The organism is Streptomyces sp. CNH189, assembly GCF_000527195.1.
In genome coordinates, this window is sequence record NZ_AZUS01000024.1 from 54,504 (window position 1) to 111,396 (window position 56,893).

Below are 56,893 nucleotides of genomic sequence, written 5' to 3' on the forward strand. Positions count from 1 at the left end.
GAGACGACGAAGACGACGACCCCGAACGCCAGCCAGGGCCGGCCGAGCCAGTCCTGGCTGAGCGCCTGGATCTTCAGTCCGGCGCCGAGCCCGAAGTTGGGGTCCAGCAGGGCCTCGTAGGCGATGGCGATCGCCGCGGAGCTCAGCATCAGCGGGACGAAGTACACCACGCCCAGCACCGCGCGGTAGCGCTGGCGGCCGGCGAGGAACGTGCCGAGGAGGATGCTCAGCGGTGTCTGCACGATCCAGGACACGGCCATCACCAGGAACGTCACCCAGAGGGCGTGCGGCAGCCCGGGGTCGGTGAGCACCGCACGCCAACTGGTCAGTCCGGTCGCGCGGATGGAGCCGATGCCGTCCCAGGTGGTGAAGCTCAACGCGAAGACGCCGACGAGCGGGACCACGGCGAAACCGACGAAGAGCAGCAGCGCCGGCGTCGCGAGCCACGGCAGGACGCTGCGCGGCTCGCGACGCCGTGGCGCGCCGGTGGCCGCGCTCATACGCCGGTGACCGCGTTGAGGTTGCTCGCGAACTGCTGCGGTGAGATCGACTGCTGGAACAGCTTGACGATGTTGTCCAGCAGGGTCTCGGCGGCGGTCGGACTGAGTGCCTGGTCCCAGGACTGGACGAACACCTTGGCCTTGCTGGCGAGGTCGTAGGTGAACTGGAGGAATTCGGCGTTGTCGGAGGCGGCCAGCAGCTTCTCCGTGCCGAGCCGGATCGGGACGGAGCCGTTGCCGATCCAGCTCTTCACCTCCTCCTCCTGGAGGAGGCCGGTGGCGAAGAACTCCTTGGCGACCTTCTTCTCCTCGGCGCCGGCCTTGGAGGAGATGGACAGGTACTGGGCGGGGTTGCCGACCGTGTTGCTGAGGTCGCCCTTGCCGCCTTCGAAGGCCGGGAAGTTCATGAAGCCCAGTGAGCCGCTGGGGACGAAGTCCCCGCCGTCGGCCTGCTGGATGCCGTAGGACCAGGCACCGTGGAGCATCATCGCGGCCCTGCCGGTGTACAGCAGCGCCTGGTCGGCGTTGGAGTCGGCGGTGATGGACGAGAAGCCCTTGACGAACCCGTCGGCCTCGACCAGGTCCTGCAGTGCGGTCAGCGCCTTGATGGCGTCCGGGTGGGACCAGGCGTTCTTCTCGCCCTCGATGGCGGCCTGGAAGACCTCGGGTCCGCCGATGCGGTCGAACAGGAACTCCAGCCACATCATGTTCGTCCACCGTGACTGGCCGCCGAGGGCGAAGGGCGCGATACCCTTGGCGTTGAACTTCGGCACCAGTGCCATGATGTCGTCCCAGGTCTCGGGCGGTTCCACCCCGACCTGGTCGAAGACCTTGCGGTTGTAGTAGAGGATGATCGGCTGGACGGTCTCGCCCGGCATCGCGTAGATCTTGCCGTCGACGGTCGCCGCGCCGAAGGAGGACGGGAACAGCCCCTTCTTGACGTCGGGGTTCTCGTCGAACCACGGGGTGAGATCCTCGACCTGGCCGGCCTCCGCGTAGGCGCGCAGGGTCCCGCCGCCCCAGCCCCAGATGATGGTCGGCGCCTTGCCGGCGCCGATGGCGGTCTTGATCTTCGTCTTGTACGCGTCGTTCTGGTAGGTCGTGTCGTCGATCTGGGTGTCGGGGTGGGCCTTGTTAAAAGCGTCCACGGCGCCGGCCCTGACCCCTTCCTGCGGCTGTCCGTTGAGGTACCAGTACGTGGCACCGCTGCTCTTGCCGGGTCCGGACGAGCCGCCGCAGGCCGTCAGCGCCGCGGAGACGGGCACGGCGGCGGCCAGGCCGAGGAGGGTACGTCGAGAGAGCGCCATGATTTTCTCCGCACTCGAGAGCCGTCGGCTTCTCGTGAGTCATGGTGAAAGGTTTTCGAAAATCACTTCTTCTTGCTCTGTCCGTGCAAGCTAGGTTTCGTGCTGATGCCCTGTCAATACGCGTGCACGAGCCTTGTACGGCAGGCGACATCGGGGCCACACCGGCATGTGTGTGCCCCCCGAGGCACCCCGGCGAAAGATCGAAAGATTTTCGAAACAGGCCGGTCGGAGGCGGTGGTGACGTGGTGGGCGCGGGCTGACAGACTGTCGGTGCAGGTCATGCCGGGCCGTCGGGGTCCGGTGCCGCCCGCGCCGGACCCCGTCGACGCCCCCTCGGGCGCCCCACAGCTGAGAGGAAGCGATGCGACCGAACGCCAGGCGCACCACGTTGGCGGACATCGCCCAAGCGGCCGGGGTCTCCGTCGCGACCGTCTCCAAAGTGGTCAACGGCCGCGGTGACGTGGCACCGCACACCCGCGTCCGGGTGCAGGAGCTGCTGCATCAACACGACTACCTGGCACCGGTGTTCCGCCACACCGAGGCCGTCGAGACCCCGACCATCGAGGTGCAGTTCAAGGGCGGTCTCAAGTCCTATGTGGCGGAGACCCTGGAGGGCATCATCGACGCGGCGGCCGAGTCGGGGGCCTCGGTGGTGGTCAGCAAGGCGTCCGGCGCCCCGCACTGGGCGCGGGACCTGGTGTCGGCCGGGCGGCGCGCCGTCATCGCGGTCACCAGCGTCCACACCGCGGCCCACTTGAACGAACTGGCGCGCTCCGGCCTGCCCTTGGTGGTGCTGGACCCGCTGCACCTCCCGGACGGCCGGGTCAACAGCGTCGGCGCGACCAACTTCGGCGGCGGTCTGGCCGCGACCCGGCACCTGCTGTCGCTGGGACACCGCCGTATCGCCTACCTCGGCGGACCGGCCACGGCCGTCTGCAACCAGGCCCGCATGCACGGCTACCGCGCCGCCATGGAGGCCGAGGGGCAGCGGGTGCCGGAGGCGTACGTCCGGCCCGGTGAGTTCACCTACGAGACGGGCCTCACCGGTGCCTCGGCGCTCCTGGACCTGGAGGCGCCGCCGACGGCGGTCTTCGCGGGCAACGACGAGATCGCCCTCGGCGTCGTCGAGACCGCCCGCGTCCGGGGTCTGCGCGTGCCCGAGGACCTGAGCGTGGTCGGCTTCGACGACACGAGCCTCGCCCAGATGGCCTCCCCGCCGCTGACCACCGTGCGCCAGCCGCTGCGGGAGATGGGCGCCGCCGCCCTGCGCACCGCGCTCCGGCTGGTCAACGGGGAGAAGCTCGAGTCCCACCACGTCGAACTGGCCACCGAACTCGTGGTCCGCGCCTCGACGGCACCGCCACGCGAGGAGCCCCTTCCGCACGACTGAGCGCGGAGGGGACCGACGGCCGGGGGCGTGCGCACCCCCGCCGCTTCACTCCTCCTTCGGGGCGGGGACAGCCGGAAGGCTCAGCTCGAAGCACGCTCCGGGCGTCGTCGGGGCGAGGGTGAGGGTGCCTCCGTGGCGCTGGGCCAGATCGCGGGCGATGGCGAGGCCCAGGCCGGCGCCGCCCTGGTCACGGGAGCGGGCGTCGTCGAGCCGGACGAAGCGTTCGAAGATGCGCTCGGCGTCCTCGGGAGGCACGCCCGGTCCGTCGTCCCGCACCGTCACGACGGCCCGGTCGCCCTCGCCGCCGACGGCGACCTCGATCCGGTGCTCGGCGTGGCGGACGGCGTTGTCGAGGAGGTTGCGCAGCAGCCGTTCGAACTCGTCGTGGTCGCCGCGGACGTACGCGGCGGCGGTGCTGTCGCACGAAACGGCGCTGCTGGGCGGCGGCGGTGTCGAGGCGTTGCAGGGTGGTGTTGATGGTGGTGGCGAGGGCGGCGACCTCCTGACCGGCGTGCGCCGGGTCAGCGCGGGCTCCTCCGGGGCTTCAGGGGCGTGGTCGGCAGTTGCGGGGCCGGCAGCGGGTCGCCGTCGTAGCCGTGGACCTCGCCGAAACGTGTCCCCGTCGTCCAGTCCTCACGGGCGCGGACGATGTCCTCGTGGGTGCGGCCGATGAAGTTCCACCACATGATGATCTCCTCCCCGAACGGCGGGCCGCCCAGGAGGATCAGGCGGGCCGGGCCGGCTCCCCGGTTGGTGAGGGTGAGGGCGGAGCGGCCCGGGGCGGTGTAACCCAGTTCGGCGCGGCCCACGGCGGTGCCCTCGACGAGGACGTCGCCGGCGTCGACGAGGACGCCGTGCTCGAAGGAGGGGTCGACGTCGAGCACCAGCCGGGCGCCCGGGGAGACGGTCAGCTCGGCGCCCAGCAGCGGTGTGAAGGTGCGCACCGGTGAGGTGACGCCCGCGAGCGAGCCGAGGAAGACGCGTGCCTCGCCGCCGTCCAGCGCGACCGGTTCGGGTACATGGTGCTGGAAGTCCCGTGCGGTGTCGCGGTGTTCGTCGGGGAGGGCCACCCACAGCTGGACGCCGTGCAGGGTCGTGGTGTCCGGCGTCGACACCTCCGAGTGGCTGATGCCGTGACCTCCGGTCATCAGGTTCAGCTCGCCGGGCCGGACGTAGGCGTGGCTGCCCAGGCTGTCGCGGTGTTCGATCTCCCCGCTGAACAGCCAGCTGACCGTCTGCAGACCGGTGTGCGGGTGCGGGGCGACGTCCATGCCGCCGGTGGCGGCGACGTCCTCGGGGCCGTAGTGGTCGGCGAAGCACCAAGCGCCGACGAGCGAGCGCGCCCGCTGCGGCAGTGTGCGCCGCACCCGCATGGCACGCGGTCCGCCGAGCGGCACGTCACGTGCCGTGAGGATCTCGACCTCCCCGGGGAAGTCCGCGTCCGTCCCGCCGCCGCACCTGACCTCCGCGGGGCGTGTCTCCGTGTTGCTCATGCCGCGTGCCTCCCACCGAGGACGTTTCGAGAGTCAAAAGAAGTTCGATATTCAACATTCATGGACGACTATAGGCCGTCGCCCGGGAAATCGCTCGGGGAAACAGGATCTCCCGGGCGTCCGGGACCCCTCACGACCCGGCCCGCACGGGCTTGCGCAGCAGGTAGCCGGCCGCCGCGACGATCAGGACGGCCATGCAGGCGATGAACACCAGCCCCGCGTTCTCCAGCCCCAGGGGTTCCGACAGCAGGCCCACGCCGATGACCGGGACCGAGATGCCGGTGTACGCCACGACGAACAGCGACGAGATCACCGCGGCCCGCCGGTCCGCCGGGGACGCCGCGCCCACCGCGGACAGCGCCCCGCGGAACGCCAGACCCTGCCCGAACCCGCCGACCAGCGCGCTCTGCACCACCAGCGCCAGCTGGTCCCAGTAGAGGGCTCCCGCGAGCAGCGCCAGGCCGGCGAGCAGAACGGCGCAGCCCAGCGGCAGCGACCGGCTCACGCCCACCCGGCCGACGGCCGTCTGTCCGGCGATCGACGCGAAGAACGCCGCCGCCACGACCGTGCCGCTCACCGCGTGGTCGGTCACACCGAGGGACTGCGCGAGGAAGGCGGGGCTGACGGAGGTGAACACGCCGAACAGGGCGAACCCCACGAACGAGGCCGTCGCCGCCGCTCCGAACACCGGGCGCACCTGTGCGGGCACCCCCGGCCGCTGCGGCCGTACGGTCCTCAGCGGGCGCAGGTTCCGTACGGTCTCCGGCAGCCGCAGCAGCACCGCCGCCGAACAGACCACCAGGGCCAGGTGGACGGCGAACGGCAGATACAGCGGCCGGGCGGCGTACTCGGCGAGCACTCCCGCGAGCAGCGGGCCGCAGCCGAGCCCGCCCATGTTGACGGCGGTGGCGACGAACGTGGCCCGGGAGGCGTGGCCGGGCGGGGCCGCCTCCATGACGTAGGCGGTGGCGGCGCCGGTGAACAGTCCGGCCGACAGGCCCGACAGGAGCCGCCCGGCGTAGAGCCAGCCCAGGCCGGTGGCGAGGAGGAAGCAGATCGCGCTCGCGCCCGAGCAGGCCAGCCCCCACAGCAGCACCGGGCGTCTGCCCACGGCGTCCGAGGCGTTGCCCGCGAGCAGCAGAACGCCGATGACCGCGAAGGCGTAGACCGCGTACACCACGGTGACCGTCAGTTCGGAGAAGCCGAACTTGTCCTGGTAGAGGGGGTACAGCGGGGTCGGGAGCGTGGTCCCGGCCATGCACACCGCGAACACGGCGCCGCCGAGCAGGCACGCGCGCCATCCGATCCGGTCACCCGTCATGCCATGACGCTAGCCGCGCACCGGCCGGAGGCCCCCTTCACCACGCCACCGGCGTGATCACCCGAGCAGAATTTTGCATGCCGTGCATTTTTGCATAGCATGCACGCCATGACGGGGAAGGACACCGCGGGCGGCGGACTGCGGGAGCGCAAGAAGCGCGCCACGCGTGCCGCGCTCGCGGAGGCGGCGGTGCGACTGGCCGCCGAGCAGGGGCCGGACCAGGTCACGGTCGAGGCGATCAGCGCCGCGGCCGGCGTGTCCGTGCGGACCTTCTTCAACTACTTCGACTCACGCGACGACGCCTTCGTCGTCGTGGACGCGGACGCGAGCGAGCGGGTGCGCCAGTCACTCCTCGCCGCGCCGCCCGGCCTCTCGCCGCTGGAGGCGCTGCGCGAGGCGCTCGCCACCGAACTGCGCGAGGCGGAACGGCAGCACGAACTGTGGAGCCTGCACGCGCGGGTGCTGCGGGCCTCCCCTCACCTCCTGGTGCGCAACCTCGGCGCCCAGATGGCCGACGAGACGGGCCTCGCCGAGGCGATCGCCGCGCGCGTCCGCGCCCGCGGCCGGACCGGTGAGACCCCCGCCCCGCCCGAGGACGGCGCGGACCGCGCCGCTCCGGGCCTGTACCCGCGGCTGCTCGCCGCGGTGGCCGGCGCGGCGGTGCGGGTGAGCGTGCAGCACTGGTGCGAACGGCCCGACGACGTCGCCTTCGCCGACGTGTTCCACGAGGTGTTCGCCCACCTCGCCGCCGGACTGCCGACCCCGGCCCGGTAGGCGCCGGACCCATCGCCGGCCGGGCCCCCGCGCACACCCCGGCCCTCCCCCACTCCCGCCCCGCCCGGGGCGCGATCCCGCTTTCACCACCGATCCCGTGAGAGAGACGACCGTGACCGCAACACAGGCGCCCGACGCGGCGCCACCCGCCGCCATGACCAACCGGCAGATACTCCAGGCCATGTCCGGGCTGATGGCCGGCATGTTCGTGGCGATCCTGGCGGGCACCGTCGTGGCCAACGCACTGCCCACCATCATCGCCGACCTGGGGGCGAGCCAGTCCTCCTACACCTGGGTCGTCACCGCCGAGCTGCTGGCCATGACGGCGACCGTGCCGCTCTGGGGCAAGCTGTCCGACCTGTTCAACAAGAAGCTGCTGCTCCAGCTGTCGCTGGGCATGTTCGTCGTGGGCTCGCTGCTGGCGGGCTTCTCCCACGGCGTCGATCTGCTCATCTTCAGCCGCGTGGTGCAGGGCATCGGCGCGGGCGGTCTGACCGCGCTGGCCCAGGTCGTCATGGCGGCGATCATCCCGCCCCGCCGGCTCGGCAAGTACGCCGGCATCTTCGGCGCCGTGTTCGCCATCGGCACCGTCGCCGGACCGCTGGTCGGCGGCCTGCTGGTGGACACCTCCTGGCTCGGCTGGCGCTGGTGCTTCTTCATCGGCGTGCCGTTCGCGCTGCTCGCCATCGCGCTGCTGCAGCGCACCTTGCGCCTGCCGGTGGTGGCCCGCCGCGAGGCGAAGATCGACTTCCTGGGCGCCTTCCTCATCGTGGCGGGCGTCTGCGCCCTGCTGATCTGGGTGACCCTGGCGGGCAACGAGTTCGACTGGGCCTCCTGGCAGACCGCCGCCCTCACCGGCGCCGGTGTGCTGCTGCTGGTCGCCGCGGTGTTCGTCGAGGCGCGGACGGCCGAACCGGTCATCCCGCTGGGCATCTTCCGCAACCGCACCGTCACCCTCACCACCGTCGCCAGCCTGCTGGTGGGTGTCGCCATGTTCGGCGGCACGGTGTTCCTCTCGCAGTACTTCCAGGTCTCCCTGGGCAAGTCGCCCACCGTGGCGGGCCTGATGAGCCTGCCGATGATCCTGGGCCTGCTGGTCTCCTCGACCGTCGCCGGCCAGATCATCAGCAAGACCGGTGTGTGGAAGCGCTACCTGGTGGCGGGCGCGGTCATCATGGCCGTCGGCCTCGGGCTGCTCGCGACCATCGACGCGGACACCTCCTTCACCCTGCTCAGCGCCTACATGGCGGTGCTCGGCGTCGGCGTCGGCATGCTGATGCAGAACCTGGTGCTGGCCGCCCAGAACGACGTGCCGGCCAGTGAGCTGGGCGCGGCGACGTCCGTGCTGTCGTTCTTCCGCAGCATGGGCGGCACCATCGGCACCAGCGTCCTGGGCGCCATCCTCGCCAACCGGGTCGCGTCCGAGATGACCAAGGGCCTGGACGCCGCGGGCATTCCCAGCGGGGGTGACGGCGGCGGTGAGTCCAGCGTGCCGGACATGAGCACCCTGCCCGAGCCGGTGCGGCAGATCGTCGAGCACGCCTACGGCGTCGCCACGGCCGACCTGTTCCTCATCGCCACGCCGTGCGCGCTGCTGGCCCTGATCACCGTGGTCTTCATCAAGGAGAAGCCGCTGAAGACGACCAGCGGCATGGAGCGCCTCGCCGAGGAGGCGGGCGACAAGACCGTCGTCGGGAGCTGAATCCCGTAGCGCACGAGAAGCGAGCGCCCCGCGGCCCGCACGGCCGCGGGGCGCTCGCTCGTCCGTGGACGAAGGCGGATCACTGGCCGCCGAGGCCCGTGGTCGCCACCGACTTCACGATGTGGCGCTGGAAGAAAACGAACACCAGCACCAGGGGCAGCGCGGCCAGCACCGACGACGCCATCGTCTGGGCGTAGTTGACGCCGTACGCGTCCTTCACCGCGGTGATGCCGACCGGCAGGGTCATCAGCGCCGGGTCGGAGGTCGACACGAACGGCCACAGGAAGTTGTTCCACGCCCCGATGAACACGAAGATCGACACCGCGGCGAGCATCGGGCGGGACAACGGCAGCATCACCGACCAGAAGATCCGCGCGTTTCCGGCGCCGTCGAGCCGCGCCGCCTCCTCCAGTTCGCGGGGAATGGTGTCGAAGTGCTTCTTCAGGATGAACACCGTCACCGGGGCGACGGTCTGCGGAAGGATCACCGCCGCGTAGGTGTCCACCAGGTTCAGCGTCAGCATCTGCTGGAACCACGGGACGATCAGCATCTGCGGCGGGACGAGGATCGACGCGACCGTCAGCGCGAACAGCCCGCGGCGCCCCTTGAACAGGGTGCGGGAGAAGGCGTAGCCGGCCGCCGCCGACACGGCGACCGTGACGATCGTGACGGCCGCGGCGACGAAGAAGCTGTTCCACATCCACAGCGGCAGGTCGCCGCGCTCGACGACGGTGCGGAAGCCGTCCAGCGTGAAGCCGCCCTGCGGCCAGAACCAGTGCAGCGGGTCACTGGCGTCCTGCTCGGACTTGAACGCCGTGAGGACCGCCCACGCCAACGGCAGCAGCCAGGTCAGGGCCAGCGCCGCGAGGACCGCCAAGGCCAGGACGCGGGCCGTCCGGCCGGCGCCGAGGGTGAGGTTCGGGCCCCGCCCGCCGGCCGGCCGGGCACGGCGGGAGGCGGGGAGCGGGGAGACCGTGCGGCGCGCGGGCCGTGTCTCGAGGTCTACGGAGGTCATGTCACTTCTCCCTGCGGCGGAATGCGGCGAACTGCGCGGCGGAGACGAGGACGACGAGGGCGAAGAAGACATAGCTGATGGCGGAGGCGTAGCCGAGCCGGTAGCCGGTGAAGCCCATGTCGTAGAGGTACTCGACGACGGGTCGGGTGGAGCCGTCGGGCCCGCCCTTGGTCAGCAGGTACACCTGGTCGAAGACCTTCAGCGAGGCGAGGATCTGGAGCACCGTGACCACGCCGGTCATACGGCGCAGCCGGGGCAGCGTGACGTGCCACAGCCGGCGCCAGGCACCCGCCCCGTCCAGTGCCGCCGCCTCGTAGAGGTGGTCGGGCACGGCCTGGAGCGCCGCCAGGAACAGCAGGAAGTTGAAGCCGACGGTCCACCACAGGGTGGCGATGACGATGGCGTACAGGGCGACGTCCTTGTCGCTCAGCCACGCGAAACCGTCCAGGCCCACCGCCTGGAGCAGGTGGTTGTAGAGGCCGAGGTCCGGCTGGTACAGCCAGCCCCACAGCAGGCCGATGACACCGACCGGCAGCAGGTAGGGGGCGAAGAAGGCCAGCCGCCACACCCACTGGCCGGGCAGCCCGGTGTGGACCAGGAGCGCCATGCCGAGGGCGACGGCCACCAGGGGCACCGTGGAGACCACGGTGAACCACACGGTGTTGCCGACGGCCTGCCACATCTCGGCGTCGCCGAGGGCCTCCGCGTAGTTGTCCAGTCCGACGAAGGACGGGTCGTGCGCGGACAGGGAGGTGTCGGTGAGACTCATCCACGCGCCCTGGACCAGCGGCCAGACCATGAACAGGGCGAACAGGACGAGGAACGGCAGGGCGAAGAGCAGGCCCGGCGGGACGAGACGGCGCACGGCCGCGCCGAGGCCCTGGGCCCTGTCGCCGGCGGGCGCCCGGTCCGGCGATGCGAGTGGGGTGGACATCTGCTGCCTCCTTCGCGGCGGTTCAGGCCGGACTGGGCTGGGACAGGGCGGTGTTGACGCGCTTCACCATGGCCCGGGCCGCGCGGTCGGGCGCGAGGCCGTCGAGCAGGGCCTGCTGGAGCACCTGTGACATGGCGTTCTGGAAGTCGGAGCCGGCGCCGGCGAACCACACCGGCGGGTCGAGCACCACGTGGTCGGCGGCAACGACGTACCGGGCCTGCGGTTCAAGGCGGGCGTACTCCCGGGTGCGGGTCACCGGCCGGTACGCCGGGATGTGGCCCGCCTTCGCCCAGGTCTGGCCGGCCTTGAGGATGGCGGCCACCGCCCGGTGGGTGCGCCTGCGGTGCGCCTCGTCCGGGTCGGGGCGGCGCGGCAGGACGAAGGAGTGGGAGTCGGCGTAGACCGCCGGGGTGCCGAACACCGTGGGGAAGGAGGCGGCTCCGATGTCGGGGTCGGCGCCGCGGAAGGTGCCGAGTTCCCACTCTCCGGAGAGGATCATGCCGGTCTGCCCGTTGGTGAAGTTGGCGAGGGCGGCCGGGTAGTCGAGGCGGTGGGGGTTGGCGCGGCCGTCGACGAGCTTCCGCATGAAGGCGATGACCTCGGTCATGGCGTCGACGTCGGCGGTGACGGTGCCGCCGACGGGCAGCTCGAAGTCGTTGCCGGTCTGCCGGTAGAGGCCGTAGAACAGCCGCCAGCACTGCGCGGTGTCGTTGACGTAGCCGAAGGCGACGCCCTGCTTGCCGGTGGCGCGGGCCAGTTCACGGCCCGCCTCCAGGAAGCGCTCCGGGCTGGAGAAGGCGTCCTGGTCCAGGTCGCCGCCGGCGGTCAGCAGTCCGGCCTCGCGGACGGGGCCTGGGTGGAAGAAGACGATGAACGGGTGGGTGTCCAGCGGCACGGCGTACGTCCGGTCGCGGTACAGGGTGCGCTGCCACACCGCGTCGGCGAAGTCCTCCTCGCGGATGCCGAATTCGGCGAGGAGGCTGGTGTCCCAGGGGTCGAGCAGACCCAGCGGGGCGTAGCCGGCCAGGCGTGACATGTGGCAGACGGCGACGTCCGGTCCGCGCCCGCCGGCCGAGGCCATGGCGAGCTTGGTGTAGTACGGCGTGCCCCATTCCAGGACGGTCCGGTCGACGCCGGTGCCGCCCATGCCGGGCGCCGCGATGTCGATCAGCTCGTCGAGCAGCGCGCCGTCGGCCCCGCTGAACAGGTCCCACATGCGCACGGTGTCGGGGTCCGAGGCCGCGGCGGCCCCGCAGCCGGCCAGGGCGCCGCCGCCGAGGAGGGCGGCGGCGGAGGCCAGCGACGCGCGGAGCACACCGCGCCGGGACGGTGCGGCACGTCCGCTCGTCGGCCGGGCGGAGGCGGCTCGTGGGCCTGGCAGGTCGACCATGACGCTACCTTTCTTTCTCCATCGATGTACATCACCGGGGACGCCGACGCCGGCGCGTGGTACGGGGAGCCGAGCGGGGTAAGTCGCGCCGGCCGGACGGGACGTCGTCAGCGGGTGGACTCGGCCGCCGCGGGGCGCTGCTGGGCACGGCGCAGCACGGCGGTGTCGAACTTCTCGGCGCGGTCGAAGCCGTAGACGCCGTTGCGTTCCTGGAAGACGTCGGTGAGCTGGGTGTAGCAGTAGCCGAACATGTCCGGGTCGTCGAGCAGGACGTCGACCAGGCCGGTGAAGCGAGCGAGGAACTCCTCGACGCTGCGCGGGCGTTCGCCGTAGCCCCAGGACGACTCGGTCTCGTCGCCGGCCGCGGTGGCGGCGGCCTCCGCGTCCCACCAGATGCCGCCGAACTCGCTGCAGAAGTACGGCTGTCCGCGGTACGGCACCGACCAGGGGCGGCCGTCGGGGCCGGTGTTGACGTAGGGGCGGTCCTCGGCGAGACCCGCCATGGTCCTGGCGAACGCCCGCGGGTCCTGCTCGTAGCAGTGGGAGTCGTAGACGTCGGTCTCCGCGACGCGGTGGGCGTAGCCGGAGGCGTCGATCACGGGGCGGCTGGGGTCGGCCTGCTTGGTGGCCAGGAACATCGCCCGGGTGACGTCGTCGAGCTGGGTGATGCGGTCGTGCAGGTGCTGGTAGGTCTCGTTCAGCGGGCACCAGCCGATGATCGACGGGTGCGAGTGGTCGCGTTCCAGGGCCTCCAGCCACTGGGCGACGTAGCTTGCGTCGGGGCGCTGGTTGTCGTCGCGCACGCCGGTCTCGCAGCCCCAGTCGGCGAACTCGCCCCACACCAGGTAGCCGAGCCGGTCGGCGTGGTACAGGTAGCGCTCCTCGAACACCTTCTGATGCAGCCGGGCGCCGTTGAAGCCGGCCCGCAGCCCGAGTTCGATGTCGCGGACCAGGTCGGCGTCGGTGGGCGCGGTCATCAGACCGTCCGGGTAGTAGCCCTGGTCGAGGACGAGGCGCTGGAACACCGGTTCGCCGTTGATCAGGACCCGCTTGCCGTGCAGGGCGACCGACCGCAGCCCCGCGTACGACGTGGCCTCGTCGACCACGGTGCCGTCGGCGTCGAGGAGTTGCAGGCGCAGGTCGTACAGGTGCGGGTCGGCCGGCGACCAGGTGCGCAGCCGGTCCTCGGGGACGGTCAGGACCAGACGGGGGCACAGGTCGAGGTCGGCGCGGGCGGAGGCGGTGACCACCTCGCCGTCGCTGTCGCCGAGCACGGCGCGCACCCGGTGACCGGGCAGGTTCCCGGTGACGGGGAGGTCGAGGTGGAAGGAGCCCGAGCCGAGGTCGGGGGTGATGCGGGGGCGCTTGAGGCGGGCGGCGGCGGGGACGGGCTCCAGCCACACCGTCTGCCAGATCCCGGTGGTGCGGGTGTAGTGACAGTGCGTGTTGGCGTACCAGGTGGCCTGCTTGCCGCGGGCCTGGGGGCCGTGCCGGGAGTCGCGGGCGCGGACCACGATCACGGCCTCGTCACCGGGGCCGGCCACGCCGCGCAGGTCCGCGGTGAAGGGGGTGAAGCCGCCGCGGTGACGGGCCACCTCGGTGCCGTTGACCCAGACGGTGGCGTCGTGGTCCACGGCGCCGAAGTGCAGCAGCACCTCGTTGCCGGCCCACTCGGCCGGGACGGTCACCGTGCGGCGGTACCAGACGGCCTCCATGAAGTCCGTGTCGCCGATGCCGGACAGTTCGGACTCCGGGCAGAAGGGCACGACGATCTCGCCGGAGAGGTCGCGGCCCAGCAGGCCCCGCTCCAGTCCGCTGTCCCCGCGGTCGGTCTCGAACTGCCAGCGGCCGTTGAGGTTCAGCCACGCCTCGCGGGCGAACTGGGGCCGGGGGTACTCCGGACGCGGGAGGTCCAGGGGCGGGGGCGTGCTCATGCTGCTCCTCGTCACTGCGGGTGCGCTGCGTACAGGGGCCATGCGACCATACGATTACATCGATGTAAATGGCGGTGGCGAAAAGTTTTCGGCATGGCCCTTCCCCCGCCGACGGTGCCGCCCCGAGGGGCTGCCGTTACGATCCGGGAGGCGGCAGGGAGGGCGAGAAGGGAAGCATGGGCAGGCCCAGGATCAAGGACGTCGCGGAGTACGCGGGCGTCTCGGCGAAGACGGTGTCCAACGTCCTCAACGACTACGAACACGTCTCCGAACGGACCCGGACCGCGGTGCGCGAGGCCATCGACGCCCTCGGCTACCGGGTCAACATCGCGGGACGTCAGCTGCGCAGGGGCCGGACCGGGGTGATCGCGCTGGCCGTGCCGGACCTGGACATCGCCTACTTCGCCGAGCTGGCCAAGCACGTCATGGCCGAGGCCGAACGGCAGGGCAGCACCACGCTGCTGCTGGAGACCGGCGGGCGGCGCGAGAAGGAACTGGCCGCCGTCCAGGGCTTCGACGCCCAGTTCACGGACGGGGTCGTCCTCTCGCCGCTCGCCCTGCAGCCACGTGACCTGGAGGGCCGGGACACCCGGCTGCCGCTGGTGCTGCTCGGCGAGTGCAACCTGCCCGGCAGCGCGGACCACGTGGCGATCGACAACGTGGCGGCGGCCCGTGAGGCGACCGCGCACCTGTTGGCGCGGGGGCGGCGCCGCATCGCGGTGGTCGGCGGCGACCTGCGGGGCACGCACAACACCGGGCGGCTGCGCACGGTCGGCCATCAACAGGCGCTGACCGAGGCAGGCCTGACCGTGTCCGAGGAGATGATCCTGCCGGTTCCCGCGTTCCGCTGGGCCGACGGTGCCGCCGCCGCGCGCACCCTCATGCGGCTGCCGGAGCCGCCCGACGCGCTGCTCTGCCTCAACGACCACCTGGCCCTCGGCGCGGTGCGCGCCCTGCACGAGGACGGCTGGTCGGTGCCGGGGGACGTGGACGTGGTCGGCTTCGACGACATCGAGGCCACCCGCTACAGCATCCCGACACTCACCACGGTCGCCCCCGACAAGCCGGGCATCGCCCGCCGGGCGGTGGAACTGCTGCTGGCCCGCATAGAGGCGGCCGGCCCCGGCGGCCCGGCCGTCGACGAGACGGCGGGTCACCGACTGATCGTGCGGGAAAGCTCGGGCGGATGAGAGGGGTCACCCACGGGGTGGGCGGTCCCTTCCGGCGCGACGGCCCGGGCGACTGGGTCCGGCGGCCACCGGCGAGGGCTCGCGGTCATGGGGGGGAGGTGAGAGAAACGGCAGCGCGGTCGGCCGCTCACGGGACCGGTTCCGTCCCACGCCGGAGGCGGAAGCGGGGCGCGCCCGAACCGCCCGTACGGCGCCTCCCGCGCCCTCGTCCCACGCCTTGTCAGCGTCCGGTGACGGCGTGTATAACGTTGTAAAACTTGAGCCCAGCGGCTCGGCACACGACTCATGGTGACGGCACCGCATCCGCACCGGCCAACCGAGTCGGGCCGCTCACGAAGGGATTGCCGTGCGGGTCAGCCTCAAGGACGTCGCCGCGCACGCGGGGGTCTCCATCAAGACCGTCTCGAACGTGGTGAACAACTATCAGCACGTCACGCCGGCCATGCGCGAGCGGGTCCAGCGGTCCATCGACGCGCTCGGCTACCAGCCCAACCTCGCCGCCCGCCACCTGCGGAAGGGCCGTACGGGCATCATCGCGCTCGCCCTGCCCGAGCTCGGCAACCCGTACTTCGCCGAGCTGACCGCCTCCGTCATCGACGCGGCAGCCCAGCACGACTACATCGTGCTGCTCGACCACACCGGCGGATCACGCGACCAGGAGCTGCTGGTGAGCCAGGGCTTCCGGGCCCGGGTCATCGACGGGCTGATCCTCAGCCCCATCGAGCTGCGGACCGAGGACCTGCGCGACCGCGACCAGGACGTGCCGCTGGTGCTGCTCGGCGAGCGGGACTACGACCTGCCGTACGACCACATCGCGATCGACAACGTGGCCGCCGCCCGTGACGCCGTGCGGCACCTGATCGGCCTCGGGCGCCGGGAGGTGGCGTTCATCGGGGCGCGGCGTGACCGCAGCGAGCCGGCCCAGCTCCGCGTCCGGGGCTGGCGCGAGGAGCTGACGGCGGCGGGACTGCCCGCGGACGAGGGGCTGGTCGCGGCCGTCGACGGCTGGGGGCACGCCGACGGCGCGCGGGCGATGCGGCACATCCTGGACAGCGGCCGCCGGCCGGACGCGGTGTTCGCCTACAACGACCCGATGGCGATCGGCGCGATGCGGGTGCTGCACGAACGGGGACTGAGCGTGCCCGAGGACATCGCGGTGGTGGGCTTCGACGACGTGATCGAGGGCCGCTTCGGCGCGGTCACCCTCACCTCGGTGTCCCCGGACAAGGCCGCCATCGGCCGCCTCGCGGTGGAGTCGGTGCTGGCCCGCCTGGGCGACCGGGCCCCGGAGCCGCGCCGCATCTGGGCGGACTACCAACTGGTTGAACGGGAAAGCACCTTGGGCCGCCCGGCTGCGGGCGTACGGCCGGACTGACCGGCGGTACGCCCCCACACCCTTCCCTTCCCCCGCCGCGGGCTTCGCGTTCACGCGCGGGACAGGTAGGGCCGGGCACCGGGAGTCCCGGTCCCTCAACGCGCCGCAGCGGCGGCGCACTTAACGACCGTCACCGCACGCGCTTACCGTGGAGCGCGACTTCGGCGTGGACGCCAACTCCTCGTGACACCCCTTCCGCTCCGCCCTTCCGGACCTTGTGCACGAGGGGTTTACAGCGTCCTTCCAACGATGTAAAACCTCCTTGGCGGCGCACCGGACGCCGTTGTGCACAGGGGGAGCAGCTCCACCGCACGCGTCCTTCGGCTCCCCAGTTCCCTTTCAGCGTCACCCGGATCGGGGTCACCATGCAGCGCACCACTCACCGTTCCCTCCTCCTCGCCCGTCCCGTGGTCGTGGCCCTGGCCGCCGCCGTGGCCCTCACCGCGACCTCCTGCGCCAAGTCGGAGGACGACGCGGCGGACGGCAAGAAGCCCACGGCCGCGGCCGACGCCGGCCAGAAGGTGGCCGAGCCGAAGCCGGGCAGCAAGACCTGCACCGTCGACGCCTACGGCGGCGAGAAGATCGACCTGAAGGGCGCCACGGTCGGCTTCTCCCAGTCGGAGAAGGAGGCCAACCCCTTCCGTATCGCCGAGACGCAGTCCATCAAGGACGAGGCGGCCAAGAGAGGCGTCAAGCTGCTCACGGCCAACGCCCAGTCGCAGTTCTCCAAGCAGATCAGCGACGTGCAGGACCTGCTCGCCAAGGGCGCCGACCTGCTGGTGATCGCCCCGCTGAACTCCGACGGCTGGGACCCGGTGCTGCAGGCCGCCGCCGCCAAGAAGGTCCCCATCGTCACCATCGACCGCAAGATCAACGCCACCGCCTGCAAGGACTACGTCTCCTTCATCGCCTCGGACTTCGTCGAGCAGGGCCGCCGCGCCGCCGACCAGATGATCGAGGCCACCGGCGGCAAGGGCGAGGTCGCCATCCTGCTCGGCTCGGCCGGCAACAACGTCACCACCGAGCGCACCAAGGGCTTCAAGGAGCGGGTCGCCGAGAAGGCCCCCGGCCTGAAGGTGGTCTTCGAGCAGACCGGTGACTTCGCCCGGGAGAAGGGCCAGCAGGTCACCGAGCAGCTCATCCAGTCCAAGCCCGGCATCAAGGGCATCTACGCGGAGAACGACGAGATGGGCCTGGGCGCGGTGGCCGCGCTGAAGGGCGCCGGCAAGAAGGCCGGCGACGTCAAGATCGTCACGGTGGACGGCACCCGCAACGCCGTCCAGGGCGTCGTGGACGGCTGGATCAGCGGCGTCGTCGAGTCCAACCCGCGGTTCGGCCCGCTGGCCTTCCAGACCCTCGACGACTTCACCCAGGGCAAGGAAGTCCACCAGGACATCATCATCCAGGACGGCGCCTACGGCCCGGACAACGCCGAGCAGGACCTCGGCAAGGCCTACTGAGCCTGTCGCCGGGGGCCCGGCCCCCGGGCCCCCGTCCGTCCGTCACCCCTTTTTCATCCTGGAGGCACAGGTGGCTCCCCCCGCCGAAGTCCTCGCCGTCCGCGGACTGAGCAAGACGTTTCCCGGCGTCCGGGCCCTGGACGACGTGGACCTGACCCTGCACGCCGGTGAGGTCCACGCCCTGATCGGCGAGAACGGCGCCGGCAAGTCGACCCTCATCAAGCTCCTCACCGGTGTGTACCGGCCCGACGCCGGTGACATCGTTTTCCAGGGGCGTGAGGTCTCCTTCGCGACCCCGCTGGAGGCGCAGAAGGCCGGCATCTCGACGATCTACCAAGAGGTCAATCTCATCCCGCTGTTGAGCGTGGCCCGCAACCTGTTCCTGGGCCGCGAGCCGCGGAACCGTTTCGGCCTGCTGGACTTCGCCCGTATGCACCGCGAGGCCGAGGAGACCCTGAGCGCCTACGGCGTCCGGGTCGACGTACGGCGGCCGCTGCGCGGCCTCGGCGTCGGCGCCCAGCAGATGGTCGCCCTGGCCCGGGCCGTGGCGAGCGAGGCGCGCATCGTCATCATGGACGAGCCGACCTCGTCCCTCGAACCGCGGGAGGTCGAGACGCTGTTCTCGGTCATCCGCCGGCTGCGCGACGAGGGCATCGCCGTCGTCTACGTCAGCCACCGGCTCGACGAGTTGTACGCCGTGTGCGACACGGTCACCGTGCTGCGCGACGGCCGGCGCGTCCACCACGGCCGCCTCGCCGACCTGGACCGGCTCTCCCTGGTGTCCACGATGCTGGGCCGGGAGCTGGGCGAGGTGCGGTCGGAGGGACTGACGAAGTTCACCGGCGACCACCACGCCACCGACACCCGGCCGGTGCTGGAGGCGGCGGACCTGACGGTCCCCCACCAGCTGCACGGGGTGTCGGTCAGCATCCGGCCGGGCGAGGTCGTGGGCCTCGGCGGGCTGCTCGGCTCCGGGCGCACCGAGACCGCGAAGGCCATCTCCGGTGCGCTGGCGACGAGTTCCGGCCGGGTGACGGTGGCCGGGGTGCCCCTGCGCGGGGGTTCCACACCGGCCGCGATCCGGGCGGGCGTCAGTCTGCTGCCGGAGGACAGGAAGAGCGAGGGCATCGTGCCCGGGCTGTCGGTCCGCGAGAACATCTCGCTGGCCGTGCTCCCCCGGCTCTCCCGCTTCGGGCTGGTCTCCGAGGCCCGCGTCGACAGCATCGTGAACACCTTCATCGAGCGGCTGCGCATCAAGGCGTCCTCGCCGCAGCAGAAGGTCGGTGAACTCTCCGGCGGCAACCAGCAGAAGGTGCTGCTCGCCCGCTGGCTGGCGATGAACCCGAAGGTGCTGCTCCTGGACGAGCCCACCCGGGGCATCGACGTCGGCTCCAAGGCCGAGGTGCAGAAGCTCGTGGACGAACTGGCCGCCGACGGCCTGGGCGTCCTGCTCATCTCCTCCGACCTGGAGGAACTGATCGAAGGGTCCGACCGCGTGGTCGTACTGAAGGACGGTGCCGTCGTCGGCGAGCTGACCGGCGACGAGGTCACCGAGGACAAGCTGATGCGGACCATCGCCGGGCACTCCCCGGACGGGGACGCGGTCGAGGAGGCGGCCACCGATGGCTGAAGCCGCTCTCAAGACCGTCCCGCTGGACAAGGCCCGCACCCTGCAGTGGCTGCAGAAGTACGGCGTGTACGCCGGCGTGGCGCTGCTGCTGGCCGTCAACATCGCCATCACGCCGCACTTCCTGTCCGTGGAGAACTTCCGCACCCAGGCCGTGCAGGTGGCGCCCGTCATCATCGTCGCGCTGGGGATGGCCCTGGTCATCGGCACCGAGGGCGTCGACCTGTCGGTGGGTGCCGTGATGGCACTGGCGGCCTCCGTGACCGCCCTCTACCTGGGCTACGGCCTGGTGCCCGCGCTGGTCGTGGTGGCGCTGTTCGCCGCCGCGGTCGGCCTGGCGAACGGGGCGCTGGTGGCGCTGGTCGGGGTGCAGCCCATCGTGGCGACACTGGCCCTGATGGTGGGCGGGCGGGGCGTGGCCCTGGTGCTGCTGCCGCAGCTCGAGGACCTGCGCAACCCGCAGCTGGCGTCGCTGGGTTCCGGTGACGTGCTGGGCATCCCGTACCTTTTCCTGATCGCCGCCGTGCTGGCGCTGCTGGTGGCGTTCGTGGTGCGCCGCACCACCTTCGGACGGCAACTGCTCGCCATCGGCGACAGCCGTCCGGCCGCGCAGCTCGCCGGACTGCCGGTGCGCCGCGTACTGATCCTCGTGTACGTGATCTGCGCGCTGCTCGCCGCCGTGGCGGGGGTGCTCGCCACCGCGCGGCTGCAGGCCAGCGACCCGACGTCGCTGGGCAATCTGATGGAGCTGTCCGCCATCACCGCCGTCGTGGTCGGTGGCACGCCGCTCACCGGTGGCCGGGTCAACATCGCCGGGACGGTGGCGGGCGCGGTCCTCATCCAACTGCTCACCGCCACCCTGATCAAGCACGATCTGCCGCCGTCGTGGACGCAGATCGCGCAGGCCGTAGTGATCGTGGCCGCGGTCTACGCGGCGCGGGGACGGGGGAAGCGATGACCGTCACGAAGACGCAGGCGCCGGTGAGCGTGGACGACGGCAAGCCGACGGCGGGCAACGGGCCCGTGGGGCCGGCGCGGTCCGAGCGGCTGACCGCCCTGGTCCAGCAGCACGGCGCGCTGGCGGTGCTGGTGATCGTCTCCCTGGTGGCGACGTTCAGCTTCGACTCGTTCGCGACGGGCGACAACGTCAGCAACATGGCGACGAGTTCGGCGTTCCTGGCGATCGTCGCGCTCGGCATGACGTTCGTGATCATCACCGGGGGCATCGACCTGTCGGTCGGCTCGCTGTTCGCGCTCGGCGGGGTGCTCGCGGCCTGGGGTTCCCGGCACGGGACGCTGGTGGCGCTGCTGCTGCCGCTGGTGGTGTGCGGGGCGATCGGTGTGGTCAACGGCCTGCTGGTGGCCCGCTCCCGCCTGGCGCCGTTCATCGTCACCCTGGCGGCCATGCTCGGCGCGCGGGGTCTGATGCTGGCGATCACCGACGAGGGGGCCGACACCTATCTCATCGGCAAGGGCTCGTTCCTGGCCGAGCTCGGACAGGGCAGCACGCTCGGTCTCGGCAACCCGGTGTGGATCATGCTGGCGCTGTTCGTCGCCGGGGCGGTCGTGCTGCGCCGGACGCGGTTCGGGCAGCACGTGTACGCGGTCGGCGGCAACGAGGACGCGGCGGCGCTGATGGGCGCCCCGGTGGCCCGCACCAAGATCCTCGTCTACACGCTGTCCGGGGTGCTGGCGGGCCTCGCCGGGGCGCTGAACGCCGCCTGGCTCGCCTCCGGGGTGACCATCCTCGGCAACGGCATGGAGCTGGAGGCCATCTCCGCCGTCGTCATCGGCGGCACGCTGCTCACCGGCGGGCTCGGCTACGTCAGCGGGTCGCTGGTCGGGGTGCTGCTGCTGAAGGTGATCCAGAACGTCATCAACCAGATCGGCTCGCTGGACTCCTCCTACCAGCAGGTCGTCAGCGGCGCCTTCCTGGCCGTGGTGGTCGTCGCCCAGACGTGGCTGGGGCGCCGACGGCAACTGTTGTAGACCCCGGACGCGGTGGCGGGCCGCCCTGGCTCCCGCCGCCGCGTCCGGTACGGGCGGCCGGTCGCGCACCTCGCGCGGCCGGCCGCGTCTCGCACACGCACGTCTCCCACCCCCACTTCCCGAGGAGTGACGATGCGTAGAACGCCCGTACCCGTCCCGCCCGCCACCCGCCCGAGACCGCGGTGGACGGCGACCGTCCTGGCGGTGCTGGCCCTGCTGGCCGGCACCGCCCTCACCGTTCCCGGGGCCGCGACCGCGGTGCCGGCGGCGTGGACGCCGAAGCCCGCGCCGATGACCACGCCGTGGACGAACCAGGTCCCCGTCGACACCCCGCTGCCGGAGTATCCGCGCCCGCAGCTCACCCGCCCCGACTGGGCGAACCTCAACGGCGTCTGGGACTTCGCCGTCACCTCGGCGAACGCCGGCCGGCCCGCCGTGTTCCCGGATCAGATCCGGGTACCGTTCGTCGCCGAGTCGGCGTTGTCCGGCATCCAGCGCCGGATCACGCAGAACGACAAGCTCTGGTACAAGCGCACGTTCACCGTCCCGTCCGGCTGGGACGGCCGGCGCGTCCAGTTGCACTTCGGCGCGAGCGACTGGCGCACCGTCGTGTGGGTCAACGACCGGCAGGCCGGCGCCACGCACGACGGCGGCTTCGACTCCTTCTCCTACGACGTCACCGACCTGCTGAGCCGGGGCGGTACCAACACGATCGTCGTCTCCGTGTGGGACCCCACCCAGAACGGCAGCCAGGCGGTCGGCAAGCAGCGGCTGAACGACGTCACCCCGCACCCGGGTGGTGGCATCTTCTACACGGCCGCCTCCGGCATCTGGCAGACGGTGTGGCTGGAGCCCACGTCGGCGGCGCACATCACCCGGCTCGACATGGTGCCGGACCTCACCAACAACCGGCTCAAGGTGACCGTGCGAGGCTCCGGGACGGGCGGACACCAGGCCCGCGTGACCGTCTCCTCCGGCGGCACCGCGGTCGGCGCGGCCACCGGTCCCGTCGGCACGGAGTTCACCGTCCCGGTGCCGAACGCCCACCGGTGGACACCCGACGATCCCTTCCTCTACGACGTGCGCGCCGACCTGCTGTCCGGTTCGGCGACGGTCGACACGGTCGGCAGCTACACCGGCATGCGCACCGTCGGTCTCGCCCGGGTGGACGGTGTCCTGCGGCCCGTGCTCAACGGCCACTTCGTGTTCCAGACCGGCACCCTGGACCAGGGCTACTGGCCCGACGGCATCTACACCGCGCCGACCGACGCGGCCCTGCGGTTCGACCTGCAGAAGCACAAGGACCTGGGCTTCAACATGGTGCGCAAGCACATCAAGGTGGAGCCGCAGCGCTGGTTCTACTGGGCCGACCGGCTGGGTCTGCTGGTGTGGCAGGACATGCCCTCCATGGAGCGCACCCCGGACGCCGCGGCGCGCGTGCAGTGGGAGGCCGAGTACAACCGTGTCATCGACCAGCACCGCAGCTCCCCCGCGCTGGTCATGTGGGTCAACCAGAACGAGGGCTGGGGCCAGTACGACCAGGCGCGCATCGCCGACGAGGTGAAGGCGTACGACCCGTCGCGTCTGGTGGACAACATGAGCGGGGTCAACTGCTGCGGCGCCGTCGACGGCGGGAACGGCGACGTCGTCGACCACCACGTCTACGTCGGACCCGGCACGACGGCGCCCAGCTCCACCCGGGCCGCGGTGCTCGGCGAGTACGGCGGGCTCGGCTTCAAGGTCTCGGGTCACGAGTGGTACCCGGGCGGCGGCTTCAGCTACGAGGACCAGCCGGACCTCGCCCACCTGAACGACCGGTTCGTCGGACTCCTCGACGGCATCCGCGAGGTGCGCCTGCCCCGGGGCCTGTCCGCCGCGGTCTACACCGAGATCACCGACGTGGAGAACGAGGCGAACGGCCTGCTCACCTACGACCGCCAGGTGGTCAAGGTGGACGAGGCACGGGTCCGGGCGGCCAACCGGGCGCTGATCGACGCCTCACGCTCACCGGCCGCCCCGGTGACCCTGCCCGCCGGCCAGTTCAGGTCCCTGCGCGTCACCACGCCCGGCCACACGGACCGCTACCTGCGGCACTAGGACGGCGCCGCGTTCACCGAGGTGGTGAACGGCGGCAGCGGTGCGCTGCTGAAGGCGGACGCCACCTGGCGGATCGTTCCCGGCCTGGCCGACACCTCCTGCTACTCGTTCGAGTCGCGCAACTACCTGGGCGAGTATCTGCGGCACCGCGACTCGCGCGTGCACAAGGAGGGCGGCAGCGGCGACCTGTTCCGCGCGGACGCCACGTTCTGCCCGGTACGCGGAGCGAACGGCGGGGTCCGGCTGTCCGCGTACAACTTCCCCGGACAGTACCTGCGCCACTACGACGCCGCGTTGTGGCTGGCGGTCCCGGGCGGGACGCGCGCCTACGACTCCCCCGCCCTGTTCAGCGAGGACACGACCTGGGCGGTGGAGGCGCCCTGGACGCCGTGAGCGGCGTGTGACAGGCACGCGAGAGGGGGCGGACGCCACGGCGTCCGCCCCCTCGTCCTGCCGGTGTTACGGCTTCTCCGACTGGTGGAGGGCGGTCACCTCCTCGGCGGTGAGCGCCTTGTCGTAGGCGTGGACCTCGTCCACGGAGCCGTTCCAGAAATCGGTGTCGTCACCGCTCCACTTGGCGCGGCCCACCGCGAGGGGACCGGAGCCGACGTAGTTCGGACCGCCGGTGACGGTGGCCGCCTTCTTGCCGTCGACGTACAGCGTGATCTGGTTGGTGGCACCGTCCCGGACGCCCACCAGGTGGTACCAGCGTCCGAGTTCGGGCCGCATCTCCAGGCGGGCCCGCTGTCCGTCAGGCGTGCTGAAAGCGAACGCGCCCTGGCCGTACTGGAGGTAGAAGGGGCTCGTCTGGCGTCGGCCGTCCTGGCTGACGGCGGTGGCGTAGTTGCCGGGCAGCGCGTCGAGGGTGACCCAGGCGGAGACGGTGTAGCTGCCGGTGGTGTCGAGCACCGGTCCGTCGGTCTGGGCGAACTGCCCGCTGCCGTCGAACTTCAGCGCGCCGCCGCTGACCCCGGTGGTCCAGGTGGTGCCCGGGGTGAGCTTCAGCGCCTTGCCGTTCGGACCGTCGTCCTCGGCGGTGGTGCCGGTGCCCTCGTCGAGGGACCAGTGGCCGCCGCCCTTCAGCTGTTCGCGCTGACCGGCCGAGGCGCCGGCCGCGAGCACCTTCAGGTTGATCTCACGCACCCGCTCGGGGTCGACCTTGATCTCCCTGCGATCGTACGTGTAGAGGCCGTTGAGCTCGTTCTCCAGGTCGGTGATCTGGGTGTACACCGAGCCGGACAGCTCCGCGGCGGCCTGGTCGAGGTAGAACCTCTCGGTGTTCTCCACGTACTTGCGGGTCAGCGCCTCCTTGCTGTCCACGCCGCTGTAGATGACGGTGGGCGGGCCGGGCCACATGTGCCCCGGGGAGCGCAGGGTGAAGCCGCCGTGCTCACCGTCCATGGCCGCGCGGTGGTCCGGGAAGGGCGGGTCCTCGTTGGTGTAGTCGTGGTGGTCGATGATGTCGCCCCGGCCGGAGTCACCCTTGCTGTTGCAGCAGTTGACCCCGCTGTGGGCGTTGACGACGCGGGAGGGGTCGGCGGCCTTCACGGCGTCGGTGAGCTTGCCGGTCTCCTCGCGGTTCCACTCGCCCCAGCCCTCGTTGAAGACGATCCAGCCGATGACGGAGGGCGAGTTGTGGTGCTGGCGCATCATCTCGCGGCCCTGGTCGACGAACGCCTTCTGTCCGGTGGCGTTGGTGATGGTGCCGGACACGAAGTCCTGCCACACCAGCAGGCCGAGCCGGTCCGCGTGGTAGAACCAGCGCGGCGACTCCACCTTGATGTGCTTGCGGACGGCGTTGAAGCCGAGCTGCTTGTGCGCCTTCAGGTCGAACGCCAGGGCGTCGTCGCTGGGCGCGGTGTAGAGCCCGTCGGGCCAGAAGCCCTGGTCCAGGGTGGCGAGGGAGAAGACGGGCTTGCCGTTGAGGACGAGCTTCCTGTAACCGCCCACGTCCTCGATGCCGATCTTCCGCATGCCGAAGTAGCTGTCGACGGTGTCGGTGGAGCGGCCGTCCTTCAGCGTGACGTCGAGGTCGTAGAGGTAGGGGTCGTCCGGGCTCCACAGGTGCTGGTCGGCCACGGGCAGCTTCAACTGCCTGTTGGCCGGGCCGGTCACCTTGCCGACGACCTTGCCGCGGTGGTCGCGGGCGACGGCCTCGACGCGCGCCTTCGCGGACGCGCCGGCCGACTCGACGGTCACGGCGAGGGTCGCGGTGTCGATGTCCGGCGTCGTGACGACGTTGTCGACGGACGTCTCGGCGACGGGTTCCATCCACACGGTCTGCCAGATGCCGGAGGACTGGGTGTACCAGATGCCGCCGGGGCTGGTGGACTGCTTGCCGAGCGGCTGGTCGGCGCCTCCGGTGTCGGTGACCGCGACGACGATCTCCTGAGGGCCCTTGTTCTTGAGCGCGTCGGTGATGTCGGCGCTGAACGCGTTGTAGCCGCCCGTGTGTTCGGCGACCTTCCTGCCGTTGACCCAGACGCGGGCCTGGTAGTCGACGGCGCCGAAGTTCAGCTTGAGTCTCTCCTTGCCGCCCTTGCCGACCTTCCAGTTCTTCGGCACGTCCACGAGCTTGCGGTAGAACATGTGGTCCTCGTGCCGCTCGATCCCGGAGAGCAGCGACTCCGCCGGGAACGGCACGATGATCTTCTCGTTCAGGTTCTTGCCGAAGACGGGCTGCTCCCCCGCCTTCGCGGCGCCGAACTGCCACGGGCCGTTGAGGTTCTTCCACTGCTTGCGGACCTGCTGGGGGCGCGGGTACTCGGGCAGCGGGTTGTTCTTGTTCACCTTGTCGCCCCACGGGGTGGTAAGGCGACGGGTGGAGACGTTCTCGGCGTAGCGGGCGACACGGGGCACGGTCTCGCCGCCGGCCTTGAGGCCGCCCTCGCCGTCGTAGACGACGCGGACCGTCTGGTTCTTCTGGACCGCCTCGGAGAGGGTGACCTGGAGGGAGTCGCGGTCACCGGGGACGGTCCTCACCGACGTGATCGGCATGGCCGTCGTGTCGGCCTCGACCTTGAGGTGCTCGGCCACCCGCGCGAGGTCGCTCACCCTGCCGTCGAAGCGGGCGCGCAGCGTGCGTCCGTCCTGGCCCACGGTCAGTTCGACGGGGTAGACCTCGAAGTCGGCGGGCGGGGTGAACGCCGTCATGGGGACGAGCTGTTTGGGGAGCGTCGGGGTCGACCAGCGCAGGAACATGTTCGCCCCGCCGACGTCCTGGAACATCTCCATGCGGAAGTCGTACGTCTTGCCGGCCGTCAAGGTGACCGGGGCGCTGGTCTGCTCGCGGTCCCAGTCGGGCTCCCAGTGGTCGATGACCGGCTCGCCGTCGATGAAGAGGCGGAAGCCGTTGTCGCCGACGGCGTGAAAGGTGTAGTCGTCGGTCTTCGGCACCTCGATCTGGCCGGTCCACCGGGCGGTGGTGTGCTCCGTCCGCCCGGTGAGCTCCTCGAACGTGCCGGCCAGACCGGCGAGGTTGATCTGTGGCTCGAGCTGGGTGCCACCGAGTTCGGCGAAGTCCCGGGCGCCGGGTGCCGACATGCGGAAGTACTCGCCCTTCAGCCCGTGCACCGTCACGTCGCTGTCGGCGGCCCGGGCGGCGGACGCACCGTCAACTGGCGGTGCCGCGGCCGTCGCCGCGGGCGCCAGGGCGCCCGTGGACAGGGCCAGGGCTGTCACGGTCAGCACGGCCCACCATCTGGATCGCGGGCGGGGGTGTTGTCTGGTCATCGAACCTTTCCTCGCGCTGGGGGCATGGGGCCACGGCGGAACGGGGGTGGCCGTCAGCTCCGCCGGGAGTTATTCCAACGTTGGAAATCCGGTGTGCAGCGGAATGACAACACGAGGTTCGGCGGCTGTCCAGGCTTTGCGCAGAGGTGACTGTGCGTCAACAGCGGCTCGGCCGGCGGATAATGACCGTGACCGCTACCGGCCGCCCCGAGGAGGGGGCGGCCGGGCGCGAGGAAAGGCTTGGTTCCATGTGCGGCCGGGCCCTCGGAGGGAACAGCCGGCCTTGGTCAGCTCTCGGCGTCGGCGAAGGGGCCGCCGTCCGCGAAGGCGTGGGCGGCGAAGTGTTCGCCGATGCGGCGGTGGGCGGCCGCGTCGGGGTGCAGCCGGTCCGGCAGCGGGAGTTCGGCGTGGTCCGCCTCGCCGTACAGCACGCGGCCGTCGACGTGGTGAAGGTGCGGGTCGTCCTTCGCGCGCTCCTCCACGATGCGTGCCAGTTCGTCGCGCACCACGTTCAGCGTCAGCTTGCCCTCGGCCCGCTCATCCGGATCGCCGGAGGCGGTGAACGACAGCTTTCCCTCGGCGAGCCGGCTGAAGTCGAAGGCCGTGGGGCCGGGGGTGTCCTCGTGGATGGGGCACAGGATCGGCGAGACGACCAGCAGCGGGGTGTCGGGGTGGCCTTCCCGGACGGTGTCCAGGAAGCCGTGCACGGCGGGACCGAACGCGCGCAGCCGCATCACGTCGGCGTTGACGAGGTTGATGCCGATCTTCAGGCTGATCAGGTCGGCCGGTGTGTCGCGTATCGTCCGGGCGACGAACGGGTCGAGCACGGCGCTGCCGCCGAAGCCCAGGTTGACCAGTTCCACACCGCCGGCCGCCGCGGCGAGCGCGGGCCAGGTGGTGGTGGGGCTCGCCGCGTCGGAGCCGTGGCTGATGGAGCTGCCGTGGTGCAGCCAGGTTCGTCGGCCGGAGGGCGGCGCCGGCTCCACCGGGGCGTCGGTGCGCAGGGCGACGAGCGCGGTGATCTCGTTGTACGGCAGCCAGATCTCCACGGTCTTGTCGCGGTCGGCCAGGCCGTCGAAGCGCACGCCACCCGCGGGCCCGGAACTCATCTCGGCGTTCCCGGTGGACATGTCGATGGTGACGGTGTTGCCGCCGGTCGCGGATGCCTGCCCCGCGTGCTCACCGTCGACGACCAGGTCGTACCGGCCGTCCGGGCGGGGCGGGGCACCCACGTAGACGCGCTTGGTGGGGACCGTGTCGAGCTCGACGACGGTGGCCCGGGTGCGGAAGGCCAGGCGGACGCCGGAGGGCTGGGACTCGGCCATGGCGAGCTGTCCGTCGGTGTTCTGCGCGCGCGCCCAGGCGGGCAGGCGGTGCGGCAGCAGACCGTCGGGCGTCTGCTCCAGATCGAGGGCACCGCGCACGAGGTCCGCGGTGACGGGAGTGGTGTGGGCAAGGGGTGCGGAGGGCATGTCTCGGTCCGTCCGTGTGGGGGTGGAGGGGGCAAGGAGGGTGCGCCGCGGGGTCAGGGCGCGGGCGGCCAGGCGCGCAGGAGGGCGTCCAGCGCGTCGAGGACGCGGGACCAGGTCTCCTCCGTGTCGGGCGCGCTGTGGCTGAAGCCGCCGCCCATCTCGATGCTGACGTAGCCGTGGAAGACGCTGCCCAGCAGGCGGACGGCGTGGGTCTGGTCCGGTTCGTCCAGGTCGTAGCCGCGCAGCAGGGCCCGGGTCATCCGGGCGTGCCGCACTCCCGCGCTGGCCGCGGCGGTCTCCGGGTCGAGCCGGAACTGGGCCGCCGCGTAGCGGCCGGGGTGCTCCCGGGCGTAGTCGCGGTAGACGTTCGCCAGGGCGACCAGGGCGTCCTTGCCGGCCCGTCCGGCGAGCGCGTCGGCGGCGCGGTCGGCCAGCTCCTCCAGGGCGAGGAGCGCGATGCGGGTCTTGAGGTCGTGCGAGTTCTTCAGATGCGAGTACAGGCTCGCCACCTTGACGTCGAAACGCCGGGCGAGCTCCGAGACGGTCACCTGGTCGAAACCCACCTCGTCGGCGAGGTCCGCGCCCGCTCTCGTCAGGCGTTCGGTGGTCAGTCCTACACGCGGAGCCATGAGCACCCTCTCCTTCGGCTATAACGAGTGTGCCTTCACCTAAAGCTTTTAGGCAAAAAACGGAGGAGTGAAGTTGCTCACTCGGCGGCCGCGGGCCGTCGGGGGCTGGTCGCGCGGTTCCCCGCGCCCCTTCGGGGGCGCACCGGCGATCGGCGTTTCGGCCACCCGCCGCGACTCGGGAGGCCCCGTGACCCAAGCACTCGTACCCCGGCCGCCGCGTCCCGCACGGGCAGGACGTCGTCCGAAACACGTGTGTTCGATACCGGCGGCCTCCTCGTTGAGCCGGGTGCCGTCGCCCTCACCCCTCGGACCAGCAGGGAGAAGTGCCGTGACCCGACCGACCACCCAGGCCGTCCCGCCCCCGCCGCCCGCCGAGATCACCTTCTCGGGACACCACTCCGTGAACCCGCTCGGCCAGGTCGGCTTCCGCGCCCTGTGCTCCCAGCTCCCCGCGGTGCTGCGGCGGATCTGCGCCATGGCGTGGCGGACCGACCACCGGGCCGTGCTGCTGCTCCTCGCCTGCCAGCTGGTGACCGGGGTGTCCGCGGCCCTCCTGCTGACCGCGACGGCCAGGGCGATGGGCCCGCTGCTCGGCTCGGGGGCGGTCGAGGACCGGCTGCGCGGTGCGCTGCCGGCGCTGGTCGTCGTCGCGGCGGCGAGCGCCGTCGCCCGGGCGTCGGTCGCGCTGGCCACGTACGCCGAGCGGCGGATCACCCCGCGGCTGACCACGGAGACCGACTGCGCGCTGGTCGAGGCCGTGTGCCAGGTGGAGGCCGAGGCGTACGCCGTGGACGGTTTCGCCGACCGTCAGGAGGCCGCCGAGATGGGCGTGATGCGCACGCACGTCATGGTGATGGACGCCCAGCGCTTCATGGCAGCGCTCATCAAGATGGTCACCGCCGGCGGCGTCCTGTCGGTGCTGAACCCGCTGATGCTGCCGCTGCTCCTGCTGGCCGTCGCCCCGGCGGGCGCGGGAGCCGTCCTCACCGCGCGCGTCGACTACGAGATCCACTACGCGAACGTCGCCGACCGCACCGTGCGGGGCATGACCCGCTGGTGGGCGACCACCCCGAAGTACGCCGACGAGGTCCGCGCCAACGGCATGACGGACTACATCCTCTACTGGTACCGCGCCCTGTCCGAGCGGGTGGACCGGCGGTCGCTGTCCGCCGCCCCGCGCACCCTGCGGATCGCCCTGCTGTCGTCCCTCGCCGGCGGCGGGTTCCTGGTGCTGACCTGGGGGATGCTCGCCTGGCTGGCGGCAACCGGGCGCATCGCCCCGGCCGTGGCCGCCACGGCGGTGATCGCCGTGCAGACGACGCTGGCCGCGCTGTCCCAGGTCGTCATGAACGGCGCGGCGGTGTTCCACACCAGCCTGTACCTCAGCGACATGCAGGCATTCCTCGACGACGCCGCCGCGCGGGCCCCGCGGCGGGGTCGGAACGAGGTGGGAGCCCAGGTCGAGGAGATCCGCCTCGAGGAGGTCACCTACCGCTACCCGGGCAAGGACAAGCCCGCCGTGGACGGCGTGTCGCTGACGCTGCGGCGTGGCGAGATCCTCGCCGTCGTCGGCGTCAACGGGTCCGGCAAGAGCACCCTGACCCGGCTGATCACCGGCATCTACGTCGCGGACAAGGGCCGGGTCACCTGGAACGGCGTCGACCTCGCGGACACCGACCCCGCGTCGGTGTGGCGCCGCACCGGTCTGGTGCCGCAGATCTTCGCCCAGTGGCCGCTGCGGGTGCGGGAGAACGTGACGCTCGGGCAGCCGCGCGGCGCGGGCGACGACGAGGTGTGGGAGGCCGTCGACGCCGTCGCGATGCGCGACGCGGTGGAGGGCCTGTCCCGCGGTCTCGACACGCTCCTGGCCCGTGAGATCTTCGGCGGTGCCGAACTGTCCGGCGGCCAGTGGCAGCGGCTCGCCTGTTCCCGGGCCCTGTACCGGCGTCCGCCGCTGCTGATCCTCGACGAGCCGACGTCGCAGATGGACCCGCGCGGCGAGCACGGCATCTTCGAGCGGATCAAGGCGATCGCGGGCGACCGCATCACCATCGTGGTGACCCACCGCCTGGAGAACACCAGGATCGCCGATCACGTCGTCGTCATGGAGCAGGGCCGCATCACCGAGCAGGGCACCTACGACGACCTGGTCCACGCCGGGGGCACCTTCGCCGACCTGCTGCACCTGTCGCAGGACCGCTGAAGCGCCGCTCCCGTGGGAAGGGCCGGCGGCGCCAGGGCTCAGGCGCCGCCGGCCTTCGTCGAGGGTCTGTCCTCGCTCAGCACCGGCGCACTGCGTACGAGGCGCAGTGCCGTCGTCAGCAGCAGGCCGCCCACGACGTTGCCGAGGACCGCCCAGGCCAACCACACCACCCAGTCGCCGTACCCGTAGGACGTGCCGCCGGCGTGCAGGCCCGCGAACGCGATCAGGGAGTCCAGGACGGAGTGCCAGAGTCCGAGCCCGGCGAGCACGAACGCCGCAGAGACCGATGCGACGATCTTCCCGGTCATGGATTCGGTGCCCTGGTGCATGCGGGTCATGAGCGTGATGACGCCGCCGCCCAGCACGGCCAGGCAGAAGGTGCTCAGGGAGTACCCGCCGTCGACGAACTTCGCTCCAGCCTCGGCCGCCGTGCCGTGCAGGTCCGGGAAGGCCCGCATCACGATCCAGAGGAACACCCATCCGCCGACCAGGTTCATCACCAGGACCGTCGCCCACATCCGCACCAGGCCGAGCCAGGTGGCCGCGCCGGCGATCACGGTGGCGACCGGGACCAGGAAGCCTTCCGTGAACAGTTCGCTGTGCCCGAGCAACAGGGCGATCAGCCCCACGGAGAAGGCCAGGCCGGCCAGGAGGTCGCTGCCGGTCTCGTGCTGCACGAACAGCAGCGTCATGACGCCCACGCCCACGTCGATACCGCCGAGCAGCGAGGTGGCCACCAGCGAGATCCAGGTGCGGTGCAGACGTGGGCGCCCCTCCGCCACCATCCGTTCCGCCGCCTCGGCGACGCGCCGCTCCCCCGGGCCTTCCATGATCTGGTCGTCAGGTTCCATGGCGGTTCCCCCGCTTCCGGCTTCCCTCGTCTCGTGGACACGCTCGCGGCCCCTCGGGGGCCGCCAGTGCTGCCGTGTACCCCCGCACGTCAGTGCGTACCACGCCACCGGTGCCGCGGCGGACGGGGGGCGGGGCGGCCGGCAGCAATGTCAGTCGTCGAGCAGGGCCGTCGGTGTGTCGGGGAAGAGCTGGCTGAGTGCCAGGTCGGGCTTGACCTCGGCGGCGAGGAGCAGCAGTCGCAGCGGCTGGGGGGCGAGGTTGGTCACCGTCGTCTTGCGGGGCGGATACTCCGGTGCCTGCTGCTCGAACAGCAGGTGGAGACCGGCGACGTCCATGAAGCGGGCGTGTTCCAGATCCCAGACCAGTACGGTCACGCTCGGCGGCAGCTCGGCGGCGGCGGCACGGAGGGTGGGCAGGGTGTCGTAGTCGATGTCTCCGTGCACGGTGATCCGTGCGGTGGAACCGTCGATGTGTGTGGTGAAATGCATGGTGGGCGGCCCCCTCTAGGGGGTTGTGAGCCCAAAGGCGATGCGGCCCGCTGGGGGCAGCCGACGATGGCGGGATCCGGCTGCACTGGAAGAGGGCGACGGCCAGAACCCCGAGCCGGCACCGTGACGCCGACCAGTCTCTTGTTCTCCCATCATGGCACGGTGAGTTGCCGATCACCTACGATGCCGCCATGATCTACGGCCCGGACGATGCGCGACGACCCGCCCCGGCGTACCGCTCATGACACGCCGACGAGCGATTCTCAGCGGTTCGACGTTCGAGGAGCGGATCGGTTACGCCCGTGCCGTGGTCGACGGCGACCGGGTCCACGTGTCCGGCACGACGGGCTTCGACTACGCCACCATGACGATCTCCGACGACGTCGTGGAGCAGGCCGAACAGTGCCTGCGCAACGTCGAAGCCGCGCTGGCGGAGGCGGGGTGCGGCTTCGCCGACGTGGTGCGGGTGCGCTATCTGCTGCCGGACCGCGAGGACTTCGAGCCGTGCTGGCCGGTGCTGCGGCGCTGTTTCGGGGAGGTGCGGCCGGCCGCGACCATGATGGTCTGCGGACTCGCCGATCCCCGGATGAGGATCGAGGTCGAGGTGGAGGCCCGGCGGGCCGATCCCGCCGGCTGACCGCCCGGTCCGTCAGCTCTCCGACGGGGTGAGCAGGACGAAGTCGGCCCGGAAGGGATCGAGGCACAGGGCCATCCGGCCGACCCCCTCCGCGTCCACGGGGCCCATCTGCACGCTGCCGCCCTTCGCGGTCGCCTGAGCGACGGCCGCGTCGCAGTCGGCGACCGCGAACACCGGGTGCCAGTACGACCGCCCGCCGGCCAGCGACAGGGCGTCCTCGCCGACCTGGAGCAGGCCGCCGTGCATCCGCTCCTCGGGCAGCCCGGACGGCGTGATCAGTGTGTACGTGCCCTCGTCGCCCGGCATCGGCATATCGCTGAACTGCCATCCGAGGACGTCGCCGTAGAACTGCCGGGCCGCGGTCGCGTCGCTCGTGTACAGCTCGGTCCAGCACAGCGAGCCGGGTTCGTCGACCAGGTCGACGCCGGTGCTCTCCCCAGGCTGCCACACGGCGAACTGGCCGCCCTGCGGGTCGCTGTACTGCGCCATCCGGCCCCACTGCTCGATGTCCATCGGCGCGACGCGGACGGTACCCCCGCCGCTCTCCACGGCCCGGGTCGTGGCGTCCGCGTCGGTGACGGTGTAGTAGATCATCCAGGCCGGCCGGGCGCCCTCCTCGGTGAGTTTGCCGAGGCCGGCGACCATCTTGCCGTCCTTGCGGAACATGCCGCCCTCGACGTCCTCCTCCATCGGTTCGTAGTCCCAGCCGAGGACCGCGCCGTAGAAGGCGGCGGCGGCCCGGACGTCGGGGACGCCGAGGTCGAGCATGCAGGGCGAGCCGGGGGCGAAGTCAGTGGTGATCACCGCGAGGTCCTTTCGGAGCTGGCCTATGGCCTCAGCCTGCCATCGGGCGCCGGTGCCCGCCCTCCGGCTTCGCCGTCCGGGCGTCCCGGACGGCGAAAAGCACGGTGCGCCTACGCCTCCCTCTCCGACGGCCCCCGGTGAACGGCAGACGGACGCTCCGCTGTAAGGGCCGAGGCGGCGGCTTCTCGGCGGCGCCGAAGCGGCCGGGTGGAGCGATCGACCCGGCGGCGGTGACCGCTCGTTGGGGTCCAGCCCCGGCCGCCCCTTTCATGTCGGTGCGCGCCCGGGGCCTGGCCTGCCCGGCAGGTCGATCCACGAGCACTCTTCTTCGCGGTCTGCTCGCCGAGCCGCTGTGCGAAAGGGCATGAAGGGGAGACGGCTCCGCTACTCCCCTCGCCCGGCGACCCCGGTGTCGTGCGTCGGCCGGTCCAAGGGGTGCACGGCGATGGCGATCTTGCCGCGAGGGCGGCTGCGGCCCTCGCGGGTGGTGCCGCCTTCCAGCAGTACGTGTGCCTCCGTGATGTCGGCCAGCGGCAGCACGGCACCGATCACTGGTCGGAGTCGCCCCTGGTCGACCAGTCGGCCGAGGGCCTCGAGTTTCGCCCGGCCGGGACTGACGAAGACGAAATGGTAGGTCGCGTTCACGCCCCACGCGGCGAGCAGGTTCTGGGGTTCGGGGGTGTCCACGATGGACACCACACGGCCTCGGTCGGCGAGGACCTCCGGGCTGCGGCTGAGGGTGTCCCGGCCCACGGTGTCCAGGACGACGTGCGCCCCGCCCATCGCGCGGATCTGCGGCGCGTAGTCACCCGCCGAGAAGTCGATCGCGGTGTCGGCGCCGAGTTCGGTGACGAACTCGTGGTCTTTGGCCCGCGCGGTGGTGATCACCTCGGCTCCTAGCGCGTCGGCGATCTGGACGGCGACCGAACCGACCCCGCCCGCTCCGCCGTGCACCAGGACCCTTTCCCCCGGCCGTACCCCGGCGCGTTCGACCAGGGCCTCCCACACCGTCATGCCGACGAGCACGAGACCGGCGGCCTCGATGTGCGACAGGCCGGCGGGCTTGCGGGCGACCAGCGCCTCGTCGACCACGTGGAACTCGGCATAGGTGCCTTGCCCGGCGAACATCGGTGCCAGGTACCAGACTTCGTCACCCGGCTGGAAACCGTCTGCCCCAGGGCCGGTGTCGACCACCACGCCGGACACGTCGTTGCCGATCACCGCGGGCAACGCGACCTGGTCCTGGTAGTCACCGCGCCGGGTCTGCAGATCAAGGGGATTGACGGACGTGGCCTCCACGCGGACCAGCACCTGGCCCGGCCCCGGAGCGGGCCGCGGCATCTCCCCGGCGGCGAACGCGGCCTCTGGGTCACCGAAGCGGACAAGTTCCATGACTCGCATCAAAGAGGACATACGGCAACCATAAATCGATACATTGCTAATCGTCAATGCATCACTGCGTTACGATGAGCGCGTGTTCTCGGAGACGGAGTTGCTAGCTGTGTTCCGGGCTCTGTCCAATCCAGCCCGCCGCCAGATGTTGGTGTGGCTCAAGGAGCCGATGAGCTTCCCTGGCCAGAAGCCCGAGGACGTCGAGATCGGCGTCTGTGTGAGCGACATCCAGCGGCGCGCCGGTCTGAGTCAGCCGACCACCTCGCAGTACCTCACGACGCTGCGGCAGGCAGGGCTGGTGGTCGCCACCCGGCGAGGCAAGTGGACCTACTACCGCCGCGACGAAGAGAACATAGCGTGCCTCCTGGAGACCCTGCGCGACGTCTTCTAGCCGAAAAGGCCCTCCGGCCGCACGCTACGGGGTGAGACCGAGGGCGCGACGGAAGCACGTCTTAGCCGGCGGCCTCGTCAACCGCACAGTACGTCCGACGGTCTATTGAGCGTCCTCGAAGGAGGGATCAAGGTCGGCCTGAAGGCCGGCGATCAGGGTGTCGACGAGGTAACGAAAACTTCGCGTGACGTCGCGTGGCATCCCGAAGGCGCCGGCGCCCTCGAGGGTGATGAAGCCGTGAAGGGCTGATCGCAGCGCCCGTGCGGCGTCGACCGCGCGCGCGTCGGGCAGGCCGAGACCGGCGAGGACATCGAGCAGAACCTCCAACGCCTCTTCCCCGGCGTCGCGGTCCTCCTCGTCGTCAGCCGCCGGAGCGGGGACAGCGGCGGCGTAGCGGCCGGGATGCTGCAGGGCCCAGTGACGGTAACCGTCGGCGAACGCCCGGACCGCGTCCGGGCCGGAACGGCCCACGCAGTCCCGGGCCAGCCGATGGGCGAATTCACGCTTGGCCCGGACGGAGATGCCGCGCCGCAGTTCCTGCAGCGAGCCGACATGCTTGTACAGGGAGGGCGGCCGCACGCCGAGCCTGTCGGCCAGCAATCCCATGGTCAGGCCCGCCAGACCGACCTCGTCGGCAAGCGTCGCTCCTGCCTCGACGACAGCGTTCGTATTGAGGCCCGCCCTAGGCATGAGCGTGTGCTTCCAGGAAGGCCAGCATCAGAGAAGCCGTCTCCTCGGGGTACTGGTCGTGCGGGTAGTGGCCGGCGCCCTCGATCACCGCGAGCTCTCCGACCCCGGCCGGCATCGCAGCCACGATCGCCTCACCCTCGGCGCGCGGATCGACCCAGTCGGGGTCGAGCGAGCCCTGCACGATCAGGGCAGGGCACCGTACGTTGCCCAACTGGGCGCCGGCATCGGTGGGCGCCGACAGCCCCATCTTCCGCATCGCGCGCATGCGGCCGGGTTCACCCAGCGATGCCTTGACGCGAGCCAGCCGGTCCGTCCAGTCGGCCGGCTTGGAGCCGGGGTAGGCGTGGTCGAGGTAGCGGGACCACAGCGCCACGCTGCCGAACAGACCGGCGCCGAGCAGCTGGAGAGCACCCGTACGGTAACGCTTCGAGCGGAGGTCGCCGAGCTTGATCGACTGGGGGCGCGTGAAGGGGGACAGCTCGATGATGCACGTGACCAGGCCGCCGTCCTGGGCGGCCGCGATGGTGGCGGCGCCCCCGGAGACCGAGTGGCCGACCAGGACGGCCGGGCCCCTGTCGATGTGGCGAATCACCGCGAGCAGGTCGCCCGCGATGTCGGTGCGCGAGTAAGAAGGCCATCGCGCGCTCGACTCGCCACAGCCCCGCAGGTCGACCGCGGCAACCAGATACCCCGCTGCCACCAGACGCGGCACGAGGAACCTGTACGCCGCGCGACTGTCCCCCATGCCGTGGGCCAGAACGACCAGCGGGCCTGCCCCGGACGTCTCGTAGGCGATGGTGCCGCCCGGGACGGACACGGATTCACCCATGACAACTCCCTGCTCGTTGAGCGCAACAGCTGAAGGCTAACTCGATCAGCTTGCAAGCTAATGACAGTAGCCAACGGTACCAGCTCCGGCCACGCGCAGGCGGGGCGCAGGCCTCCGCGCATGCCGTGGTCCGCACAAGAACCGGCTGCGCCGAGCAGCGCCGGCCTCACCGACGAGCAGATTTCGTCCTGCGGGTCGAGAGCAGAAGCCAGTGGAGGCAACGGGCCCGGGGAGTGGCTGGGCGGTCCAGATCGAAGAGCAGGTGACCCAACTCGGCGGAATCAACGCGATCATCGCCGGGTCCCTCGCTCGCTGACAGTGACTGTCCGCGCCGTCCGCCGCTTCGCGTCGTGCCCGACGGATCGCCGACCTTTCTCCGGGCGAGGCCAGAACCGCGCCCGCGACACGGCCGTCATCGCGGACGCCGCTCACACAATGCCCCACACCATGCGTGCCCTTGACCGGTGAGGTCACCGCCGAGCCGCGGCCTGCCTCACTCAGCCCCCGGCCGCTCTGCGCAAGGCCGGCCGCCGTAAGGTCGTCCGGCCCGGAGGCCCCGAGCACGGCCGAGCGGCTCATCGACGACCTCTTCGCCGCCCTCGACGAGCAGACCGTCGTCGTACCGGGTAACGGCGCCCTCGACGTGATCGTGTCGTCGCCGGCGAAGTCGCCGGCCGCCGTCCATGTCAGCGCCCTGTTCGCCATGCTCCGCGACGGAACCTCCTACCGGTCGAGGAGCCCTCGGCTCGCTCGCCGAAGGGCTCGGAGGCCCCCGGCGGCGCGGGCGCCCCGTCGCATACAAGTTGATGCATCAACCAGACGAGGTTAGGGTGGAGACCTGGCCGACGGACACCCGTCGAGCCGAGTGGCAGCAAGGCCTGGTAGCAGGCCCACATGGAGGGCACATGACAGTCGAGGTCAGCGACGCTCCCGAGGCGAAGCGCTACGAGGCCCGCGTCGACGGGGAGTCCAAGCCTGCGGGCATCGCGCAGTACATCCGTACGACGGAACTCATCGCGTTCGTGCACACCGAGGTCGAGCCGCAGTACGAGGGCAGGGGAGTCGGGTCCGCGCTGGCCCGCACCGCCCTGGACGAGGCACGCGCGGCGGAGCTGCGGGTGCTCGCCACCTGCCCCTTCTTCGCGGGCTGGATCGCCCGGCACCCCGAGTACCAGGACCTGCTGTACCAGTCCCGAAGCAAGGTCAGTGACTGAGAAGACGTACTGGCCTGCCCGGGGTGTTCGACCCGACGAAGCACCCCTGGATCCAGCCGGACAACGTCACGGCCGATCAACTGGCCGAGGCAGTGCGGAGCTGCCCCTCGGGCGCCCTGCAGTTCGCACGCGCGGCCGGCTGGAAGTTGAACGCGATCGCCCTCGCCGGCGGCCCGGCACGCGACCTCTCTCGTGGCCTTCGACGCCGCGAGCACCGGAATTGGGTGCACGTGACCGAGGGGGGACGGGGGATCCCGAAGCACTCGGTGGCATCCTCGCCCTCATCGAGGAGGGACGACTGCGGGTGCCCACGGCGGGTGCCTACCCCCTGGACGAGGTGGCGGCGGCACTCGCCGTGAGCCGGTCCGGGCACCTGAGCGGCACGCTCGTCATCCTCCCGGCGTAACGTCCCGGCTCTCCGGAGTCCGTGGGGTGCCCCACCGACGCCCGCCCTGGAAAAGGCAGTCAGCGGCGGTCACCTCATTTCGTCAGCCGCCGTCACCGGGCGTACTGCGCGAATTCGCTTCCCCTGATTGTGCGAGAGGATATCGGCATGTCGTGGTTCTCGCGCGGAGTGGATTTCATCTTCCAATGAAGTGACCATCCGATGAAGGAGGACGAATGAGGTCCATGATTCCCGACTACCTCACCGAGGCACTGGGACATGTGGCTTCGGATACGTCCGGAGAAACTGCCGGTTACATCCCTGAGCTGGCGACAGCGGACCCCGAGCGACTCGGGGCCGCCTTTGCCATGGTGGACGGTGAGGTCTACGGTGCCGGTGACATCGACACCGAATTCACGATCCAGTCGATCTCCAAACCGTTCGTGTATGCACTCGCCCTGTCGGATCGGGGATTCGACCACGTGCTCGCAAAAGTCGGAGTCGAGCCATCCGGGGAGGCGTTCAATGAGATCTCCCTTGAAAGCGGCACAGGGCGCCCTCTCAATCCCATGATCAACGCCGGTGCGATCACCGTTCACTCACTGGCCGGCGCGGAGGATCTCGAGCCGTCTGAGCGCGTCGCACGCGTCACCGACGGCCTCTCGGCCTTCGCAGGGCGCCGACTGGAGATGGACGAGGCGGTACATGCCTCAGAGATGGAGCACGCGCACCGCAACCTCGCCATCGCTCACATGCTCGGCAGTTACGGCGTCCTGACCGGCGATGTGCGGGCCGTTGTCGACGGCTACATCCGTCAGTGCTCCCTGCTCGTCACTGCGCGCGATCTGGCGATGATGGCCGCGACGTTGGCGAACCGCGGGGTGAATCCGCTCTCGGGCGAGCGGGTGGTGCCGGAGCCGGTGGTGCGTCAGGTACTGAGCGTCATGTTCAGCTGTGGAATGTACGACGCGGCCGGTGACTGGGCGACGCAGGTCGGTATTCCGGCCAAGAGCGGGGTGGCCGGGGGTCTTATCGGCGCACTCCCCGGTCAAATCGGCATCGCCACGTTCTCACCACGACTGGACAGCCACGGAAACAGCGTTCGCGGGGTGTCGCTCTTCGAACGATTCTCCTCGGACATGGGTCTGCATGTGATGGAGGTACCCGCCGCCGCCCGCGCGGTCCTGCGCACCCATCACGTCGTCGGCAGCGGACCCAACGCCCTGCAGGTCGTTCAGTTGCAGGGCGGCTTGGGATTCGCCGCAGCGGAAAAGGTCGTTCGGGAGGTGGCGGGCACCGCCCACCTTGAGGTCAAGGTGGCCCTGGACCTCACACGGGTGCATTCGATGGACGACGTTGCGCGACGCGTGCTCCTGGAGGTTGTGCGTCGGCTGACGCTCGACGGCCACGAGGTCTACCTCGTCGACCCCGAGGCGGTCATGCCCGATCCCGATCCCGGCGATGGCGGCCGGGTCACGGTCGTGGCCAACCTTGATCAGGTTGGTGAATGCGCCGGGCAGGACCGCTGATACCAGAAGCCGTCCACAGTAGAACGTGGCGGGCACGAGGCCGCTCATCGCCGGCCGGCTGTCATAGGAGCAGCAGGCCGCCCGGGACAGCTTCATGCGCATGCGGGTCCGGTCGGCGCATCTCCGGCTCAGGTCCTCGACGTTCCGGGAGTGTGGCCGGGTTCCCGTGTCCCCCGGCCACACCCGTTTTTTCACCCCGCTCGCGTCAACTGAGCGGCTCGATACGAATGTTGCGGTACCGCACCGTGTTGCCGTGGTCCTGGAGCCGGATCGCCGCGGCCGCCGGTCCCTCGGAGGCGCCGCCGCCCGTCGGACCGTCCACGGCCACATCGTCGTGGATCGTCTTGCCGTTCCACACCACCGTGATCCGCGCGTCGGACGTCTTGTCGCCCTCGGCGTCGTAGCGCGCGGCGCGGAAGACGATGTCGTACGACTGCCAGGTCTCCGGCGGTAGGGCGGCGTTCACGTCGGGCGCCTTCTTCTGGTAGATGGCGCCCGCCTCGTCGGTGGCGGGGGTGGTGTCACCGTAGGAGTCCAGGATCTGGACCTCGTAGCGGTCCTGGAGGTAGACCCCGCTGTTGGCGCGGTCCTGGCCGGTGACGTCCGGGGGCAGCTTCGGCAGCCGGTACTCGACGTGCAGCCGGAAGTCGTCGTAGCTGTCCTTGGTGCGGATGTCGCCGCAGCAGACCTCCGCCGCCCCGCCGGCGACCGGCCACTGCACCGGGCGTCCGTCGGTGTGCTGCCACCGGTCCAGGCCCCGGCCGTCGAACAGGGTGACCGGTGCGCCGTGCCGGTCGACGGTGATCAGGTCGAGGTTGACGTGACCGGTGTCGCCCTCGTCGACCCGGTAGGCGACGGTGTTGTGCCCGGCGCGCAGGCGGACCGTCTCCCGCTGGGTGGACCAGGTGTCCCAGTCGCCGGTGCTGCGCAGCTGCGTCTGCCTCACCTTCTGCCCGTTGACGTACAGGGAGAGGGACTTGGTGCCCTGGAAGGGGTTCGGGCCGTTGGAGTAGCGCAGGCCCACGTCGTAGCTGCCGGCCTTGCCGGCCGTGACGTCGAAGGTGGTCGTGGCGCCCTGGGTGCCGTACCGGTCGACGAAGCCGCTGCCCGAGTATCCGCGGTGGTCGGTGTTGATGCCGGCCGCGCCGGTCAGGGACGCCTCCTCCGCCTCGTACACCGGGCCGGGTGCGGGCTGCGGGCCCGGCAGGGCGTTGAGGGTGTACCAGGCCTCGGTGCTCCACAAGGTCTCGCCGGACGCGGAGCTGAACGGGCGCGGGGAGCGGACGTGCACCACGCGGCCCGGCTTGAGGCCGTCGATCGCCAGGGTGACCTTCTTGCGGTCGGCGGACAGCTTCGCCGAGGTCACCTCCAGGGTCTCCTCGGCGATCTTCGGACCGCCGTAGTCGCGGGTCGGGGTGTAGCGCCACTGCTCGGCCCGGTAGTGGCTCACCAGGTCCTCGGCGGTCTCCTGCGACAGCGGCTGGGTGTACTCCAGCTCGAAGCCGCCCTTGCGCACCCGCATGGCCTGGATGTCGAAGGTGTTGCCGCCGTTGGGCGTCAGCTTCTGCAGACCGAACTTGAGCTTGCCCTCCTGGCCCCAGTTGCCGTCGGCGCCGAGGCCGCCGACGTAGATCGCTCCGTCGGGGCCCATGCTGATCCGGTTGACGCCCGCTTCGAGTCCCTGGGTGAAGCGGAAGACGGCGCCCTGGTACTGGCCGTCGACCTTCTCCAGGTAGGCGCGCTGGAGGCCGCCGTAGGTGACGTCGCCGAACAGCATCTGCCCCTTGAAGCGCCCCTTGGTCAGGTAGAGCGGCGTGCTGGGCGAGTTGGCGATCTCGTTCTGCGGCAGCCACAGCACCGGCTGCGTCACCGGCTCCTTGTCGAAGGGGCCGGTGGGATTGGTGTAGTGGTTGAAGAAGCGGTCCTGCTGGACGTGGACCAGCTTCGACGCGGGCAGCCAGCCGCCCTGGTTGTCGGTGACGAACATGCCGCCGCCGGGTCCCCAGCCGATGCCGTTGGGCGTGCGGAGGCCGCCGGCCAGGTAACTGACCTTGCCCGTCTTCTTGTTCACCTTGACGGTCACGCCCCGGCCCGGTGCGGGCTGCGGGTCGGTGGTGGCTCCGCCGTAGTCGATGGCGACGGACAGGTTCAGGTAGAAGTGGCCCTTGTCGTAGAGCAGTCCGAAGGCGAACTCGTGGAAGTTGCCTCCGTATGGCCAGGTGGCGACGGTCCGGGACCGGTCCAGGAAGCCGTCCCCGTCGCTGTCGCGCAGCTCGGTCAGCTCGTGCTTCTGCGAGACGTAGACCGTGCCGTCGACAACCTTGAGGCCCATCGGCTCCTTGAGCCCGTCGGCGATCTTCGTGGCCCGTACCTGGTCGGGGCCGGTGGAGCCGGTGGCGTGGTCGAGGACGTAGACCTCGCCGGCCGTGTTGTCGGTGCCGCCCCAGGTGCTCACCACCAGGCGCCCGTCGGGCAGCCAGTCCATGCCGGTGACCTGCGGTTCGAAGCCTTCGGGGCGCAGGTCGGTGAGCGTGTGGTCGGGGCGTACGGCGTTCAGCGGCAGGCCGTCGCCGGGCGAGTCGGAGATGCCCTCGCACTCCTTGCGACCCGGCGCGGTCACCCGGACCACCCCGGCGTCGGTGCTCAGCGCCTCGTTCGGCACGGTCGTGAAGCCGTCGGCACCCGGCGGCTGCCAGGCCAGGGTGAGCTGCTGGCCGCCGCCGCGCTCGAAGTGGTCGATGCGCAACGGGTGCAGGCCCGCGGTGAGTTCGAGGGTGCCGTCCTTGGGCTCGGCGCCGTGCAGCCCGTCGTGGTCGATCACCACCTGGTCGTCGATCAGCAGCCGTGAGCCGTCGTCGCTGGTCAGCCGGAAGGTGTACGAACCGTCGGCCGGCACCTGGACGTTGCCGGTGACCTGGCTGACGAAGTTGTCCGCGAACCCGCCGAAGTCGTCGGTGGAGCTGAAGTCGACGACCGGTGCCCGCCGGTCGACGTTGGGCGTCTGGCCCGGCTTGAGGGTGCAGATCTCCTCGAGCGGGACCTGCACGTCGAACACCCGCAGTGTGACGCCGGGTTCCTGGGGCGGTACGTCGGCCCGCGGCGCGGCGCCCGGCCGGGCGGAGGCCAGAGGCGATCCCCACACCCCGCCTGCCAGGAAGGCGCCGACGATCAGACCTGTGAGGGATCTTCGGACATGCCGGTACAGCCGTGCGTCCATGCTTCCTCCTGCTGGGTCGACCGGAGGGCCGGATCAACTCCGGTGCCGAATGGGCGAGTACGCGATTACGCCAACGGTTGCGCCGACACGGTAGGAGACTTCTGCTGAGCCCGTCCATACTTTGTCACCGATGAGTTCAAAGTTCGTCGGACGGGCAACGAAGAGGCGGGCCCCGGTACTTACGGGACCCGCCTCTCGTGGAACGCCGGACGACTCAGGGCTTACGGGCGAGACCGCCGTGCTCGGCGATGACCTCCGGGGCCGGCGCGTCGGCCTCCGGACGCCACTGCTGCACCGAGACCACGCCGGGCTCGACCAGCTCCAGCCCGTCGAAGAACGAGGTGATCTGCTCGACGGTGCGCAGGTTGTACGGGACCGCGCCGCTGGAGTTGTAGCCGTCCTGGGCGCGCTCGAAGACCGGGTCGACGCCGCGCGAGCCGTCGTTGATCGAGAGGTAACTGCCCGACGGCAGGGCGGACATCAGCCGGTCGACGACGGACCGCGCCTGGTCGTGGTCGGCGATGTGGCCCAGGATGTTGCTGAGGATCAGCGCGGTGGGCCTGGTGAGGTCCAGGGTCCCGCCCGCGGCTTCCAGGATGCGCTCGGGCTCCAGCACGTTCGCGTCGACGTACGCCGTCGCGCCCTCGGGCGTGGAGTAGAGCAGCGCGCGGGCGTGGGCGAGGACCATCGGGTCGTTGTCGACGTAGACGATCCGGGCGTCCGGCGCGATCCGCTGGGCGACCTGGTGGGTGTTGTCGGCCGTGGGGAGGCCGGTACCGATGTCGAGGAACTGGCGTATGCCCTGCTCGCCGGCCAGGTAGGTGATGTTGCGGCGCAGGAAGGCGCGGCTGCTGCGGGCGATGGTGACGATGCCGGGGAAGACGCCGGTGTAGGCGTCGCCGGCCTCCTCGTCGACGGGGTAGTTGTCCTTCCCTCCCAGCCAGTAGTTCCAGATGCGGGCCGAGTGCGGCACCGAGGTGTCGATCTTCTGCTGCGCTGATCCGGGTGCCGTCGCAGGGTCGGTCATGGGTACCGTCCGTGATGATCCGAGAGCTGTTGTCGCCGCTCAATCTACGGTCCCACAGCTCATCGGCGCAGGCTTGTTCGAAGGTGCGCCGGACGTTCGTACGGGGCCGCCGACACGGTGACGGCGGCCCCGGTGGGGGCATATGCCCGAGGCATGGGTAGGCCCCTGGGTAGGCCCGTTGCTCAGGTGAGTTCGACGAGCAGGTCGCCGCCCTCCACCTGCTGGATGCGGTTGATCGCCAGGCGGGACACCGTGCCGGACTTCGGCGCGGTGATGGCCGCCTCCATCTTCATCGCCTCGATGGTCGCGATCGTCGCACCGGCCTCCACCGCGTCACCCTCGGCGACCACGAGGGTCACCACCCCGGCGAAGGGGGCCGCGACATGGCCCCGGTTGGCGCGGTCGGCCTTCTCGGTGACCGGAACCTCCGAGGCCGCGGCCCGGTCACGGACCTGGATGGGCCGCAACTGGCCGTTCAGCGTGGCCATCACGGTGCGCATGCCGCGCTCGTCGGCGTCACCGACCGCCTGGAGCTCGATCAGCAGCCGGACCCCGGGGTCGAGGTCGACGCTGTACTCCTTGCCGGGACGCAGGCCGTAGAAGAAGTCCTTGCTGTCCAGCACGCTGGTGTCGCCGAACGACTGGCGGTGCGTCTCGAACTCGCGGGCCGGGGCGGGGAACAGCAGCCGGTTGAGGGTCGGGCGCCGGTCCTTGGACAGGCCGTCGCGGTCCTCGGCGGACAGTTCCGTCACCGGCTTGGGCTCCGCACGGCCGCGCAGGGCCTTGCTGCGGAAGGGCTCGGGCCAGCCGCCGGGCGGGGTCCCCAGCTCGCCGCGCAGGAAGCCGATCACCGAGTCGGGGATGTCGTAGCGGCCCGGGTTGTCCTCGAAGTCGCGCGGGTCCACGCCCGCGCCGACCAGGTGCAGGGCCAGGTCGCCGACCACCTTGGACGACGGGGTCACCTTGACCAGCCGGCCCAGCATGCGGTCGGCGGCGGCGTACATCGCCTCGATGTCCTCGAAGCGGTGGCCGAGGCCCAGCGCGATCGCCTGGGTCCGCAGGTTGGACAGCTGGCCGCCGGGGATCTCGTGGTGGTAGACGCGGCCGGTCGGCGAGGCGAGGCCCGCCTCGAACGGCGCGTAGACCTTGCGGACGCTCTCCCAGTACGGCTCCAGGTCGCCGACGGCCTGGAGGTCCAGGCCGGTGGGCCGCTCGGAGTGGTCGGTGGCCGCGACCAGCGCCGACAGCGAGGGCTGCGAGGTGGTGCCGGCCATGGAGGCCACTGCCCCGTCGACCGCGTCCGCGCCCGCCTGGATCGCGGCGAGGTAGGTGGCGAGCTGCCCGCCCGCGGTGTCGTGGGTGTGAAGGTGGACGGGCAGGTCGAACTCCCGGCGCAGCGCCGACACCAGCGTCGCCGCCGCGGGCGCCCGCAGCAGGCCCGCCATGTCCTTGACGGCCAGGACGTGGGCGCCGGCCTCGACGATCTGCTCGGCGAGGCGCAGGTAGTAGTCCAGCGTGTAGAGCCGCTCGGAGGGGTCGGACAGGTCGGCGGTGTAGCAGAGGGCGACCTCCGCCACGGACGTGCCGGTCTCCCGCACCGCTTCGATGGCGGGCCGCATCTGGGACACGTCGTTGAGCGCGTCGAAGATGCGGAAGATGTCGATGCCGGTCGCCGCCGCCTCCTGCACGAAGGCGTCGGTCACCTCTGTCGGGTACGGCGTGTAGCCCACGGTGTTGCGGCCGCGCAGCAGCATCTGCAGACAGATGTTCGGCACCGCCTCGCGCAGCGCGGCCAGCCGCTCCCAGGGGTCCTCGGCGAGGAAGCGCAGGGCGACGTCGTAGGTGGCGCCGCCCCAGCACTCCAGGGAGAGCAGCTCGGGCAGGGTGTGCGCGACCACGGGCGCCACGGCGAGCAGGTCCTTGGTGCGGACCCGGGTGGCGAGCAGCGACTGGTGGGCGTCGCGGAACGTGGTGTCGGTGACGCCGACGGTCGGCGACTCGCGCAGCCGGCGGGCGAAGCCCTCCGGGCCGAGTTCGGTCAGCCGCTGCCGCGAGCCGGCCGGCGGCTCCCCCGCGGGCACCTCGGACAGCTTGGTCATCGGGTCGATCAGCTCGGGCCGCTCGCCGTGCGGCTTGTTGACGGTGACGTCGGCGAGGTAGGTGAGCAGCTTGGTGCCGCGGTCGGCGGAGTGGCGGGCGGTGAGCAGCTGCGGGCGCTGCTCGATGAACGACGTGGTGACCCGCCCGGCCTGGAAGTCGGGGTCGTCCAGAACGGCCTGCAGGAACGGGATGTTGGTGGCCACGCCGCGGATGCGGAACTCGGCCACCGCGCGCCGTGCGCGGCCCACCGCGGCGCCGAAGTCGCGGCCCCGGCAGGTCAGTTTGACCAGCATCGAGTCGAAGTGGGCGCTGATCTCCGTACCCGCGTGGGTGGTTCCGCCGTCGAGGCGGATGCCGGAGCCGCCGGGCGAGCGGTAGGCGCTGATCCGGCCGGTGTCCGGGCGGAAGCCGTTGGCCGGGTCCTCGGTGGTGATGCGGCACTGCAGGGCCGCGCCGCGCAGGGTGACGGTCTCCTGCGACAGCCCGAGACCGGCGAGCGTCTCGCCGGCGGCGATGCGCAGCTGGGCCTGGACCAGGTCGACGTCGGTGACCTCCTCGGTCACCGTGTGCTCGACCTGGATACGCGGGTTCATCTCGATGAAGACGTGGTTGCCGTCGCGGTCGAGGAGGAACTCCACGGTGCCGGCGTTGCGGTAGCCGATCTGCCGGGCGAACCGTACGGCGTCGGCGCAGATGCGGTCGCGCAGCTCCGGGTCGAGGTTGGGCGCGGGCGCGAGCTCGATCACCTTCTGGTGGCGGCGCTGCACCGAGCAGTCCCGCTCGAAGAGGTGGATGACGTCGCCCTGCCCGTCGGCGAGGATCTGCACCTCGATGTGGCGGGGTTCGACGACGGCCTTCTCCAGGAACACCGTGGGGTCGCCGAAGGCGGAGGCCGCCTCCCGGGAGGCCGCCTCGATGGACTCCCGCAGCTGGGCGGGGTCCTCGACGCGGCGCATGCCGCGCCCGCCGCCGCCCGCGACCGCCTTGACGAAGACGGGGAAGCCGATCTCGTCGGCGGCGCGGACCAGTTCGTCGACGTCGGTGGAGGGTGCCGAGGAGCCGAGGACGGGGACGCCCGCTTCCCGGGCGGCGGCCACGGCGCGGGCCTTGTTGCCGGTCAGCTCCAGGATCCGGGCGTCGGGGCCGACGAAGGTGATGCCCGCGTCCTCGCAGGCCTTGGCCAGTTCGGGGTTCTCCGACAGGAATCCGTAGCCCGGATAGACGGCGTCGGCGCCCGCCCTGCGCGCCGCGCGGACGATCTCCTCGACGGAGAGATAGGCCCGGACCGGATGCCCCGGTTCGCCGATCTCGTAGGCCTCGTCGGCCTTGAGACGGTGCAGCGAGTTGCGGTCCTCGTGCGGGAAGACCGCGACGGTCCTCGCACCCAGTTCGTAGCCCGCGCGGAACGCCCGGATCGCGATCTCGCCGCGGTTGGCGACGAGCACCTTGCGGAACATGGTCGATCCCTTCAGCCTGCCGGTGACGATGACCATCGTGTCTGCGGCCCGTCCGGTACGCCATGTGAGCCGGGCCACTCGCCCCGGCACGTCATGACGCGAAAGGGGCCACAGAGGAACGTTTCCCCTCTGGCCCCGGTGCCAGGCGGCGCGTGCGCCCGTGCGGTGCCGTGCTACTCGGTGACCTTGAGCAGCTTGTTGGGCGTGCCGGTGCTGGGGTTGCTGATCGCGTCGGCGGTGGCGCCGTCGGTCAGCGCCTCGGCGACGGCGGCCGGGTCGGCGTCGGGGTGGCCGGCCAGGTAGACGGCGGCGGCGCCGGCCACGTGCGGTGAGGCCATCGAGGTGCCGGAGATGGTCTTGGTGCCGGTGTCGCTGTCGTTCCAGGCCGAGGTGATGTCGGAACCGGGCGCGTACAGGTCGACCGACTCGCCGTAGTTGGAGAAGTCCGACTGGGCGTCGTCCTCGGTGCTGGAGGCGACGGTGAGGGCCTCGGGCACCCGGGCGGGCGAGCCCTGGCCCGCGTCGGCGGACTCGTTGCCGGCGGCGACCGCGAAGGTGACGCCGGAGGCTATGGCCTTCTGCACGGCCGCGTCGAGCGCGGGGTCGGCGGCGCCGCCCAGGCTCATGTTGGCGACCGAGGGGCCCTTGTGGTTCTCGGTCACCCAGTCGATGCCGGCGACGACCTGCTCGGTGGTGCCGGAGCCGTTGTCGTCCAGCACTCTGACGGCGACCACGTTCGCCTTCTTGGCGACGCCGTGCTTGGCTCCCGCGATGGTGGCGGCGACGTGCGTGCCGTGGCCGTTGCCGTCGTCGGCGCTGTCGTCGTTGTCGACGGCGTCGTAGCCGTGGCTGGCGCGGCCCTCGAAGTCCTGGTGCGTGATGCGTACGCCGGTGTCGATGACGTAGGCGGTGACGCCCTCGCCCGCCTGGTCGGGGTAGGTGTAGGCGCTGTCGCCCGCGGTTTCCGCCTGGTCGATGCGGTCCAGGCCCCAGGACGGCGGGTTCTCCTGGGTGGCGGTGGTGCGGTAGGTGCGGTTGGCGACCACGGCGCCGACGGCCGGGTCGGCGGCGAGCCGCTTGGCCTCCGTCGCGCTGAGGCCGTCCGCGGCGAACCCTTCCAGGGCCGCCGTGTACGACCGGCTGAGCTCGCCGCCGTACTCCTGCGCCAGTTCCTCGCGGTCCGCGGACGTGGTGCTCTCGTCCAGCAGGACGATGTAGCTGCCGGCGACGGCGTTCGCGGCGCCGAGGCCGAAGACGGTGCCCTCGGCGGGCGGGGCCGCCTGGGCGGAGGTCGCCCCGAAGAGGGCTGCCGTGCTCGCGGCGGTGACCGCGCAGGCGGCGGCGGTGACCTTCAGTGCGACGGTGCGCATCCGATGCGTCATGAAGAGGGATCTCCTCGTCAGGTGTGGGGGGTTGACCTCCGGCGCGACATCACGGGGAGGCTGACGAGAAGACTGACCAGTTGTCGCGGTCAGATCAATGGTGGCCGGTGGCGGCGGACGCCGTGCGACGGCACATCTCCACAACGTCCGCCCATGTCGGAGCCAACCGATCGGCAAAAGCCGAGCTGAGCGGGGTGCTTGAACGCGCCAACCAGCGCCTGGGCGAGATTCGTGACCATCCCCTCACCCAACCCTCACCGGGCGGGCGTTTCGGACTCTCGCGTTCCGGGGCGCCGCCCGGGGTCAGCGGAACAGGTCCGCGTGGCGCCGGGCCCAGTCGGAGAAGGCGCGCGGCGGGCGGCCGAGGACGGCCTCGACGCCGAGGCCGGGGCGCAGTTCGCCCTCGGTGGGCTCGCCCAGGATGCCGAGGGTGGTCTCGACGACGTCCTCCGGCATGAAGCGCAGCATCGTCTCGCGGGCCTCGGCACGGGACTGCTCCACGAACCGCACCGGCTCGCCGAGCGCCGCCCCGATCTCCTCGGCCTGTCGGCGCGGCGTGACGAGCGCCGGGCCGGTCAGCTCGACGACGCGGCCGCTCGGCCCGGCGTCGCGCAGGACCGCGGCGGCGACCTCGGCGATGTCCGCCGGGTCGATCACGGGCAGTCCTACGTCGCCGAACGGCGCGGTGACAGTCCGCGTGGCGCGCACCCCCTCGGCCCAGGCCAGGGTGTTGGAGGAGAACCCTCCGGGACGCAGCACCGTCCAGTGCGTGCCCGACTGCCGTACGGCGTCCTCGATGCCGCGTGCCACCGCGCCGTGCGACGCCGAACCGGGCCGAGTGGCGACGCCCTGACTGGACAGCAGCACGATGCGCCGGACACCCGCGGCCTCGGCCGTGCCGACGACGGCGTGCGGGTCGATCAGGTGGGCGGAGGCGCCCCCGTTCTGCAGGAACAGTGCGTCGGCGCCCTCGAACGCCTCGCGCAGGCCGGCCGCGTCGCTCAGGTCGGCGCGCACCGGCCGTACGCCGTCCGGCACCCGCGCTGCCGTGATCCCCCTCGACGTCGCGGTCACCCGCTCGCCGTCCGCCGCGAGGGAACGGACCAGTTCCCGGCCGACGTTCCCCGTTGCCCCGGTCACCACAAACATGAACAACTCCCCTGTTGTCTCGGTGTGGTGAGGACGCTAACAGCCTGAATATAGTAGGTACCTAGAAGATAGTGACTTCCCCGGAGGGGTGCGCATGGCCGACGCGACGCGGATGACGACCACCGGAAGCGAACCCGCATTCGCCTGTCCCGTCAGCCCGGTGGTGGACATCGTGTTCAGCCGCTGGACGACGCCGGTGCTGTGGGCCCTGCACACCTACGGGCGCCAGCGCTTCGTCGAACTGGAACGGCGCATCGGCACCATCACGCCGAAGGTGCTGACCCAGCGTCTGCGGCAGCTGGAGCGCGACGGACTGGTGGTGCGCACCTACCACCCGGAGGTGCCCCCTCGGGTGGAGTACGAGATCAGCGAGCTGGGCCGCAGCCTGGCCCCGCTGTTCGCGCACCTGACCGAGTGGGGCGCCGCCCACCTGGACCGGGTCGAGCGGGCACGGCAGGAGTACGACGCGGACCCGGCCCGACGGTGAGCCGCCTGCCGGACGGTCAGGCCTGGCCGGTCTCGAAGCGGGAGATGCGGCCGTCGTCGTCGACGGTGAAGGACCAGCTGGTGCGCATCTCGCCCCAGGTGTCGTTGCTGTAGCGGGCGACGAGGCGCCGGCCGCCGTCGGACTCGTTGTCGACCTCCATGTGACCGTGCGAGGAGAAGATCTCCCGGTCGGTCCACTCGGCGAGGTCGCGCTCGGTGCCGTCGTCCGCCATGGTGGCGCCCGGCGCCAGCAGGGCCATGAACGCCTCCCGGTCATGGTTGTTGACGGCCGCGACGAAGGCGCGGACGGCCGGGTCGCTGAGGCGGGTGATCTGAATGGTCATGCCGTCAGATTCGACCCGAAGTCCCGCCCCCGCCACCCGCGTCACCCGATCGGCGCCGGTGGCGGGCCGGGCCCACGGCTCCGGTGGGACGGTGGTCGGGGCCAGACCACCGTGCACGGGGAGACGACGTGACCTGTTACGACCGACGCGACCTGGGACTGCTGCTGCTCCGGCTGGGAACCGGCGGGGTGCTCGCCGCACACGGTTCGCAGAAGCTGTTCGGCTGGTTCGGCGGTGGCGGCATCGCGGGCACCGGCCAGTTCATGGACTCCATCGGGTACGCGCCCGGCAAGGTCAGCGCCACGGCGGCGGGCCTCGCGGAAACCGGCGGCGGGCTGCTGCTCGCACTGGGGCTGGCCACTCCGGCGGCGGGTGCGGCCGCCGCCGGGGCGATGGCGGGCGCCGCCGCCGTGCACGCGCCGAACGGCTTCTTCAACCAGGAGGGCGGCTTCGAGTACGCCGCGTCCCTGGGCCTGACGGCGGCCGGTCTCTCGGTGACGGGACCGGGCCGGCTCTCCCTCGACCACCTGCTCGGGCACGCGGCCGACCAGAGCTGGATGGTCCCGGCGGCCCTCGCGGCGACGGCGGCAGCCACGGCGGTGGCGGTGGGGGCGCGCAGCCGGCGCCTGCGGAAGGCCCGGGAGGGTCAGCAGGGCGTGCTGTTCGAGTAGCGCGTCACGGCGGGGCGGGCACTGTCGGTGGCCTGTGCCAGGCTCTGCGCCCATGAGCGAGCACCTGTCTTCTCCGCCGGCCTCCGCCGCGGGCCTGTGGGAGTCCATCGACGAACTGTGCGGCTGGCTGGACGCGAACAGTCCCGTCGACGGCCCCGAGCGCCTGCTGATGCGCGTCCTCAAGCTGTCCGAGGAGGTCGGCGAGGTCGCGCAGGCCCTGGTCGGTGTGACCGGTCAGAACCCCCGCAAGGGCGTCACGCACAGCTGGGACGACGTGCGCGCAGAGCTGTGCGACGTCGCCGTCACGGCCCTGGTGGCGCTGCGCACCCTCACCCCGGAGGCGCGGGAGGTCTTCACCCGCCACCTCGACCGCATCACCGAGCGGTCACTGGGCGCGTGAACACCCGCCGGGGGCCCGTGAAGGCGTGAAGCCCCGGCGGCGGCCCGTGGGGGTGTGGTCCCCACACCCGGCCCGAGGGGCGTGGTCCCCGTGGCCGGCCCGCCGCGCGTCGCCGTCGGAGCGCCTCTCAGCAGGACCTGTCCTCCGGCAGGTGGGTCTCCGCCCACCTGCCCAGTTCCTTCAGCGCCGGTTCCAGCGCGGCCCCTGACTCCGTGAGGCGGTAGGCGACCCGCAGCGGCGGACCCTCGTCGACCTCACGGACCAGCAGTCCCGCCGCGCCCAGCTCGGCCAGCCGGTCGGAGAGCATGCGCTCGCTGATGCCGGGGATGGCCCTGCGGAGCTCGGCGAAGTAGGCGGGCTGCTCCACCAGCACGGCCACGATCGGGCCGGTCCACCGCTTGCCGAGCAGCTGGAACACACGCGTGATACCGCCGTCGACCTTTTTGCACGCCTCTGTCCCATGTACCCGCTCCGCCGCCATGCCCTCAGGGTACTGCCGCCCGTAGGAGGTGAAAAAAAGTAAGTACCTGTGTTATTCATAGTCCAGTACGAATCCGCAGCGGTCGCGTGTCACGCGTCCCGCTCCTCCGACCATGGGAGAAACCCCAGATGGCCACGCTTCTGCACATCGACTCCTCCGTCTTCCCGGCCTCCGCCTCCGCGTCCCGGGCCGTGGCGCAGACCTTCCGCCAGGCGTGGGAGGAGCAGCACCCCGAGGGCACGGTGATCCACCGCGACCTCGCCACGGACCCCGTGCCGCACCTGACCGCCGAGTCCCACCTGGCGGCCCTGACCGACCCCGCGGAACACACCCCGGAGCAGGCCGCCGCCCTCGCCCGGCGGCTGCCCCTGATCGAGGAGATCGAGCGGGCGGACGCGCTGCTGATCGGCGCGCCGATGTACAACTTCACGATCCCGTCCACGCTCAAGGCCTGGCTGGACAACGTGATCCTGGTGGGCCGCACCGCGGGGGACGCGCCGTCCGCCAAGGGCACCCCGGTCACCGTGGTCGCCAGCCGCGGCGGCTCCTACGCCCCCGGCACGCCCCGCGAGGGATACGAGTACGTGCAGAACTACCTGCGCGCGGTGCTCGGCGACATGATGGGGCTCGACGTCGACTTCATCGTCCCGGAACTGACCATGGCTCCGCGGGTGCCGGCGATGGCGGACCTGGTCCCGCTGTTCGAGAGCTCACGCGAGCGCGCCCACCAGGACGCGACCGCCCGCGCCCGGGCCCTCGGGCACCGGCAGGCGGCCTGACGGCACCTCACCGGGCCGCGCCGCGAAGGTGCGGCGGGACCCGCCAGGAGGCCGGCCGGGTCAGCCGCGGCGGCGGGTGTCCTCCAGGAAGTGCAGGACGGCCGCGACACGGCGGTCCGTGCGGTCGGTGGGGGGCAGGTCGAGCTTGGCGAAGATGTTACGGATGTGCTTGTGCACGGCGCCGTCGCTGACGACGAGCCGTTCGGCGATGGACGCGTTGCCCAGTCCCTCCGCCATCAGCGCGAGCACGTCCCGCTCGCGGGGGCTCAGCCGCTCCAGCCGGGTGTCGGGCCTGCCACGGGTCAGCAGCTGGGCGACCACCTCCGGGTCGATGGCCGTGCCGCCGTCCGCCACCCGGTGCAGCGCCTCGAGGAACTCCTCGACCCGCCCCACCCGCTCCTTGAGGAGATAGCCGAGCCGGGCGCTGCCCTGCGCGAGCAGATCGCCGGCGAACGCCTGCTCGACGTAGGCGGAGAGCACGAGCACCGCGAGGCCGGGCAGGCGCCGCCGGGCCTCCACCGCCGCGGTGATCCCCTCGTCGGTGTGGGTGGGCGGCATCCGCACGTCGACGATGGCGACGTCGGGCCGCTGCGCGTCCACGGCGTCCAGAAAGCCGCCGGGGTCCTCGGCCGTGGCCACCACGTCCAGGGACTCGGCGCGCAGCAGCAGCGCCAGCCCCTCGCGCAGCAGGGCGTCGTCCTCGGCGATCACGATCCGCATGGCAGGGTCACCTTCAGGGTGGTGGGGCCGCCCCGGGGGCTGGCCAGCTCCAGTGTTCCGTCGTGTGCGTCGACCCGGCGGCGGATGCCGGTGAGCCCGGTCCCGCCCCGCTCGTCGGCGCCGCCGTGGCCGTCGTCGCGGACTTCGACGTACAGCAGGCCGCCCGCCGTGCGGACGGCGACCCACGCCTCACCGGCGCCGCTGTGCCGGGCGATGTTGGTGAGGGCCTCGGCGACCACGAAGTACGCCGTCGCCTCCACCGCCGCCGGGCACCGCGCGGGGACGTCCGCGTCGACCCGGCACGGCACCGGACAGCCGGCCGCCAGCGCGGTGAGGGCGTCGGGCAGGCTCCGGTCGGCGAGGACCGGCGGGAGGATGCCGCGGACGACCGCGCGCAGTTCGGTGAGTGCCTGCTCGGCGGCGTCCTGGGCGCGGTCCAGCAGGGCGGCGGCCTCCTCCGGGTTCCGGGCGAGGGCGCGCCGGGCGGCTCCGAGCAGCACGGTGACCGCGACGACGCGGTTCTGTGTGCCGTCGTGCAACGCCCGTTCCACGCGCCGCAGTTCGATGACGTGGGCGTCCAGCGCGGCCGCCCGCGTGGCGGTGAGTTCGGCGACCCGCAGGACGAGGTCGGTGCCCGCGTCGGGGCGCAGCAGCCGCCGTCCGGGCCATGCCTGGAGGCGGGCGAGGGCGGGGGCGCAGACCAGGACGACGCCGACCAGCGCGGCGCCGACCAGGCTGACGGCCAGGGCGCCGGGCCAGTCCCGGACGGTCCACCAGCCCACGGCGGAGGTGGCCTCGCTCTCCGGCAGGAAGCGCCAGTACAGCGGGAAGCCGATGTCGTGCGCCGCGCTGAGCGGCAGCGTCGCCCCGATCAGCCCGAGAGACAGGCCGAGCACCGTGTGCGTGGCCACCCAGCGGACCTCGCGGCGCACGGCGCGGTCGGTGAGCATCGCCCGGAGTCCTGACGGCAGCGGCGCCGGGCCGACGATCTCCGGACCCCAGCGGGAGAGCCTGCCGCGTTCCCGGTCGGCGACGGCACGCACCGCGTGCAGGGCGGACGGCAGCAGCCACAGGCCCACCCCGACGAGGCAGGCCGCCGCGGTCAGGGCGAGCCACAGCGTCGCGAGCAGGGCGAGCAGTCCCGTGCCCAGGCCCCCGACGAGGTGCTCCAGCGCGTCCAGCGCCGCCCGGGCGCGGGCGGACCCGGCTCGGCGCCGCCCCGACCGTACGTCCGCCGGGCGGTCATGGGTCACCACCATCCGCACCTCCCAGGCACGGAGGATAGAACGCCCGGGTCCCGGCCCGCCGACGCGTCCGGCCGGCGGGCGTTCACGGCCGGGTGGCGCGGGGCGGGTGCGGGCCCGGGCGCGTGTCGGTGCGCTCACTCGCGGACGCCGATGCCCTCGACCGGGGCGGTGCGCAGGATCCGGCCGACCGGGAGCACCGTGGCCAGCAGCGCCACCGCCGCCGTCCCGCCCAGCAGCACCGCCCAGCCGACGGCGGGTACATGGGGTACGCCCGCCCCGGTCACGGCACGGACGACCGAGGTGAGGGTGACGGCGGCGATCCCGGCCCCGATCAGCAGCGCCACGCCCAGCAGACCCGCCTGTTCGGCGTGCACCATCCGCTTGACCTGACCGCGGGTGACGCCGGCCAGGCGCAGCACGGACAACTCCCGGGTGCGGGCCAGCGCGGCCATGGCGAGGGTGTTGGCGGCGGCCAGGAGCGCGTAGCAGGTCAGCACGGCGACGAGCATCTTGTTGAGCCAGCCGCTGACGGCGACGTCCTCGGCGAGTTCGCCGGTCAGAGCGCCGGCGTCCACCAGGGCGCCGCCCGGGTGGCGGCGGGCCAGTCCGGCCAGGTCCCGCTCGGCCCCGGCGTCCGGGGCGGTGCGGACGAGGACCTGGTCGTCGAGGCCGGTGACGGTGTGCCCGG

46 protein-coding genes and 4 pseudogenes (2 of these 50 only partly in view) are annotated in these 56,893 nt (G+C 71.5%); 22 read left to right on the top strand and 28 right to left on the bottom strand.

Annotated features, from left to right (window positions below):
* Both B100_RS0128170 and B100_RS0128175 read right to left on the bottom strand, forming a co-directional pair.
* On the bottom strand, positions 1-500 hold the 5' portion of the coding sequence (locus tag B100_RS0128170; protein ID WP_024887748.1) for a carbohydrate ABC transporter permease. It extends 406 nt beyond the left edge of the window; the window shows 500 of its 906 coding nt (coding positions 1-500); the start codon lies at positions 498-500; the stop codon falls past the left edge of the window.
* Positions 497-1,807: an extracellular solute-binding protein gene (locus B100_RS0128175; protein WP_024887749.1), complete on the bottom strand. Its 1,311-nt coding sequence runs from the start codon at positions 1,805-1,807 to the stop codon at positions 497-499. Before B100_RS0128175 ends, B100_RS0128170 begins: the two co-directional genes overlap by 4 nt.
* 361 nt (positions 1,808-2,168) lie before the next feature.
* Here B100_RS0128175 and B100_RS0128180 point away from each other — a divergent pair, with 361 nt between their 5' ends.
* Complete coding sequence (locus B100_RS0128180; RefSeq protein WP_024887750.1) at positions 2,169-3,197, top strand: LacI family DNA-binding transcriptional regulator; 1,029 nt, start codon at positions 2,169-2,171, stop codon at positions 3,195-3,197.
* 45 nt (positions 3,198-3,242) lie between these two features.
* Here the strand turns inward: B100_RS0128180 and B100_RS35925 are convergent.
* From B100_RS35925 to B100_RS0128195, 3 genes and pseudogenes are all read right to left on the bottom strand, one after another.
* Positions 3,243-3,623 (bottom strand): annotated as a pseudogene (locus tag B100_RS35925) (sensor histidine kinase); the annotation flags it as partial.
* 95 nt (positions 3,624-3,718) lie between these two features.
* Positions 3,719-4,690, bottom strand: coding sequence for a pirin family protein (locus B100_RS0128190; protein WP_024887752.1), 972 nt, complete (start codon positions 4,688-4,690; stop codon positions 3,719-3,721).
* 130 nt (positions 4,691-4,820) lie between these two features.
* Positions 4,821-6,011 carry an MFS transporter gene (locus B100_RS0128195; protein WP_024887753.1) on the bottom strand — a complete coding sequence of 397 codons (1,191 nt, stop codon included), beginning with the start codon at positions 6,009-6,011 and terminating at the stop codon, positions 4,821-4,823.
* A gap of 99 nt (positions 6,012-6,110) precedes the next feature.
* Between B100_RS0128195 and B100_RS0128200 the strand changes: the two genes are divergently transcribed.
* Both B100_RS0128200 and B100_RS0128205 read left to right on the top strand, forming a co-directional pair.
* On the top strand, positions 6,111-6,785 hold the full coding sequence (locus tag B100_RS0128200; protein ID WP_024887754.1) for a TetR/AcrR family transcriptional regulator: 675 nt from the start codon (positions 6,111-6,113) through the stop codon (positions 6,783-6,785).
* Positions 6,786-6,939: 154 nt separating this feature from the next.
* On the top strand, positions 6,940-8,487 hold the full coding sequence (locus B100_RS0128205) for an MDR family MFS transporter (RefSeq protein WP_486585717.1): 1,548 nt from the start codon (positions 6,940-6,942) through the stop codon (positions 8,485-8,487).
* 79 nt (positions 8,488-8,566) lie between these two features.
* Here the strand turns inward: B100_RS0128205 and B100_RS0128210 are convergent, their stop codons facing one another.
* The 4 genes from B100_RS0128210 to B100_RS0128225 all read right to left on the bottom strand — a co-directional run bounded on the left by B100_RS0128210 (position 8,567) and on the right by B100_RS0128225 (position 13,760).
* Entirely contained in the window at positions 8,567-9,502 is a 936-nt protein-coding gene (locus tag B100_RS0128210) for a carbohydrate ABC transporter permease (RefSeq protein ID WP_024887756.1), read from the bottom strand.
* A 1-nt stretch (position 9,503) separates the two neighbouring features.
* Complete coding sequence (locus tag B100_RS0128215) at positions 9,504-10,436, bottom strand: carbohydrate ABC transporter permease (RefSeq protein WP_024887757.1); 933 nt, start codon at positions 10,434-10,436, stop codon at positions 9,504-9,506.
* 22 nt (positions 10,437-10,458) lie between these two features.
* Positions 10,459-11,826, bottom strand: a complete 1,368-nt coding sequence (locus B100_RS0128220) for an extracellular solute-binding protein (protein ID WP_051490083.1) — start codon at positions 11,824-11,826, stop codon at positions 10,459-10,461.
* Positions 11,827-11,933: 107 nt separating this feature from the next.
* Positions 11,934-13,760, bottom strand: coding sequence for a sugar-binding domain-containing protein (locus B100_RS0128225; protein ID WP_024887759.1), 1,827 nt, complete (start codon positions 13,758-13,760; stop codon positions 11,934-11,936).
* Between the two features lie 176 nt (positions 13,761-13,936).
* On the opposite strand from B100_RS0128225, the gene B100_RS0128230 reads away from it, so the two are divergent.
* The 7 genes and pseudogenes from B100_RS0128230 to B100_RS34365 all read left to right on the top strand — a co-directional run bounded on the left by B100_RS0128230 (position 13,937) and on the right by B100_RS34365 (position 23,891).
* On the top strand, positions 13,937-14,950 hold the full coding sequence (locus B100_RS0128230; RefSeq protein WP_024887760.1) for a LacI family DNA-binding transcriptional regulator: 1,014 nt from the start codon (positions 13,937-13,939) through the stop codon (positions 14,948-14,950).
* Between the two features lie 346 nt (positions 14,951-15,296).
* Positions 15,297-16,325 (top strand): LacI family DNA-binding transcriptional regulator, encoded by a 1,029-nt coding sequence (locus tag B100_RS0128235; protein ID WP_024887761.1) that lies wholly within the window; start codon positions 15,297-15,299, stop codon positions 16,323-16,325.
* Between the two features lie 365 nt (positions 16,326-16,690).
* Positions 16,691-17,785: an ABC transporter substrate-binding protein gene (locus tag B100_RS0128240; RefSeq protein ID WP_024887762.1), complete on the top strand. Its 1,095-nt coding sequence runs from the start codon at positions 16,691-16,693 to the stop codon at positions 17,783-17,785.
* A gap of 70 nt (positions 17,786-17,855) precedes the next feature.
* Entirely contained in the window at positions 17,856-19,415 is a 1,560-nt protein-coding gene (locus tag B100_RS0128245) for a sugar ABC transporter ATP-binding protein (RefSeq protein WP_024887763.1), read from the top strand.
* Positions 19,408-20,370: an ABC transporter permease gene (locus tag B100_RS0128250; RefSeq protein WP_024887764.1), complete on the top strand. Its 963-nt coding sequence runs from the start codon at positions 19,408-19,410 to the stop codon at positions 20,368-20,370. Before B100_RS0128245 ends, B100_RS0128250 begins: the two co-directional genes overlap by 8 nt.
* Positions 20,367-21,401 (top strand): ABC transporter permease, encoded by a 1,035-nt coding sequence (locus B100_RS0128255; protein ID WP_024887765.1) that lies wholly within the window; start codon positions 20,367-20,369, stop codon positions 21,399-21,401. Before B100_RS0128250 ends, B100_RS0128255 begins: the two co-directional genes overlap by 4 nt.
* A gap of 132 nt (positions 21,402-21,533) precedes the next feature.
* Positions 21,534-23,891, top strand: a pseudogene (locus tag B100_RS34365) (AbfB domain-containing protein).
* Between the two features lie 66 nt (positions 23,892-23,957).
* Here the strand turns inward: B100_RS34365 and B100_RS0128265 are convergent.
* The 3 genes from B100_RS0128265 to B100_RS0128275 form a co-directional block, all read right to left on the bottom strand.
* The gene (locus tag B100_RS0128265) at positions 23,958-27,230 is read right to left on the bottom strand and encodes a glycoside hydrolase family 2 (protein WP_024887766.1); all 3,273 of its coding nucleotides are present in this window, start codon (positions 27,228-27,230) and stop codon (positions 23,958-23,960) included.
* Between the two features lie 287 nt (positions 27,231-27,517).
* On the bottom strand, positions 27,518-28,702 hold the full coding sequence (locus tag B100_RS0128270) for a GDSL-type esterase/lipase family protein (protein ID WP_024887767.1): 1,185 nt from the start codon (positions 28,700-28,702) through the stop codon (positions 27,518-27,520).
* 53 nt (positions 28,703-28,755) lie between these two features.
* Positions 28,756-29,331: a TetR/AcrR family transcriptional regulator gene (locus B100_RS0128275; RefSeq protein WP_024887768.1), complete on the bottom strand. Its 576-nt coding sequence runs from the start codon at positions 29,329-29,331 to the stop codon at positions 28,756-28,758.
* Between the two features lie 328 nt (positions 29,332-29,659).
* On the opposite strand from B100_RS0128275, the gene B100_RS0128280 reads away from it, so the two are divergent.
* Entirely contained in the window at positions 29,660-31,534 is a 1,875-nt protein-coding gene (locus tag B100_RS0128280; protein ID WP_024887769.1) for an ABC transporter ATP-binding protein, read from the top strand.
* Between the two features lie 38 nt (positions 31,535-31,572).
* Here B100_RS0128280 and B100_RS0128285 read toward each other — a convergent pair whose 3' ends face one another.
* Positions 31,573-32,385, bottom strand: a complete 813-nt coding sequence (locus tag B100_RS0128285; protein WP_024887770.1) for a formate/nitrite transporter family protein — start codon at positions 32,383-32,385, stop codon at positions 31,573-31,575.
* Between the two features lie 150 nt (positions 32,386-32,535).
* On the bottom strand, positions 32,536-32,874 hold the full coding sequence (locus B100_RS0128290) for an STAS domain-containing protein (RefSeq protein ID WP_024887771.1): 339 nt from the start codon (positions 32,872-32,874) through the stop codon (positions 32,536-32,538).
* 241 nt (positions 32,875-33,115) lie between these two features.
* Between B100_RS0128290 and B100_RS0128295 the strand changes: the two genes are divergently transcribed.
* On the top strand, positions 33,116-33,511 hold the full coding sequence (locus tag B100_RS0128295) for a RidA family protein (RefSeq protein ID WP_024887772.1): 396 nt from the start codon (positions 33,116-33,118) through the stop codon (positions 33,509-33,511).
* A 12-nt stretch (positions 33,512-33,523) separates the two neighbouring features.
* Here the strand turns inward: B100_RS0128295 and B100_RS0128300 are convergent, their stop codons facing one another.
* Both B100_RS0128300 and B100_RS0128305 read right to left on the bottom strand, forming a co-directional pair.
* Positions 33,524-34,315: a VOC family protein gene (locus B100_RS0128300; RefSeq protein WP_024887773.1), complete on the bottom strand. Its 792-nt coding sequence runs from the start codon at positions 34,313-34,315 to the stop codon at positions 33,524-33,526.
* A gap of 384 nt (positions 34,316-34,699) precedes the next feature.
* Positions 34,700-35,716: a zinc-binding dehydrogenase gene (locus B100_RS0128305; protein WP_486585718.1), complete on the bottom strand. Its 1,017-nt coding sequence runs from the start codon at positions 35,714-35,716 to the stop codon at positions 34,700-34,702.
* Between the two features lie 73 nt (positions 35,717-35,789).
* On the opposite strand from B100_RS0128305, the gene B100_RS0128310 reads away from it, so the two are divergent.
* Positions 35,790-36,098 carry an ArsR/SmtB family transcription factor gene (locus B100_RS0128310; RefSeq protein WP_024887775.1) on the top strand — a complete coding sequence of 103 codons (309 nt, stop codon included), beginning with the start codon at positions 35,790-35,792 and terminating at the stop codon, positions 36,096-36,098.
* 102 nt (positions 36,099-36,200) lie between these two features.
* Here B100_RS0128310 and B100_RS0128315 read toward each other — a convergent pair whose 3' ends face one another.
* Together B100_RS0128315 and B100_RS0128320 are read right to left on the bottom strand one after the other, a co-directional pair.
* Complete coding sequence (locus B100_RS0128315) at positions 36,201-36,788, bottom strand: TetR/AcrR family transcriptional regulator (protein WP_024887776.1); 588 nt, start codon at positions 36,786-36,788, stop codon at positions 36,201-36,203.
* Positions 36,781-37,617, bottom strand: a complete 837-nt coding sequence (locus tag B100_RS0128320; RefSeq protein WP_024887777.1) for an alpha/beta fold hydrolase — start codon at positions 37,615-37,617, stop codon at positions 36,781-36,783. Before B100_RS0128320 ends, B100_RS0128315 begins: the two co-directional genes overlap by 8 nt.
* Positions 37,618-37,972: 355 nt before the next feature.
* On the opposite strand from B100_RS0128320, the pseudogene B100_RS37320 reads away from it, so the two are divergent.
* The 5 genes and pseudogenes from B100_RS37320 to B100_RS0128335 all read left to right on the top strand — a co-directional run.
* A pseudogene (locus B100_RS37320) lies at positions 37,973-38,302 on the top strand (IS110 family transposase); the annotation flags it as partial.
* Positions 38,303-38,522: 220 nt separating this feature from the next.
* On the top strand, positions 38,523-38,831 hold the full coding sequence (locus B100_RS0128325) for a GNAT family N-acetyltransferase (RefSeq protein WP_024887778.1): 309 nt from the start codon (positions 38,523-38,525) through the stop codon (positions 38,829-38,831).
* Between the two features lie 23 nt (positions 38,832-38,854).
* Positions 38,855-38,950 (top strand): annotated as a pseudogene (locus tag B100_RS37755) ((4Fe-4S)-binding protein); the annotation flags it as partial.
* Positions 38,951-39,051: 101 nt separating this feature from the next.
* Entirely contained in the window at positions 39,052-39,237 is a 186-nt protein-coding gene (locus B100_RS37760; RefSeq protein ID WP_158686753.1) for a zinc-binding dehydrogenase, read from the top strand.
* Positions 39,238-39,452: 215 nt separating this feature from the next.
* Entirely contained in the window at positions 39,453-40,745 is a 1,293-nt protein-coding gene (locus B100_RS0128335) for a glutaminase (protein ID WP_024887779.1), read from the top strand.
* Positions 40,746-40,950: 205 nt separating this feature from the next.
* On the opposite strand, the gene B100_RS0128340 is transcribed toward B100_RS0128335, so the two are convergent.
* The 5 genes from B100_RS0128340 to B100_RS0128360 form a co-directional block, all read right to left on the bottom strand.
* Positions 40,951-43,962: a 3-keto-alpha-glucoside-1,2-lyase-like domain-containing protein gene (locus tag B100_RS0128340; RefSeq protein ID WP_024887780.1), complete on the bottom strand. Its 3,012-nt coding sequence runs from the start codon at positions 43,960-43,962 to the stop codon at positions 40,951-40,953.
* Positions 43,963-44,176: 214 nt separating this feature from the next.
* On the bottom strand, positions 44,177-44,989 hold the full coding sequence (locus B100_RS0128345) for an SAM-dependent methyltransferase (protein ID WP_024887781.1): 813 nt from the start codon (positions 44,987-44,989) through the stop codon (positions 44,177-44,179).
* A 182-nt stretch (positions 44,990-45,171) separates the two neighbouring features.
* Positions 45,172-48,546, bottom strand: coding sequence for a pyruvate carboxylase (locus B100_RS0128350; RefSeq protein ID WP_024887782.1), 3,375 nt, complete (start codon positions 48,544-48,546; stop codon positions 45,172-45,174).
* A 173-nt stretch (positions 48,547-48,719) separates the two neighbouring features.
* The gene (locus B100_RS0128355; protein ID WP_024887783.1) at positions 48,720-49,928 is read right to left on the bottom strand and encodes a S8 family serine peptidase; all 1,209 of its coding nucleotides are present in this window, start codon (positions 49,926-49,928) and stop codon (positions 48,720-48,722) included.
* Between the two features lie 303 nt (positions 49,929-50,231).
* Positions 50,232-51,077 (bottom strand): NAD(P)H-binding protein, encoded by an 846-nt coding sequence (locus B100_RS0128360; RefSeq protein ID WP_024887784.1) that lies wholly within the window; start codon positions 51,075-51,077, stop codon positions 50,232-50,234.
* Between the two features lie 94 nt (positions 51,078-51,171).
* Here B100_RS0128360 and B100_RS0128365 point away from each other — a divergent pair, with 94 nt between their 5' ends.
* Positions 51,172-51,564 carry a winged helix-turn-helix transcriptional regulator gene (locus B100_RS0128365; protein WP_024887785.1) on the top strand — a complete coding sequence of 131 codons (393 nt, stop codon included), beginning with the start codon at positions 51,172-51,174 and terminating at the stop codon, positions 51,562-51,564.
* 16 nt (positions 51,565-51,580) lie between these two features.
* Here B100_RS0128365 and B100_RS0128370 read toward each other — a convergent pair whose 3' ends face one another.
* Positions 51,581-51,907, bottom strand: a complete 327-nt coding sequence (locus B100_RS0128370) for a nuclear transport factor 2-like protein (RefSeq protein WP_024887786.1) — start codon at positions 51,905-51,907, stop codon at positions 51,581-51,583.
* Positions 51,908-52,035: 128 nt separating this feature from the next.
* On the opposite strand from B100_RS0128370, the gene B100_RS0128375 reads away from it, so the two are divergent.
* Both B100_RS0128375 and B100_RS0128380 read left to right on the top strand, forming a co-directional pair.
* A complete protein-coding gene (locus B100_RS0128375) occupies positions 52,036-52,578 on the top strand; it encodes a DoxX family membrane protein (protein WP_024887787.1) in 543 nt (180 codons plus the stop codon).
* A gap of 52 nt (positions 52,579-52,630) precedes the next feature.
* Positions 52,631-52,978: a MazG-like family protein gene (locus B100_RS0128380; RefSeq protein WP_024887788.1), complete on the top strand. Its 348-nt coding sequence runs from the start codon at positions 52,631-52,633 to the stop codon at positions 52,976-52,978.
* A 127-nt stretch (positions 52,979-53,105) separates the two neighbouring features.
* Here B100_RS0128380 and B100_RS0128385 read toward each other — a convergent pair whose 3' ends face one another.
* The gene (locus B100_RS0128385) at positions 53,106-53,459 is read right to left on the bottom strand and encodes a winged helix-turn-helix transcriptional regulator (protein ID WP_024887789.1); all 354 of its coding nucleotides are present in this window, start codon (positions 53,457-53,459) and stop codon (positions 53,106-53,108) included.
* Between the two features lie 128 nt (positions 53,460-53,587).
* Here B100_RS0128385 and B100_RS0128390 point away from each other — a divergent pair, with 128 nt between their 5' ends.
* Positions 53,588-54,238: an FMN-dependent NADH-azoreductase gene (locus B100_RS0128390; protein ID WP_024887790.1), complete on the top strand. Its 651-nt coding sequence runs from the start codon at positions 53,588-53,590 to the stop codon at positions 54,236-54,238.
* A 60-nt stretch (positions 54,239-54,298) separates the two neighbouring features.
* Here the strand turns inward: B100_RS0128390 and B100_RS0128395 are convergent, their stop codons facing one another.
* The 3 genes from B100_RS0128395 to B100_RS0128405 form a co-directional block, all read right to left on the bottom strand.
* Positions 54,299-54,958, bottom strand: coding sequence for a response regulator transcription factor (locus B100_RS0128395; protein WP_024887791.1), 660 nt, complete (start codon positions 54,956-54,958; stop codon positions 54,299-54,301).
* Positions 54,946-56,217, bottom strand: a complete 1,272-nt coding sequence (locus tag B100_RS0128400; protein ID WP_024887792.1) for a sensor histidine kinase — start codon at positions 56,215-56,217, stop codon at positions 54,946-54,948. Before B100_RS0128400 ends, B100_RS0128395 begins: the two co-directional genes overlap by 13 nt.
* Before the next feature lie 122 nt (positions 56,218-56,339).
* Positions 56,340-56,893, bottom strand: the 3' portion of a protein-coding gene (locus tag B100_RS0128405; protein WP_024887793.1) for an FtsX family ABC transporter permease. It continues 1,975 nt past the right edge of the window; 554 of the gene's 2,529 nt are visible here — the last part of the coding sequence; its start codon lies beyond the right edge, outside the window; the stop codon is at positions 56,340-56,342.

Coding starts and splice junctions, on each gene's coding strand:
- B100_RS0128210 (WP_024887756.1), bottom strand. CDS start 9,502: ATGACCTCCGTAGACCTCGAGACACGGCCCGCGCGCCGCACGGTCTCC.
- B100_RS0128265 (WP_024887766.1), bottom strand. CDS start 27,230: ATGACCAGACAACACCCCCGCCCGCGATCCAGATGGTGGGCCGTGCTG.
- B100_RS0128385 (WP_024887789.1), bottom strand. CDS start 53,459: ATGGCGGCGGAGCGGGTACATGGGACAGAGGCGTGCAAAAAGGTCGAC.
- B100_RS0128320 (WP_024887777.1), bottom strand. CDS start 37,617: ATGGGTGAATCCGTGTCCGTCCCGGGCGGCACCATCGCCTACGAGACG.
- B100_RS0128200 (WP_024887754.1), top strand. CDS start 6,111: ATGCACGCCATGACGGGGAAGGACACCGCGGGCGGCGGACTGCGGGAG.
- B100_RS0128305 (WP_486585718.1), bottom strand. CDS start 35,716: ATGCGAGTCATGGAACTTGTCCGCTTCGGTGACCCAGAGGCCGCGTTC.
- B100_RS0128190 (WP_024887752.1), bottom strand. CDS start 4,690: ATGAGCAACACGGAGACACGCCCCGCGGAGGTCAGGTGCGGCGGCGGG.
- B100_RS0128335 (WP_024887779.1), top strand. CDS start 39,453: ATGAGGTCCATGATTCCCGACTACCTCACCGAGGCACTGGGACATGTG.
- B100_RS0128250 (WP_024887764.1), top strand. CDS start 19,408: ATGGCTGAAGCCGCTCTCAAGACCGTCCCGCTGGACAAGGCCCGCACC.
- B100_RS0128370 (WP_024887786.1), bottom strand. CDS start 51,907: ATGACCATTCAGATCACCCGCCTCAGCGACCCGGCCGTCCGCGCCTTC.
- B100_RS0128400 (WP_024887792.1), bottom strand. CDS start 56,217: ATGGTGGTGACCCATGACCGCCCGGCGGACGTACGGTCGGGGCGGCGC.
- B100_RS0128355 (WP_024887783.1), bottom strand. CDS start 49,928: ATGACGCATCGGATGCGCACCGTCGCACTGAAGGTCACCGCCGCCGCC.
- B100_RS0128175 (WP_024887749.1), bottom strand. CDS start 1,807: ATGGCGCTCTCTCGACGTACCCTCCTCGGCCTGGCCGCCGCCGTGCCC.
- B100_RS0128180 (WP_024887750.1), top strand. CDS start 2,169: ATGCGACCGAACGCCAGGCGCACCACGTTGGCGGACATCGCCCAAGCG.
- B100_RS0128220 (WP_051490083.1), bottom strand. CDS start 11,826: ATGGTCGACCTGCCAGGCCCACGAGCCGCCTCCGCCCGGCCGACGAGC.
- B100_RS0128240 (WP_024887762.1), top strand. CDS start 16,691: ATGCAGCGCACCACTCACCGTTCCCTCCTCCTCGCCCGTCCCGTGGTC.
- B100_RS0128345 (WP_024887781.1), bottom strand. CDS start 44,989: ATGACCGACCCTGCGACGGCACCCGGATCAGCGCAGCAGAAGATCGAC.
- B100_RS0128390 (WP_024887790.1), top strand. CDS start 53,588: ATGGCCACGCTTCTGCACATCGACTCCTCCGTCTTCCCGGCCTCCGCC.
- B100_RS0128350 (WP_024887782.1), bottom strand. CDS start 48,546: ATGTTCCGCAAGGTGCTCGTCGCCAACCGCGGCGAGATCGCGATCCGG.
- B100_RS0128365 (WP_024887785.1), top strand. CDS start 51,172: ATGGCCGACGCGACGCGGATGACGACCACCGGAAGCGAACCCGCATTC.
- B100_RS0128275 (WP_024887768.1), bottom strand. CDS start 29,331: ATGGCTCCGCGTGTAGGACTGACCACCGAACGCCTGACGAGAGCGGGC.
- B100_RS0128195 (WP_024887753.1), bottom strand. CDS start 6,011: ATGACGGGTGACCGGATCGGATGGCGCGCGTGCCTGCTCGGCGGCGCC.
- B100_RS0128205 (WP_486585717.1), top strand. CDS start 6,940: ATGACCAACCGGCAGATACTCCAGGCCATGTCCGGGCTGATGGCCGGC.
- B100_RS0128230 (WP_024887760.1), top strand. CDS start 13,937: ATGGGCAGGCCCAGGATCAAGGACGTCGCGGAGTACGCGGGCGTCTCG.
- B100_RS0128395 (WP_024887791.1), bottom strand. CDS start 54,958: ATGCGGATCGTGATCGCCGAGGACGACGCCCTGCTGCGCGAGGGGCTG.
- B100_RS0128360 (WP_024887784.1), bottom strand. CDS start 51,077: ATGTTTGTGGTGACCGGGGCAACGGGGAACGTCGGCCGGGAACTGGTC.
- B100_RS0128225 (WP_024887759.1), bottom strand. CDS start 13,760: ATGAGCACGCCCCCGCCCCTGGACCTCCCGCGTCCGGAGTACCCCCGG.
- B100_RS0128290 (WP_024887771.1), bottom strand. CDS start 32,874: ATGCATTTCACCACACACATCGACGGTTCCACCGCACGGATCACCGTG.
- B100_RS0128325 (WP_024887778.1), top strand. CDS start 38,523: ATGACAGTCGAGGTCAGCGACGCTCCCGAGGCGAAGCGCTACGAGGCC.
- B100_RS0128270 (WP_024887767.1), bottom strand. CDS start 28,702: ATGCCCTCCGCACCCCTTGCCCACACCACTCCCGTCACCGCGGACCTC.
- B100_RS0128380 (WP_024887788.1), top strand. CDS start 52,631: ATGAGCGAGCACCTGTCTTCTCCGCCGGCCTCCGCCGCGGGCCTGTGG.
- B100_RS0128255 (WP_024887765.1), top strand. CDS start 20,367: ATGACCGTCACGAAGACGCAGGCGCCGGTGAGCGTGGACGACGGCAAG.
- B100_RS0128285 (WP_024887770.1), bottom strand. CDS start 32,385: ATGGAACCTGACGACCAGATCATGGAAGGCCCGGGGGAGCGGCGCGTC.
- B100_RS0128215 (WP_024887757.1), bottom strand. CDS start 10,436: ATGTCCACCCCACTCGCATCGCCGGACCGGGCGCCCGCCGGCGACAGG.
- B100_RS0128315 (WP_024887776.1), bottom strand. CDS start 36,788: ATGCCTAGGGCGGGCCTCAATACGAACGCTGTCGTCGAGGCAGGAGCG.
- B100_RS0128295 (WP_024887772.1), top strand. CDS start 33,116: ATGACACGCCGACGAGCGATTCTCAGCGGTTCGACGTTCGAGGAGCGG.
- B100_RS0128340 (WP_024887780.1), bottom strand. CDS start 43,962: ATGGACGCACGGCTGTACCGGCATGTCCGAAGATCCCTCACAGGTCTG.